Origin of the sequence: Streptomyces sp. A1136, from assembly GCF_004795055.1 — a bacterium.
Taxonomy (GTDB): domain Bacteria; phylum Actinomycetota; class Actinomycetes; order Streptomycetales; family Streptomycetaceae; genus Streptomyces.
In genome coordinates, this window is sequence record NZ_SSBJ01000015.1 from 110,254 (window position 1) to 163,758 (window position 53,505).

The 53,505-nt window shown below is 71.1% G+C and carries 65 protein-coding genes and 1 tRNA gene (2 of these 66 cut by a window edge); 2 read left to right on the plus strand and 64 right to left on the minus strand.

What is annotated here, in order from left to right; translation table 11 throughout:
- The 47 genes from E6R62_RS16790 to E6R62_RS17020 all read right to left on the minus strand — a co-directional run.
- Positions 1 to 713: the 5' portion of a hypothetical protein gene (locus E6R62_RS16790; RefSeq protein WP_240801717.1), read on the minus strand. 202 nt of this gene lie to the left of the window's left edge; only the first 713 of its 915 coding nucleotides appear in the window; it begins with the start codon at positions 711 to 713; the stop codon falls past the left edge of the window.
- A 66-nt stretch (positions 714 to 779) separates the two neighbouring features.
- The gene (locus tag E6R62_RS16795) at positions 780 to 1,061 is read right to left on the minus strand and encodes a hypothetical protein (protein ID WP_136214241.1); all 282 of its coding nucleotides are present in this window, start codon (positions 1,059 to 1,061) and stop codon (positions 780 to 782) included.
- A gap of 13 nt (positions 1,062 to 1,074) precedes the next feature.
- Positions 1,075 to 2,226, minus strand: a complete 1,152-nt coding sequence (locus E6R62_RS16800) for a hypothetical protein (protein ID WP_136214242.1) — start codon at positions 2,224 to 2,226, stop codon at positions 1,075 to 1,077.
- Positions 2,226 to 3,467, minus strand: a complete 1,242-nt coding sequence (locus E6R62_RS16805; protein ID WP_136214243.1) for a hypothetical protein — start codon at positions 3,465 to 3,467, stop codon at positions 2,226 to 2,228. Before E6R62_RS16805 ends, E6R62_RS16800 begins: the two co-directional genes overlap by 1 nt.
- 1 nt (position 3,468) lies before the next feature.
- Entirely contained in the window at positions 3,469 to 6,720 is a 3,252-nt protein-coding gene (locus E6R62_RS16810; protein ID WP_136214244.1) for a hypothetical protein, read from the minus strand.
- Positions 6,721 to 6,780: 60 nt separating this feature from the next.
- Positions 6,781 to 6,996, minus strand: coding sequence for a hypothetical protein (locus E6R62_RS16815; protein ID WP_136214245.1), 216 nt, complete (start codon positions 6,994 to 6,996; stop codon positions 6,781 to 6,783).
- A 5-nt stretch (positions 6,997 to 7,001) separates the two neighbouring features.
- Positions 7,002 to 7,544, minus strand: coding sequence for a hypothetical protein (locus E6R62_RS16820; RefSeq protein WP_136214246.1), 543 nt, complete (start codon positions 7,542 to 7,544; stop codon positions 7,002 to 7,004).
- 96 nt (positions 7,545 to 7,640) lie between these two features.
- Entirely contained in the window at positions 7,641 to 8,018 is a 378-nt protein-coding gene (locus E6R62_RS16825) for a hypothetical protein (RefSeq protein WP_136214247.1), read from the minus strand.
- Between the two features lie 12 nt (positions 8,019 to 8,030).
- Positions 8,031 to 8,195 carry a hypothetical protein gene (locus E6R62_RS39535; protein WP_168714077.1) on the minus strand — a complete coding sequence of 55 codons (165 nt, stop codon included), beginning with the start codon at positions 8,193 to 8,195 and terminating at the stop codon, positions 8,031 to 8,033.
- The gene (locus E6R62_RS16830; RefSeq protein ID WP_136214248.1) at positions 8,192 to 8,791 is read right to left on the minus strand and encodes a hypothetical protein; all 600 of its coding nucleotides are present in this window, start codon (positions 8,789 to 8,791) and stop codon (positions 8,192 to 8,194) included. Before E6R62_RS16830 ends, E6R62_RS39535 begins: the two co-directional genes overlap by 4 nt.
- Complete coding sequence (locus E6R62_RS16835; protein WP_136214249.1) at positions 8,782 to 9,588, minus strand: hypothetical protein; 807 nt, start codon at positions 9,586 to 9,588, stop codon at positions 8,782 to 8,784. The genes E6R62_RS16830 and E6R62_RS16835 overlap by 10 nt, the downstream gene beginning before the upstream one ends.
- Positions 9,588 to 10,292 (minus strand): hypothetical protein, encoded by a 705-nt coding sequence (locus tag E6R62_RS16840; RefSeq protein WP_136214250.1) that lies wholly within the window; start codon positions 10,290 to 10,292, stop codon positions 9,588 to 9,590. The genes E6R62_RS16835 and E6R62_RS16840 overlap by 1 nt, the downstream gene beginning before the upstream one ends.
- 1 nt (position 10,293) lies before the next feature.
- Positions 10,294 to 10,992 carry a hypothetical protein gene (locus tag E6R62_RS16845; RefSeq protein WP_240801718.1) on the minus strand — a complete coding sequence of 233 codons (699 nt, stop codon included), beginning with the start codon at positions 10,990 to 10,992 and terminating at the stop codon, positions 10,294 to 10,296.
- Between the two features lie 169 nt (positions 10,993 to 11,161).
- Complete coding sequence (locus tag E6R62_RS16850) at positions 11,162 to 11,650, minus strand: C2H2-type zinc finger protein (RefSeq protein WP_136214252.1); 489 nt, start codon at positions 11,648 to 11,650, stop codon at positions 11,162 to 11,164.
- Complete coding sequence (locus E6R62_RS16855; RefSeq protein ID WP_136214253.1) at positions 11,647 to 12,498, minus strand: cupin; 852 nt, start codon at positions 12,496 to 12,498, stop codon at positions 11,647 to 11,649. Before E6R62_RS16855 ends, E6R62_RS16850 begins: the two co-directional genes overlap by 4 nt.
- A gap of 82 nt (positions 12,499 to 12,580) precedes the next feature.
- Positions 12,581 to 14,212, minus strand: a complete 1,632-nt coding sequence (locus E6R62_RS16860; protein WP_136214254.1) for a major capsid protein — start codon at positions 14,210 to 14,212, stop codon at positions 12,581 to 12,583.
- A gap of 147 nt (positions 14,213 to 14,359) precedes the next feature.
- Entirely contained in the window at positions 14,360 to 14,539 is a 180-nt protein-coding gene (locus E6R62_RS16865; RefSeq protein ID WP_136214255.1) for a hypothetical protein, read from the minus strand.
- Positions 14,539 to 17,970, minus strand: coding sequence for a phage minor head protein (locus tag E6R62_RS16870; protein WP_136214256.1), 3,432 nt, complete (start codon positions 17,968 to 17,970; stop codon positions 14,539 to 14,541). Before E6R62_RS16870 ends, E6R62_RS16865 begins: the two co-directional genes overlap by 1 nt.
- On the minus strand, positions 17,963 to 18,196 hold the full coding sequence (locus E6R62_RS16875; RefSeq protein WP_136214257.1) for a hypothetical protein: 234 nt from the start codon (positions 18,194 to 18,196) through the stop codon (positions 17,963 to 17,965). The genes E6R62_RS16870 and E6R62_RS16875 overlap by 8 nt, the downstream gene beginning before the upstream one ends.
- Positions 18,189 to 18,425 (minus strand): hypothetical protein, encoded by a 237-nt coding sequence (locus E6R62_RS16880; protein ID WP_136214258.1) that lies wholly within the window; start codon positions 18,423 to 18,425, stop codon positions 18,189 to 18,191. Before E6R62_RS16880 ends, E6R62_RS16875 begins: the two co-directional genes overlap by 8 nt.
- Entirely contained in the window at positions 18,422 to 20,164 is a 1,743-nt protein-coding gene (locus tag E6R62_RS16885) for a hypothetical protein (RefSeq protein WP_136214259.1), read from the minus strand. The genes E6R62_RS16880 and E6R62_RS16885 overlap by 4 nt, the downstream gene beginning before the upstream one ends.
- Entirely contained in the window at positions 20,164 to 20,502 is a 339-nt protein-coding gene (locus E6R62_RS16890) for a DUF1360 domain-containing protein (protein ID WP_136214260.1), read from the minus strand. Before E6R62_RS16890 ends, E6R62_RS16885 begins: the two co-directional genes overlap by 1 nt.
- Positions 20,503 to 20,632: 130 nt before the next feature.
- On the minus strand, positions 20,633 to 20,881 hold the full coding sequence (locus E6R62_RS16895) for a hypothetical protein (RefSeq protein WP_136214261.1): 249 nt from the start codon (positions 20,879 to 20,881) through the stop codon (positions 20,633 to 20,635).
- 46 nt (positions 20,882 to 20,927) lie between these two features.
- Positions 20,928 to 21,230 (minus strand): hypothetical protein, encoded by a 303-nt coding sequence (locus E6R62_RS16900; RefSeq protein WP_136214262.1) that lies wholly within the window; start codon positions 21,228 to 21,230, stop codon positions 20,928 to 20,930.
- A 163-nt stretch (positions 21,231 to 21,393) separates the two neighbouring features.
- Positions 21,394 to 21,642, minus strand: coding sequence for a hypothetical protein (locus E6R62_RS16905; protein ID WP_136214263.1), 249 nt, complete (start codon positions 21,640 to 21,642; stop codon positions 21,394 to 21,396).
- Between the two features lie 118 nt (positions 21,643 to 21,760).
- Positions 21,761 to 23,338: a hypothetical protein gene (locus E6R62_RS16910; protein ID WP_168714078.1), complete on the minus strand. Its 1,578-nt coding sequence runs from the start codon at positions 23,336 to 23,338 to the stop codon at positions 21,761 to 21,763.
- Positions 23,335 to 24,018 carry a hypothetical protein gene (locus E6R62_RS16915; RefSeq protein ID WP_136214264.1) on the minus strand — a complete coding sequence of 228 codons (684 nt, stop codon included), beginning with the start codon at positions 24,016 to 24,018 and terminating at the stop codon, positions 23,335 to 23,337. The genes E6R62_RS16910 and E6R62_RS16915 overlap by 4 nt, the downstream gene beginning before the upstream one ends.
- Complete coding sequence (locus E6R62_RS16920; RefSeq protein WP_136214265.1) at positions 24,015 to 24,950, minus strand: ParB N-terminal domain-containing protein; 936 nt, start codon at positions 24,948 to 24,950, stop codon at positions 24,015 to 24,017. The genes E6R62_RS16915 and E6R62_RS16920 overlap by 4 nt, the downstream gene beginning before the upstream one ends.
- Positions 24,947 to 26,299 carry a hypothetical protein gene (locus E6R62_RS16925; protein ID WP_136214266.1) on the minus strand — a complete coding sequence of 451 codons (1,353 nt, stop codon included), beginning with the start codon at positions 26,297 to 26,299 and terminating at the stop codon, positions 24,947 to 24,949. The genes E6R62_RS16920 and E6R62_RS16925 overlap by 4 nt, the downstream gene beginning before the upstream one ends.
- Before the next feature lie 138 nt (positions 26,300 to 26,437).
- Positions 26,438 to 26,511: transfer RNA gene (locus E6R62_RS16930), tRNA-Gly, on the minus strand.
- 69 nt (positions 26,512 to 26,580) lie between these two features.
- Entirely contained in the window at positions 26,581 to 27,525 is a 945-nt protein-coding gene (locus tag E6R62_RS16935; RefSeq protein WP_136214267.1) for a phosphoadenosine phosphosulfate reductase family protein, read from the minus strand.
- A 183-nt stretch (positions 27,526 to 27,708) separates the two neighbouring features.
- Positions 27,709 to 28,425, minus strand: a complete 717-nt coding sequence (locus E6R62_RS16940; RefSeq protein WP_136214268.1) for a hypothetical protein — start codon at positions 28,423 to 28,425, stop codon at positions 27,709 to 27,711.
- 84 nt (positions 28,426 to 28,509) lie between these two features.
- The gene (locus E6R62_RS16945; RefSeq protein ID WP_136214269.1) at positions 28,510 to 29,469 is read right to left on the minus strand and encodes a magnesium chelatase domain-containing protein; all 960 of its coding nucleotides are present in this window, start codon (positions 29,467 to 29,469) and stop codon (positions 28,510 to 28,512) included.
- 136 nt (positions 29,470 to 29,605) lie between these two features.
- A complete protein-coding gene (locus E6R62_RS16950; RefSeq protein WP_136214270.1) occupies positions 29,606 to 29,860 on the minus strand; it encodes a hypothetical protein in 255 nt (84 codons plus the stop codon).
- A 111-nt stretch (positions 29,861 to 29,971) separates the two neighbouring features.
- On the minus strand, positions 29,972 to 30,361 hold the full coding sequence (locus E6R62_RS16955; RefSeq protein WP_136214271.1) for a hypothetical protein: 390 nt from the start codon (positions 30,359 to 30,361) through the stop codon (positions 29,972 to 29,974).
- Between the two features lie 102 nt (positions 30,362 to 30,463).
- Entirely contained in the window at positions 30,464 to 32,215 is a 1,752-nt protein-coding gene (locus E6R62_RS16960; protein ID WP_136214272.1) for a DNA cytosine methyltransferase, read from the minus strand.
- Between the two features lie 166 nt (positions 32,216 to 32,381).
- Positions 32,382 to 32,804, minus strand: coding sequence for a hypothetical protein (locus E6R62_RS16965; protein ID WP_136214273.1), 423 nt, complete (start codon positions 32,802 to 32,804; stop codon positions 32,382 to 32,384).
- 100 nt (positions 32,805 to 32,904) lie between these two features.
- Positions 32,905 to 33,366: a hypothetical protein gene (locus E6R62_RS16970; RefSeq protein WP_136214274.1), complete on the minus strand. Its 462-nt coding sequence runs from the start codon at positions 33,364 to 33,366 to the stop codon at positions 32,905 to 32,907.
- An 83-nt stretch (positions 33,367 to 33,449) separates the two neighbouring features.
- On the minus strand, positions 33,450 to 34,391 hold the full coding sequence (locus E6R62_RS16975) for a hypothetical protein (protein ID WP_136214275.1): 942 nt from the start codon (positions 34,389 to 34,391) through the stop codon (positions 33,450 to 33,452).
- Between the two features lie 83 nt (positions 34,392 to 34,474).
- Entirely contained in the window at positions 34,475 to 34,909 is a 435-nt protein-coding gene (locus E6R62_RS16980) for a hypothetical protein (RefSeq protein ID WP_136214276.1), read from the minus strand.
- A 63-nt stretch (positions 34,910 to 34,972) separates the two neighbouring features.
- Positions 34,973 to 35,230 (minus strand): hypothetical protein, encoded by a 258-nt coding sequence (locus E6R62_RS16985; protein WP_136214277.1) that lies wholly within the window; start codon positions 35,228 to 35,230, stop codon positions 34,973 to 34,975.
- 118 nt (positions 35,231 to 35,348) lie between these two features.
- On the minus strand, positions 35,349 to 36,182 hold the full coding sequence (locus tag E6R62_RS16990; protein WP_136214278.1) for a methyltransferase: 834 nt from the start codon (positions 36,180 to 36,182) through the stop codon (positions 35,349 to 35,351).
- A gap of 209 nt (positions 36,183 to 36,391) precedes the next feature.
- Positions 36,392 to 39,481 carry a ParB/RepB/Spo0J family partition protein gene (locus E6R62_RS40880; RefSeq protein ID WP_240801719.1) on the minus strand — a complete coding sequence of 1,030 codons (3,090 nt, stop codon included), beginning with the start codon at positions 39,479 to 39,481 and terminating at the stop codon, positions 36,392 to 36,394.
- Between the two features lie 56 nt (positions 39,482 to 39,537).
- Complete coding sequence (locus E6R62_RS17005) at positions 39,538 to 39,804, minus strand: hypothetical protein (RefSeq protein ID WP_136214279.1); 267 nt, start codon at positions 39,802 to 39,804, stop codon at positions 39,538 to 39,540.
- A 147-nt stretch (positions 39,805 to 39,951) separates the two neighbouring features.
- Entirely contained in the window at positions 39,952 to 40,242 is a 291-nt protein-coding gene (locus E6R62_RS17010) for a hypothetical protein (RefSeq protein ID WP_136214280.1), read from the minus strand.
- 105 nt (positions 40,243 to 40,347) lie between these two features.
- Positions 40,348 to 40,776 carry a hypothetical protein gene (locus tag E6R62_RS17015; protein WP_136214281.1) on the minus strand — a complete coding sequence of 143 codons (429 nt, stop codon included), beginning with the start codon at positions 40,774 to 40,776 and terminating at the stop codon, positions 40,348 to 40,350.
- 61 nt (positions 40,777 to 40,837) lie between these two features.
- Complete coding sequence (locus E6R62_RS17020; RefSeq protein ID WP_136214282.1) at positions 40,838 to 41,488, minus strand: hypothetical protein; 651 nt, start codon at positions 41,486 to 41,488, stop codon at positions 40,838 to 40,840.
- A 182-nt stretch (positions 41,489 to 41,670) separates the two neighbouring features.
- Between E6R62_RS17020 and E6R62_RS17025 the strand changes: the two genes are divergently transcribed.
- Positions 41,671 to 41,967 carry a sigma-70 family RNA polymerase sigma factor gene (locus E6R62_RS17025; RefSeq protein ID WP_136214283.1) on the plus strand — a complete coding sequence of 99 codons (297 nt, stop codon included), beginning with the start codon at positions 41,671 to 41,673 and terminating at the stop codon, positions 41,965 to 41,967.
- A gap of 71 nt (positions 41,968 to 42,038) precedes the next feature.
- On the opposite strand, the gene E6R62_RS17030 is transcribed toward E6R62_RS17025, so the two are convergent.
- The 8 genes from E6R62_RS17030 to E6R62_RS17065 all read right to left on the minus strand — a co-directional run bounded on the left by E6R62_RS17030 (position 42,039) and on the right by E6R62_RS17065 (position 47,837).
- Positions 42,039 to 42,335: a hypothetical protein gene (locus E6R62_RS17030; protein WP_136214284.1), complete on the minus strand. Its 297-nt coding sequence runs from the start codon at positions 42,333 to 42,335 to the stop codon at positions 42,039 to 42,041.
- Positions 42,336 to 42,386: 51 nt separating this feature from the next.
- Complete coding sequence (locus tag E6R62_RS40270; protein WP_206308744.1) at positions 42,387 to 43,550, minus strand: hypothetical protein; 1,164 nt, start codon at positions 43,548 to 43,550, stop codon at positions 42,387 to 42,389.
- 224 nt (positions 43,551 to 43,774) lie between these two features.
- Positions 43,775 to 44,548 (minus strand): hypothetical protein, encoded by a 774-nt coding sequence (locus tag E6R62_RS17040; RefSeq protein ID WP_136214285.1) that lies wholly within the window; start codon positions 44,546 to 44,548, stop codon positions 43,775 to 43,777.
- 23 nt (positions 44,549 to 44,571) lie between these two features.
- On the minus strand, positions 44,572 to 45,222 hold the full coding sequence (locus E6R62_RS17045) for a hypothetical protein (RefSeq protein ID WP_136214286.1): 651 nt from the start codon (positions 45,220 to 45,222) through the stop codon (positions 44,572 to 44,574).
- Positions 45,223 to 45,243: 21 nt separating this feature from the next.
- Complete coding sequence (locus E6R62_RS17050; RefSeq protein WP_136214287.1) at positions 45,244 to 45,606, minus strand: hypothetical protein; 363 nt, start codon at positions 45,604 to 45,606, stop codon at positions 45,244 to 45,246.
- A 240-nt stretch (positions 45,607 to 45,846) separates the two neighbouring features.
- On the minus strand, positions 45,847 to 46,371 hold the full coding sequence (locus E6R62_RS17055) for a hypothetical protein (RefSeq protein ID WP_136214288.1): 525 nt from the start codon (positions 46,369 to 46,371) through the stop codon (positions 45,847 to 45,849).
- 36 nt (positions 46,372 to 46,407) lie between these two features.
- On the minus strand, positions 46,408 to 46,905 hold the full coding sequence (locus E6R62_RS17060; RefSeq protein WP_136214289.1) for a hypothetical protein: 498 nt from the start codon (positions 46,903 to 46,905) through the stop codon (positions 46,408 to 46,410).
- A 62-nt stretch (positions 46,906 to 46,967) separates the two neighbouring features.
- Positions 46,968 to 47,837, minus strand: a complete 870-nt coding sequence (locus E6R62_RS17065) for a hypothetical protein (RefSeq protein ID WP_136214290.1) — start codon at positions 47,835 to 47,837, stop codon at positions 46,968 to 46,970.
- 145 nt (positions 47,838 to 47,982) lie between these two features.
- Here E6R62_RS17065 and E6R62_RS17070 point away from each other — a divergent pair, with 145 nt between their 5' ends.
- A complete protein-coding gene (locus E6R62_RS17070) occupies positions 47,983 to 48,261 on the plus strand; it encodes a hypothetical protein (RefSeq protein WP_136214291.1) in 279 nt (92 codons plus the stop codon).
- Positions 48,262 to 48,524: 263 nt separating this feature from the next.
- Here the strand turns inward: E6R62_RS17070 and E6R62_RS17075 are convergent, their stop codons facing one another.
- The 9 genes from E6R62_RS17075 to E6R62_RS39555 all read right to left on the minus strand — a co-directional run.
- Positions 48,525 to 48,698, minus strand: coding sequence for a hypothetical protein (locus tag E6R62_RS17075; protein ID WP_168714079.1), 174 nt, complete (start codon positions 48,696 to 48,698; stop codon positions 48,525 to 48,527).
- Between the two features lie 100 nt (positions 48,699 to 48,798).
- Positions 48,799 to 50,172 (minus strand): hypothetical protein, encoded by a 1,374-nt coding sequence (locus E6R62_RS39540; RefSeq protein ID WP_168714080.1) that lies wholly within the window; start codon positions 50,170 to 50,172, stop codon positions 48,799 to 48,801.
- Positions 50,169 to 50,576 (minus strand): hypothetical protein, encoded by a 408-nt coding sequence (locus tag E6R62_RS17085; protein ID WP_136214293.1) that lies wholly within the window; start codon positions 50,574 to 50,576, stop codon positions 50,169 to 50,171. Before E6R62_RS17085 ends, E6R62_RS39540 begins: the two co-directional genes overlap by 4 nt.
- Before the next feature lie 37 nt (positions 50,577 to 50,613).
- Positions 50,614 to 51,480, minus strand: coding sequence for a hypothetical protein (locus tag E6R62_RS39545; RefSeq protein ID WP_168714081.1), 867 nt, complete (start codon positions 51,478 to 51,480; stop codon positions 50,614 to 50,616).
- Positions 51,481 to 51,484: 4 nt separating this feature from the next.
- Positions 51,485 to 51,622 carry a hypothetical protein gene (locus tag E6R62_RS39550; RefSeq protein ID WP_168714082.1) on the minus strand — a complete coding sequence of 46 codons (138 nt, stop codon included), beginning with the start codon at positions 51,620 to 51,622 and terminating at the stop codon, positions 51,485 to 51,487.
- A gap of 56 nt (positions 51,623 to 51,678) precedes the next feature.
- Positions 51,679 to 52,026 (minus strand): hypothetical protein, encoded by a 348-nt coding sequence (locus tag E6R62_RS17095; RefSeq protein WP_136214295.1) that lies wholly within the window; start codon positions 52,024 to 52,026, stop codon positions 51,679 to 51,681.
- Positions 52,023 to 53,189 (minus strand): hypothetical protein, encoded by a 1,167-nt coding sequence (locus E6R62_RS17100; protein ID WP_136214296.1) that lies wholly within the window; start codon positions 53,187 to 53,189, stop codon positions 52,023 to 52,025. The genes E6R62_RS17095 and E6R62_RS17100 overlap by 4 nt, the downstream gene beginning before the upstream one ends.
- Positions 53,190 to 53,270: 81 nt before the next feature.
- Entirely contained in the window at positions 53,271 to 53,471 is a 201-nt protein-coding gene (locus E6R62_RS17105; RefSeq protein WP_136214297.1) for a hypothetical protein, read from the minus strand.
- Positions 53,468 to 53,505: the 3' end of a hypothetical protein gene (locus E6R62_RS39555; RefSeq protein ID WP_168714083.1), read on the minus strand. The gene runs 100 nt beyond the window's last position; only the last 38 of its 138 coding nucleotides appear in the window; its start codon lies off the right edge, out of view — the gene reads right to left on this strand; its stop codon occupies positions 53,468 to 53,470. Before E6R62_RS39555 ends, E6R62_RS17105 begins: the two co-directional genes overlap by 4 nt.

The following is a 53,505-nucleotide window of genomic DNA, read 5'->3' on the forward strand; positions in this document are numbered from 1 at the left end:
CGGATGGCGCCGCCCGAGGAGCCGCCGCCCAGGTTCAGGTATCCGCCGGTGCCCGGACCGGGGCCCACGGTGCCGCTCACGGTGGTACCGGTTGCGCCGGTGGCCATGCCCGTTCCTCCGGCAGGGCCACCGAGCGCCGTCAGAAGCGCGCCGAAGCTGGAGTTGCCGCCGTTTCCGGCCGCCCCATTCGCAGCGGCACCCGCCGTGCCACCGGCACCGACGGTGATGGTCTCCGAGGCCCCGAGCGCGGCGACGTCGATCAGCCGCTCGCCGTAGCCGCCGCCCGCGCCGCCCGCTCGCCAGATCGACTCGCTCGCGGCGGCTGACGCACCCGCCGACCCACCACCGCCCGCCTGGACCTTGACCAGGACCCTGGCCAGCCACGGGTACGTGGCCTTCGTGAAGTTGACGGTGCCGGGCGCGGTGTACGTGAGGACCTGCCGCAGCCCCATGGAGCCGGGAATCAGGCAGAGCTTGCCCTCGCCGTCCGTCTGGAAGTAGGTGGCGCACACGGCGAGTGGGCCGCCACTGCCGGAGTAGACGTAGAAGCCGTTGTCCGATCCGAAGCCCGCCGCGTTCCCGGGGTCAGCGGACACGTGGACGCTGACCGTCCCTGTGCCGGGGTCGTAGGTGATTCCCGCTCCGGCGGTGAGCAGCGCGGCCCTGTTGACGCCCACCGTGAACGGGCTGACCGCGCTTCCGTTGCCGGTCACCGTCACGGGGCTCGCACCCACCACGGCACAGGCACATCCGCCCTGGCATCCGCACCTGGCCATCGCCTACTCCTTCTTCTGTGTGTCGGTCCCGCCGTCGGCGGGTGTCTCCTCGGCGACCGGGCAGGTGCACGCACCGACGCAGCCGCACGCCAGCACCTCCCGCACCTGCTCGCCGGGTGGTGCGGTGAGGTCCACCTGGACCTGGCGGCCGTCGATGAAGCCGACGCCGACCGGCCCGACCATCGCCGCCGCGGGGGCCTGTACGGCGCGGCCGAGGACCCGCTGAGCGGCCGTCATCGCGCGCAGCGGGCGTTGAGCCGCGCGCTGTCCTGGGACTGGGCTCACGTGGACCTCCTGGTCACGGTGGGGGTGAGGTGAACGGGTAGCCGATCGGCACGAGGGAGATTCCGACGTCCTCGCCGGTGTCGCTCCACTCGACCTCGACGTCGGACAGCCGGTATGGCTGGGTGACCGCCATGCACATTTCGGGGGCGGCCACGTCGATCCGGACGCCGGCGACGAGCTGCCGCATGGTGACCGGCGCGGTCACCGCCAGCCGCGCCCCATCGGGGACGCGCAGCGATGTCGGCACCGGGTTCCGGCCCGGGTAGGTGCCCCGGGCGATCTGCCAGAGGTCGTAGGCGGTCAACCCCTCGGCTTGGGTGCGGATCAGGGTGTCCAGGCGGCCGTAGGCGGCCGACACGACGCCGGACACGCCGTACTGCGTGTTGGCGATCTCCTGGTCGTTCTGGTTCGTGACCCACACCAGCGACGCTGCGGCGGCACCGTCCCGGACGATCTCGATGTCCCCGGTGAAGCTGTCGAGGCCGAGTCGGGCCTGCGCCGGGTCTGAGACCGTCTGCGGGCGGCCGAGGAGCAGAGCACGGCCGACGGTCGTGTACTCCAGGCCGCGGGGCACCAGCTCGTCGTCCAGGATCTGGAGGATCGGCACGATCCAGACGTTGGTGTCCGCAGACCCGTCCTTCTCGAACCTGGCCACCGTGGGGTCGTCCTGGCGGGTGATGTAGTCCAGCATCCGGGGCCAGTCCGGCGAGGACGCGAACAGGCCACCTTCCAGGTTCAACCTGATGATCGTCTCCGCGATCTCCTGGATGGGCCCCTGGTGCATCGAGTCCGCCGGGTTGGTCGACACGTAGCGCAGCAGCGTGGTGTTGTTCGTCCGGCCCAACCACTCGACGACGTCGCGGGCCTCCACGACGAAGGCCGTCCGCTTCTCGGTGACCCGCAGCACGGGGCCCTGCCAGACCAGCTCGGAGTCCCGGTAGATCGTCAGCTCGTGGACGTACGGCTCGATCTGCCCGAGCTTCCCGCAGCAGTCCGCACCCGCGGTGCCCTTGGCGATCGTGATCGTCGCCTCGGACAGGTCGTTGATCGTGCGCGTCCAGCGCACCGACGTCAGCGACGACCCGGACGGCGAAGTGAACGGCAGCGACCCGCCCCGCCAGTGGATGACCGCCCGGTACTCCTGGGCGCAACCGAGCTGTGCCATCAGCCCACATCCGATCGGGGAACGAGGAGGACCCTCGCGCGGGCGTTGGCGGACGTCGTCGCGGACGTCGACAGGATCTCGATGCACACACCCGTGGGGCACGAGAAGATCGGCCACTCGAACGAACCGCCCTGGGGGCCGTACAGGACGGGAGTGCTCGTCGCCGAGTCGAGCGAACCGGAATTGCACTCGACCTCGGCGAGCTGGGTGCGGCCGTCCACGATGAGCTTCGAGTTGGCGGGCAGGTAGGGGATCTGGATGTCGGTGCAGGCGCCGCAGGGGTCCGCGACCTCCATGCAGTTGGTGCCGAGGGGGTTGGCCCAGAAGCGAACGATGAGCCTCCGCAGGGCCAGTGACCCGGTGTCCAGCTCCAGCACGGGCACGGTCTCCAGCCACTCCGGCTGGTCGACCGGGGCAAGCGCGATCACGGACCGCCGGAACTGGGCCGAGCCCGTCGGGTAGCAGGCGTCCACGGGAACAGGCGCCCGGAACGGCAGCGGCGGTGTCGGGCACAGCGGATCCTCGAGGCAGCCCTCCGCCTCGACGCAGTCCTCGTAGATCTCGTCCGGGTCGAGGGTCACCAGGGCGCCACTGGCGAGGTTCACCCAGTTCGTGAGGGTCTGGAGTGGCTCCCGGTAGATCCAGGGGATGGCCGCGGCGAGGGTGAACGTGGCTTCGGCGATGATCCCTTCCGGGAGATGCCGCGCCGAAGTGAGCTGGGGGCCGTTGAGGAGGCCGACGCCGTACAAGTGGCGCAGTTCACCGGTGCCGTCACCGGTCGGGCAGGAGGCGAACGTGCCCAGCTCCGCGCCCTGGCAGCCGCCCCCGCAAGCGGCGCCCTGGAGTGCGGCGGACAGCCACTCCAGGGCGTAGGAGAGGGCGGCGTCGTCCAGGACCAAGAGGAGAACGGTGTAGGTGACCTCTCGGTGGGAGCGCCGGCCGACGCCGAGCGCCGCACCGTCGCCCACGAGCTGCACAGGGTCGCGGGAGAGCGTGGACCGGGAGAATCCGACGACATCGAGACCCATCACGCCGAGGAACCGGCCGCTCTCCGGGACGGCCGGGTCGTACCAGGGGGCCTCGTCGGTGATCGGGTCCGTGTACGGGGGGTCGTTGACGGCCGCGGGGATACCCGGACAGGAATCGCAGTCCGTGAGCAGGCATGCGCTCCGGGCGTAGACGGATGCCCTGGCGGAGTTGATGATCTCCGTGCATCCGAAGTCTGCGTAGTCGCTGATCACGTCATACCCCCGCCGCTCGGGCCAGCTGGCCGTAAAGGTGCTCGGCGAGGACGCCGGGGTCCTGCGCGGTCGTGGTGATGTTCCAGTTGTGGATGACCTGCCGACTTCCGCCTGTGTCCGTGCCCTTGGCGGCGGACGGGATAGCGCCTCGCCTGGCCAGGAGGTCCAGCAGACCGGACTTCTGCGCGAGTTCCACGGTCCGGGCGGGCCTGGTGAGCGGCAGGACCACCTCCTTGCCGGCCTCGCCGATCAGGGCGGCCGTCGGGCTCGTGACGATGCCGCCGTTGGCGAAGGGCAGGAGAGCCCGCACCGACGACGGAAGTCCGCTCTTGATCTTCGAGACGATGCGCCCGCCGATGTCGCCGAGGGTGGCGACGATGCGGCCCGGCAGGGTGGAAAACAGGCTCACCACGGAAGAGATGAGCGAGGAGACCGCGCTCCGCGCGCTGCCGACCGCGCTGCTGAACGCGGACCCGATCCGGGAGCCGACCGAGGACAGCGCCGAGCCGATCCTGCCGGGCAGGCCGGAGAAGAAGCTCACGACGGACGAGCCGGCTGACTGGGCGGCGGACAGCGCCGAGGAGCCGGCGGACACGAAGAGGCTCCGTACGCGGCCGGGGAGCGCGGCGAGCGCCGACCCGACGCGGCCGGGCAGTTGCGAGAAGAACGTCCCGGTCTGGGTGAGGAACGAGGTCGTCGCGGTTCGGGCCGAGTTGAACGCGCTGGTGAAGGCGGCCATCATCCGCGAGCCCAAGGAGATCAGCGCGTTGTAGACCCGGCCGGGCAGCACCGTGAAGACGAAGATGATGCCGGCGAGGGCGGTAAGCAGGGCGATGCCGACAGCCGCGACCGCGTTGACGAAGGCGCTGACCAGCAGGCCGGGGAGCGCGACCAGCGCGGAGAGGATCATCCCCGGCAGCCGGGTGAAGAACCCGACGACCGCCTGGAAACCGGCGGCCAGCGTCGACCCGAGCGAGACGAACAGGCTCGTGAAGAACGAGCCGATCGTGGACGCCAGCGACGACAGCCCCCCAATGATCAACTGAGGCAGGGAGACGATGAAGTTGACGACCGACGTCAGACCGGTCGCCAGGCCCGTCAGCACCGACACCACCCCGGAGAGGACCGGGACGACGGCGCTGATCGTCAGCCACGACAGGAACCCCGCAGCGATCTGGAGGATCGGCGCAGCGATCCTGATCATCAGTGAGACCAACGGCACCAACGCCGCGATCAGGCCGGCGATCGGCGGCAGCAGCGGCACCAGCGCGCCGACCAGCGCGTTGAACGCGTCAACGATCGGCGGCAGGACCGGCAGCAGCGCCAGGAGGATCTGGGAGACCAGCGGCGCCAGCGCGGCCACCACGGTCGTCGCCGCCTTCCCGATGCTGACCAGGAGCGGCGCCAGACCCTTCGCCGCGTCGCCGAGCGCGGCACCGAGCGCCGCCGCGACCTGCGACAGAACCGGGATCAGCGGCGAGATCGCGCCGAGGAGCCCGGTGACGATCCCGACCAACGGGCCGAGGAGGGGAACGACGATCTGGACGGCCGCGCCCAGCACGGTGCCGAGGAGCTGGGCGAGCTGTGCGATGACCGGGGCCAGGGCGCCCGCGAGCGCGGCCACCAGCGGCCCGACGGCGGCGACGAGCTGCCCGAGCGCCGGAACGATACTGCCCGTCAGGATCGGGACGAGCTGACCGATCAGCGGCAGGATCGCCGCGAGCGCGGCCCCAAGCGACTGGCCGAGCTGCGCCGCGACCGGCCCCAGCGCGGCGAACAAACCCTGGAACGCGGCCGTCAGACCGGGGATCAGCGGCAGCAGGGTGCTGGTGATCGCCGCGATCACCGGCGTCAGTGCGGCGGCGACCGTCGACAGCGCGCCCCCGAGCACCGACGAGAAAAGCTGGGCGAGCTGGGTGACCAGCGGCAGGAGCGGCTGGATCGCCGTCCGCACGGCGCCGATGATCTGCGTCAGCGCGCCGAGGGAGCCGCCCCCGCCGGCCGCGAGCGCCCCGAAGACGTCCCCGATCAGCCCGCCGACCTGGACGACCAGGGAGCCGAGCTGCTTGAAGATGCCGAGCGCGCCCTGAACCCAGGCAACGGTTTGCCCGCTCTGCGCCGTCTGCTGGAGGAACGTGCCGAGCCGGACCCCGAGGTTCGCGATGGCGTTGCCGGTCTGCGCCCCGAACGCCTGCGCAACGGCACCCGCGACCTGGGTGAGGCCGGAGATGACGGGCCCGATCGCTGCGGCGAGCCCGCTAGTTGCCTGAGTGGTCCCGGTCAGGACGTTCTTGATCGCCCCGATGCCGGTGGCGGTCTTGAGGAAGTTCGCTACCCGCTCGGCGGCCAGTCCGAAGTTCCCGGCGATGGCCGACAGCCCCGACCTCAGCGGGCCGCCGAGGGCCTGCGCGACGCCTGTGATCTGCCCCTGGAGCGGCTTGAAGAACGCGTCCTGGACGCTGCTCTTGAGGGCGTCGAACTGGGGCTTGAGGGCGCGGACCTCCAGCGCCGCCTTCTGGGCGGCCGGAGACAGCCCCTCCAGGGCCTTGGTGAACTTCTTCGCGTCGTCGCCGAGCGCCGCGCCGAACGCGTCGCTGACCCCGGACAGAGCCAGCTTCAACGCGGCGTTCGCCGCAATGAGCCCGCCGATCGCGGCCGGGGCCGCCGCGACGATCCCGATTGCCGGGGCGAGAGACGCCGCGAAGGACGCGATGCCGGCTCCCGCGCTGAGCGCCGCGCCGCCGATCGCCGCGAACTTGAGACCCCCGGTGAGGACGCCGCCGACACCGCTGGCCAGCTTCGCCAGGCCGCGCAGCGCCCGCGTGAACCCGTTGACGTCGGGGTTCACCGGCACCGACAGGGTCGGCACGTTGTGCGCGCGCAGCCGCGCGTCGAACCCCGTCAGGTCGGGGACGACCGTGACCTCGAACTCCTCGCCGGCGAGGATGGCCCGGATGCGCTCGACGAACCCCGTCAGGTCCGGAGCAACCGGGACGTTGATGGACTCCAGCGACCGCAGTTGGGCCAGGAGCTGCGCATCGAACCGGGCGAGGTCCGGAACGACCTGGACGGAGACGTTGGCCGCGTCGAGGCCGCGCTGGATGTTCCGCCGGATCGTCGTGCCGACGGTGCGCGTGGCCCGGTCCAGCGCCCGCGAGATGCGGATGCCGAGGTCGCGGGCATCAGCGACGGCATCCGCGTCATCGAGGACGATGCGGATGCGGCCAGTGCCGTAGTCCTCGTCGTCGGCCACCGGGCAACCTCGCGAAAAAGCGATCGGTTGCCCGGCCCAAAACCAGCGGCGTTCCCCAGACTAGCCGGTGTTGCCACCGGTCAGCCGTGCGTCTTCTGCTGCGAGCTGCGCAGCGAGGGCCTGGGCGTCGCCCATGCCCAGCCCCATCCCGGGCGGCCTCGCGCCTCGTTGTGGCTGCGAGCCCTTCGGCGGGGCGTAGAGCTTCGCCCGGATCCGCCGCCGCTCGCCCTCGTCCTCGGCGCCCTGCTCCAACGTGGCCTCAGCGGCCGAAAGCATGACCCTCAGCGGCCACGTGTGGATGTCGACGCCCTGGAGGGCGAGACTCCCTTCCCACGCCTCCCAGGAGGCGGAGATGCTGGCGAGGAGACGCCGGACGACGTAGGAGGGCGCTGGCCGCCCCCGTACAGCTCGACTACCCACTCCATCAGCTCGACCAGGACGCGGTCGGGGAACCGGTGGCCGGCGTCCTTGACCGTGGCGCCCTTGCGTTTCGCGGCGGCTCCGGCAGCCTCGTCCGGGTTCGGGTGGGAGCTGACGGCCTTCCCGGCGAGGACGACGTCCCAGCGGGCGAACTCGTGCGCCGACTCCGGCAGCATCAGGCTGGCGAGGAACACCCGCATCGCGACGGCGGCCTCACGGACCTTCGACAGGTCGGTGTCCGCCATGTTCGCGGGGTCGATGTTCAACCGCCGGTTCGCCTCCTGGAGCTGTTCGTAGCGGTCCAGGAACTCGTCGCCGAGCACTTCCGGCTGGAACAGCAGCGTGACATCGCCGATCTCCGCCTCGTGCGGAGTCGTGTTGAGGGTGAACTGCCTCTTAGCCACGGGTGGCCCTTTCCTCTTCCCGCGCGGTACGCCCGGCCCAAAACCAGCGGCGTGGGCCAGAGAGGGTAGAGCACCCGCGCGGGCCGGGGCCGCGGGTCAGCGGCCGTCCCGCAAGGCCCTCGCCAGGAAGTTGTTCGGCCGGGTGCCCGGGTGCCTGGCGTACGCCGAGTACACGACCCGGCCGCCGATCTCGAACCGCAGCACCTTCGCCCGCCGGGGCCGGATGATGTGCGGCCGGGTGCCGTCGAGGACGAACCGCACCGCGGGGTGGTCGCACACGATGACGCCCTGGAGGCCCCTCGGCCCGTCCTGGACCTTCCACGAGATGTACCGGCCCATCGACCCGGGCGCCTCGCGCTCAGCGAGGCGCGCGGTGCGCGCCGTCCGCTCGGCCAGGCGCCGCGCCACGACACCGTTGCGCAGGCGCAGCGTCCGCGCGATCCGGCCCGGGTCGATCGTCACCTCAGCGGGCATGGCGCACTCCTCCTAGGGGCGGACCAGGGCGTACGTCTCGCCCTGGGCGTTCGTCTCGACCTCGGGCGTCTCCACCACGCTCGGCGTGATGTCGGAGTAGTCGTAGGCCCGGACATCCAAGTCGCCGTGCTCCTCCCAGATCCGGTGAAGCCGCGGGATCAGGTCGCTGATCTTCACAGAGACTCCTCGGTATCGGGGCACCTGGCACAGCCCGGCAGGGCGACGGTCACGCGCTGTTCGATGCCGACGCAGCCGCCCTCCGGTCCGATCACCTTCTGCTGGCCCATGACGAACCGACGTCCCCGTCGGCGCTGCTCAGTGCCGGGCAGGCAGCACTGGAGCCCGGAGTACACGGTGGCCATGTCGACGTGGAGGATCTGGGCCGTCGTCGCCAGGTCGGTGCACGACGGCGGGCACCCGTCCTCGCTGATGGTCGGCGCGCACCGCAGCAGGGTGACCACCAGCTCCAGCGCGGTGATCGGGGGCGGCGTGCAGCCACGCACGCCCTGCACCACCCGGGACTCGGCGGGGAAGTCGGCTTCGGAAGACGGGTAGATCCGGGCGACGGAGACGGTGAGCTGGCCACCCGAAGCCGCCTCGCCGCACGGGTCGTCACAGGAGTCCCAAGCCGGCTGTCCCGGCACGACGCACGCCCTGCACGCCGGACAGCCGGGCTGTCCGACCATCTGCTCCGCGGTACGGTCCAGCGCCACGCACACGCAGCCGAGGACCGCCACGGTCAGGTCGTGGATCGCCAGCGTGGTCAGGGCCATTGCTGCACCCTCGGCCTCTGGAAGTCGGGCGAGTAGGCGCGGCTCGGGCTGGTCAGCCGGTAGGGGTTCACCATGGCCAGCCACATGTCGGCCATGGGCAGCCCTGTGCGGCCCTCGCTGTAGATGAGGGTGGGGTCCGGCATCTCCATCTCCACGCCCTGGCGCACGACGCGGGTCAGGTTCCGGTTCGACTTGCAGCCGCAGGACCCGGCCGGCGCGCACCCCTTGAGCAGGTGGCACGTCAGCTCCGAGACCGCTGCGATCGCCGCTGCGTCAAGCGGAAGGCCCCACCGGTACTTCACCGTGAAGGTCCCGGGCGCTCCGGGCGGGGCGGCGAGGTCCTGGCACGTCGGCCAGCACTCGCCGTCGACGCGGGTCAGCTTCCCGGGGGCGTCGACCCGGTACTGCTCCGGGAGCAGGACTTCCCCGCCCACGTTCACCTCGCCGACGTCGTACACCGGGCCCGGCAAGTAGACCTCGCACAGCTCGCCGCAGGAGCAGTCGGACTTGCAGCCGCAGACCGAGGCGTTCCTCCACCTGCCGTCGGCGCCGATGTACGGGATCCACGGGCCCGTTCCGGCGCCGGTCTGGAAGCTCGGGAAGGCGCTGTCCAGGCACGACTGGCGGCAGGGCCGTACGGTGACGGGGCAGGGGCCCCAACGGCGACCGGACAGGCCCCAGAGGATGTTCGACGCCACGAGCGTCCAGCGCTCTACGTCGCCCGCGTCCATCCCCTCGGGGGTGGTGCAGCACAGTTCGGTCGGCCACGCCTCACACGGTCCGATCTGGAGAGACATCAGGCCCTCCCGGTCTCGTAGGGGCCGGGCTCGGCGAAGGTGCGCCGGATGTACGCCCCGACGTGGCCGGCCGCGAAGGAGTCCGGCATGGTCGACAGGAAGATGTCGTCCTCCGTGTAGCCGCCCGGCGAGCGGCGCATGATCTTCACGTCCCGGATTTCCGTCCCGCCGAGCTGGGCCAGGTTGCCGTACAGGGTGCGCTTGTGGACGACGTCGAGGTGCCAGGCGATGTCGAGCGCGTCGAGCATCACGGCCTTGTCCACCGGCAGCGGCACGTGCAGTTCGTACGACAGAGGGTCGGGATGGCCCAGGTCGGCGAGAAGGTCTCTGGTCTCCCGCATCCCGCGCAGGTACTCCCCCGCCGCGCGCGCCGCGTAGAACGTCTCGACGTTCCGGACCGGGCCGCGGTGCAGCACCGGCATGGCCTCCAGCGGCTTCATGACGAACATGTCGTCGTTGGCCAGGATGAAACGCGACGAGATGTCGGGGTGCTGGCAGGCCACCCGCACCGCGAGGGTGGTGTTCTGGAACTTCGTGCCCCGCTGCCGGGTCCGGATGTGCTGGACACCGACGGCCCACGGCGGCAGGTACCCGACCACCCAGACGCGGCCGTGGGGAAGGTGCGCTGCCCACGAGCGCAGCCCGTACCGCAGTTGCTCGTTGTCGGCCCCCTCCCGGACGGGGACGACGATGTCCAGTTCCACGTCAGGACGCCAGGCAGACGCCGCCGGTGACCGGCGTGTAGTCGGCGCTCGGCAGCGGCGGAGCGATGGTCGTGACGATGGTCCGGCGGTGGCAGGCCGGCCCCAGCGGGGTCAGGAGCGGGCCGGCCTGGCCCGCGACGTTCTTCGCCATGACGTTGTACGGGCCGACGCCCCAGCCGCCACCGGCCCGGGTTGCGCCGGTGAGGGTCAGCGACGCCGCCTCAGCGCCGACTTCCAGGTCTCCCAGCAGACCGTTCGTGACCCACGGCATGAGGAAGTAGAGCCAGGAGCTGCCGCCGGGACCCGCAGCGTCGCAAACGTCGTCGCCGAGGACTTCCGCCCACAGCTCGATCGCGAAGCCAGAGGAGCACTGCACCCCGCAGTCGTCGTAGCCGATCGGCTTGGTGTCGTACCCGAAGACGACTGGGTTGCCCGTCATGATCTCGATGATCTGGGGGTTGACCTCGAAGAAGTTCAGCTCGATGTCGAACCCTCGGAAGATGGGGCATCCCCGCCGGTACCCGCAGACACGGCCGTTCGCGGCCTTGTACTCGATGTCGTCGCCGTCGTCGGAGTTGGTGTTCATCGCGAGCGTCGCGAAGCAGTCGAAGACGAACCCGTTGTCCAGACCACAGACGGGGCGGCCACAGCCGTCCACCCTCGTGATCCGGATGACGTCGGCATTGGCGATCAGTGGCACTGCGGCCTCCAACAGTGAGTTGGTCGGCCCGGCCCACAACCAGCAGCGTCAGCAATCAGCATAGCCGCGCGGGCGCGGCCGGTCCGGGGCACAGCAGCGCGGTGCCGCCGGGCCCTCCCCCGGCGACACCGCGCAGTTCACCCGGCCGCAGCCGGGACCGCGCGTGGGCTCACCCGTCCGCGTGCTTCCGCCGGTGGTGGGTGTCCCGGCCGCGCTCAGTGGTGAACTCCTTGCCGCAGCCGGGGCAGGGGAACACACCGTCCGGCCGGTCGTCGGCCTCGGCGGCGGGCTCCGGCTCGGGCAGGGGGCTGGAGTCGGGGGCGTACGTCTCGTCGGTCCGCTCGGGCAGCGGCTCCTCCGCCTCTGCCTCCTGCTGTGAGACGGACGCAGGGGTGAGCCCGTCGGCCGTTGCCACGCCGCGGAGTTCGGCGCCAGGCGCCGGCCTCCCCTCGGCTTCGTCCTCCTCGGGCGAGACGTAGCGATGGCCGTCGATGTCGGACCCGATGAGGATGTCCTCCGGCATGCCTGCGAGGAGGTTCACGGGCACGGTGAAGGTGTCCGGACCCGACGTCCGGATCTTCGGTGTCTGGGCGACCGCCCAGCGGGCGAAGGGGACGCGGCGGTCGGCGGTCGGGCGGATACGGACGAAGTCGCTCACGAAGACACCTCGATCTGGACGGCGCATACGGTGCACGTCGTGCCGACCACGTAGGTCCGCTCGGCGAGGACCTTGCGGTCGTTGGTGCGGATACTGACGGACGGACCGGGCCGGTCCGGGATGACGTCGAGCGGCCCGCGCCGGATGACGAGCGGACCTGTGATGTAGAGCCAGGCGGTGCCCGGTTCGGCCGGGATGTTGCCGGGGCCCGTGTTCACCGCGGAGTATCCGGAGCCAATCACGGCGCAGTTCCCGGCGAGGGTGCGCAGCGCGCCGGTCTCCGGGTCCTCGCGGACGAGGTTGCAGCAACCCAGGAGAGCGGCTGCGCCCACGGGAATGTGCAGGGTGCCGACGCCGGCGTAGTGCTGCGCGAGGCAGCCCTCCAGGGCGGCGACGCCCTGGGCGATGGGCACGGGGCCTGCCGCCGGTGTGACGTCGGCGGCGACCATGGCGAGCGTGTTCCGCCAGAAGGCCGTCTCGAGCGCGTGCTGTTCTCCGAGGGCGATCGTGGCCTCGACGTGCGCGCGGGCCTCCGCGTATGTCCAGCCCATGGCCGAGCACTCCGTGCCGGCGTACAGGGTGATCGGCGACGCGTGCTCGGTGGCGGGTCGGCAGAACTCCTTTTGAGGGGGCGGGCCCGGGGACTCGTCTCCTGGCGGTTCGTCCTCGCACGGGTCGGGCCAGTCGAGGACCGGGCAGCAGCCGAGGGCCTTCCATTCCACGCCGTTCAGCTCGTGGATGTCGTCCTCGGCGACGTCGCGGACGGTCGTGCATGGGGCGCCGAGGATGCCGTGGGGCAGGGGCGTGCCCGGGATCGCTTCTACGTAGACGCGGAGCCCTTCCGGCATCGCGCACCTCCAAGGGGTTGCTGGGACCGTGCCGGGCCCGGGTCAGGTGCTCGGGCCCGGCACGGTGTCGGGGAGGTGACGGTCAGGCGACGGGGCAGGTGAGGATGGTCTGCGCTCCGGTCGCGCCGGTCGGGCAGACGGGGACGGTGACGACGCGGGTGTCCACCGACCGGTTCACGAGGGCGACGCATTCCTCGGCGAAGAGAGCCGTGTAGTCGTTGGTGGTGAACTTGGTGCTGTCGTGCACGACCCCCAAGTTGACCTCCTCACCACGACCGATCTGGAGGCCGCCGGCCGGGTAGATGAGGAACTTGACCTGGGCGGGCCAGTCGAGGGCCGCAGCAGCGCCGCCGATGTCCGTCGGGACGGCCGGGGCCAGGCCGCGCGCCCACTGGATACGGACGCCCAGGGGCGTGAACAGCTCCTGGATCTGAGCCGTGGTGACCTCGTCGGTGCTGACGCCGTTGCGGCGGGCCAGGTCGGTCAGGAAGAGGTTCCGCGACCACCAGGGGAAGGTCACTTCGAGGGCGGTCGTCTCGCACAGGGAGTGACGCTCGATCATGTCGGCGGCCTGGAGCGCGACGGCTGCGTACACGGCCGACAGGGCGCCCATCGTCGCCGGGATGACGACAGGGGTCGCCGCGGCCAGCGCCCGCTGGAAGAGGACCTGCCGGATACGAATCTCGTGGGCCACCATGCTGTTGCGCAGGTACCAGGCGACCAGCTCCGGGAAGTGCCTCTGGGTCAGAATGCCCGCTTCGAGGCAGACGCCGACCGCGTCGCAGCGGACCTCGACCGGGGCCGGGCAGGGCACCTTGAAGCAGGGCTTTTCGGCTCCGCTGATGTCGTCGGCCTCGGTGTGCACCCACGTCATGGCCGCGACGTCGAGCGACAGCGGCTTGTAGTACCTCAGGCCGCCTCGGGCGAGCTGGATCTCCGGTGCGTCCCACAGCATGTCGGGGCACGACGTGTCGGTGAGCTCGTAGACCGTCTCCGACGGGGCGCACCAGCCGCCGGACGCGACCAGGTCCTTCTGCGGGAGCCGCTGCTGGCTCGACGCGCGCAGCGCGACGGTGGTGCCCTCCGGTGCGGAGGACGAGTCGGTGACGATCAGCTCCTCCGGGTACGGGTGGCGGTAGCTGATGACCTGGCCGACGCCGCCGCCAGCCGTTTTCAAGGCGTTGGCACGGCTGATGATGCCGGAGGTGATGTCGCCGAAGTGGAGCGGGGAGCCCGGGGCGTAGCCGGGGACGTCGACCGCTGCGGTGATGGTCGTGCCCGGGGCCGGCGGCTCGGGCAGGACGCGGGGCTGACGGCGGCGTACGCCGGACAGGTTGAGCGCGGGCCGTGAGACGACGGCCGCGGTGACCTTCTCCGGCTCGGGGGCAGCCTCCTCGACGGCGGCCTCTTCGGTCGCCGCGCCCTCGGTGGTCTCTGCGGTCTCTGCGGTCTCTGCGGCGTCCTTGCCGCGCACCTGGGCGGCGAGGGAGTCGATCTCGGCGGCGGCCTGCTCGGCGGCCTCGTGCCGGGACGCCTGCTCGGTGCGGATGGAGTCGACGCAGGTCGCCAGGGACCGCAGAGACTCCAGGTCCTTCGTCGTGACGGTGGTGGACTGCGACTTGGCGTCGAACGCCTCGACAGCGCCCTCAAGCGCCTCGTTCAGCTCTTCGTCGCTGAGGGCGGAGACGTCCTCGGGAATCTCGAAATCGGCCATGGCCGGGCACTCTCCGTAGAGCGGTAGCGAGTGCCCGGCCCAAAACCAGCAGCGTCAGCGTTGAGCGGCAGGGATGTCCTCACCGACCGCTCGGAGCCAGCATAGCCCGAGGTGGTCCCCCCGGAGCTGGCTCCTGTCAAGCAGCGATCACGCCTGCTCGGCCGTGGCGGGTTCCTCCTTCGGCTTCTCCTGGACCTTGCTGTTCTCGTACCGCTTGGAGACGGCCTTGGCCGTGGCTTCCGACGTGGACGTGAACAGGACCCGTCCGCTGCCGCCGTCCGCGACGACCTGCCACTGCTTCTTGTTCTTGTTGCAGGCGCAGCCCATCAGGCTTCCCCTCCCATGGTGGTGTGGCCGGCCGCGATCTCGGCTCGGGCCGGTGCGATGACCGACGCGGCGAGCCGCGCGGCTTCTTCCTTGGCGGCGTCCCGCTGCTCCTGGTGCCGGTCGAGCGCCGACACGAGGACTTCCAAGAACGGCACGCTGGACAGCAGTGCCGAGGCGACTGCGTCCACGTCGCCGCTCCGCAGAGGCGGTGTCCGGACAGTGTCCGGACGGTGTCCGCCCTGCTCAGGGACGGTGTCCGTGTCCGTGTCCGTCGCTGTGGCGGACGTGTCCGGACGGTTGTCCGCGACGTGTCCGGACGTGTCCGGACGCTCCAGGGCGACAGCGGCCGACGCCGCCAGGGCGAGGTTCGAGCGCTCGGCCACCGCGGTGGCGAGGAGCGGCGAGGAGTGCCCGGGGACCGGCACGGAGAGGACCGCGCGGAGCTGCCACTGGCCGTTGGGTCCGGCCTTCATGTGGTAGCTCGGCTGGCACGCGGCAAAGACGCTGCGGTCCCACTCAGACAGCCAGGGAGCCGCCGCGCCTGAGAACCAGAGGCCGCCCGCGTTCTGGCCGACCGTCACGATCCCGGCGACGCTCCTGGTGTCATCGAACTGGCATACGACGGTCTCACACTCCGCGCCGTCGCGGTGGTGGCCGACGTTCATGGTGAAGGCGCCCGCCTTCACCAGCGAGCCGTCATCGAGCTTGAACCGGGCCCGCAGGAAGTGCGTCAGGTCCAGCTTCCCCAGGGACTCGATCGTCAGCTTCTTCCCGGGGTAGCCGGCGTGCGGCTCTCCGTTCTGGGCGACCCACCCGTACACGCGGCCGTTCGCGTAGTGCACGCCGCCGGAGCCGGGCGGCAGTTCCTCGGCGGTGGGCTCACGGAACCACTCGGCGGGCATCGGGTCGGAGTCCTGCATCGCCGTCCACGCCGACGCGACCAGGTCGCGCATGGCCTCGGTCTCTTCCTCGTCGCCCAGGGGCACGGCGGAGGCGGTCACGGCCATGTCGGTGGACGGGCCGACGTACAAACCCCGGGCGAGGCGGACGATCAGACCGGCCTTCGCCGCCTTCGCGAGGTGGCCGCGCGCCGTCTCCATCTTGATGCTCAGCCCTCGGGCGACGTCGCGGGCACCGACCGGGGCCGGGGCCGACTTCACGAAGTTCACGACCTTGAGCTGAGCGGGGGACGCGCCGGCCGCCGACCACCACTCGTCATCGTCCTCGACCGGGCGGGGCTCGGGCTGGTCGTCCAGCACGATCCGCGCCTGGTCGTAGGCGGGCATCGCCACGAGGGTGGCGCCGCGCAGGCGGGCCCGGGTGATGCGCATCAGCAGGTCGCCGGACGACTCGCTGTGGACGACAGTGCCTTGGTCCTGGTCGTCGCGGTCACCGGCAGCCGCGGTGAGCGTGCCCGTCGCGGAGAGCGCGGCCCGCACCGCGGCGGCGGACACGCGGCCGTCCGGGCCGGTGATGAGCTGCGAGGCGTTCGCCTTGCGGGTCAGGTAGTCCCCGCATGCGGTGAAGCCCGTCGTCTCCGTGGCGGACAGCGACCAGGAGCCCTCGTCCATGCGGAACAGAGACGCCGACGGCAGGGAGGCGAGCAGGATGACGCCGCCTTCCTCCTGGTCCTCGCCGCGGGAGCTACGGTCCACGAACTCCACGCTCACATCGTCCAGGTCGACCGAGATCCCGAGGGGCGCCTTCTCCTCCAGCAGCATGAGCGCGTCGGACCCAGCCGCCAGGCCGGGGTAGAGCACTCCGGCCCCGGTGATGCGGTCTCCGGCGCGGCCGATGGTCTGGATGGAACCGGCCAGCTCTGCGCCCTGGTGGCCCATCAGCATCTCGTCGGCGTACTGGAGCGGCCACGGCCCGGCGCCGGACCAGTACAGCGACCCGGGCCGGAACACGCGGCCGTCACCGGTCTCGGTGTTCTCGAACGCCAACGCCGTGTCGCCGGGCGTGGACCAGGCGCGGGCGGCCACCGGGCCGGTCGTCACGTTCTCGTCTTCGTCCATCGTTGTTGCCTCCTCGTCCCGGCCGAGCGGGATGTCGGTGTGCTCCCCGGCGAACGCGACCCGCAGCCTGTCGAAGCGGATCGGGCCGAGGCGCTGGTTCATCGCGGTCAGCAGGGACGGGCTGCGGGTGTACGCGGCGCACACGTGGGGCTGCCACGGTGTGTGCTGCGTCGGAAGGGACGGCTGGCGGTGCATGTCCTCCAGCGCGTAGGTGGCCGCCCAGCGGGCGGTCTCGAGCGTCGGGGCGTCCTGGGGGCGGTCGCGGTCGTCGCCGACCGACCACACCCAACAGGGGTCCTCGCCGTCGGCGTTCCACTGGTTCGCTCCGAACGCCCGCGCGGCGATGGGCTCGCCGAAGTCGGGGGTCCGGGAGCGGAGGGCGGCGATCAGGTCGGCGCGGTGCTCGTCGTCCCAGTCGGCGCCCTCGCCCAGGTAGAACAGGGTCAGGTGCAGTTCCTCGGCGGGTTCCGAGCCGGTGGCGTCGAGGACCAGGCGGGCCGCGTCTTCCTCGCTCGGCACCAGGGCGATCATCGCGCCCGTGTGACCACCAGCAGCGGTCCGGGACTGGTGGGCATCCACATGGTTCTCCCTTGCATCTGAAATTCCGGCCTCGGGGCTCGTCTGAGATTTCAAGGCCGCAGCCCGGAGTTCGGGGGCGACCGCCAGGCGGCATCGGCAGTTGATGACGAGGCCGGCCGGGGCGGTCGGGTCGCCGGGGGTCTGCATCTCGACGCCGGCGACGGTGAACGGCTCGGCCAGCAGCCGGATCTGTCCGTCGACCTGGTCGTGCGCGGTGCGGACCTTCGCGTCATGGCGGGTGACCCACTGCTTCACCAGGGGCCGTTCCGTGCCGGTCGCGGCCTCGGCGGCGGCCAGCGTCGACGTGTTCCACGCCCGGGACGCCTCGGTCTGGGCGATGCGCTGCTCCCGTACGGGGCCCAGGTGTGCGCCTTCGCGGGTGAAGGCGGCGCGCAGGCGGGCCCGCAGCTGGTCGATGTCCTCGCCGGCGCCGACCCCGGCCGCCAGCTCGGCGCGGGTGGCGTCGGCCAGGCGGTCGCCGACCGCGCGCAGCAGGTGCTCGGTCGTCTCGACGTACCGGCTCAGGCCCTCGGGCAGCGTGTCGTCGTCGTACCGGCCGGGAAGGTCGTCCCAGCCTTCGGGGAGTTCACCGCCGACGTCCTCGGCCGCCGCGGTGGCCGCCGTCTCCGCAGTGCCCAGGAGGCGCCGTACGAGGCCGGTGACCCGGTTGTTCCACATGCGGGCGATCCGGCCGACGGAGAACCGGGCGGCGACCAGCTCGGTCGCGGCCTGGACGGCGTCGGCGAACTCGTCGGCGGTCTCGGTGAGCGCCAGGGCGACCGCTTCGGCGAAGTCGGCCTCTGCCTGGTCGAGCTGGCGGTTGCGGTCAGGCATCGGGCACCTCCATCACGGGATGCGGGGATGCCCCGCAGGAGGCGCACAGGGCCCAGCCGCCGACCACGCGTTCCTCGGAGCGGATGAGCGCGGTGACGGTGACGATCTGGAGCGTGTTCTGCCCGCAGGCCCGGCATCCACGGTCGGGCGTGGAGTTGGCGGTGACGCTGGTGACGATCGGCTCAGGGGCGTCCTGCTCGGGGCGCGGCTGGTCGTGGTCAGGCACGGTCGATCCTCCTTGCCGGGAGCGGGCTGTCTGGGTCGTCGCAGACCTCACACCACGCCCACGTGCCGACCGTGGACAGGCCGGTCGGGGTGAGGAGCAGCAGGTCCGCGGTGATGTGCGTCCACGCCTTGCACATGGCACACCAGCCGGTCCGGAGTGATCCGGGGTGCAGGGCGAGCCCGCTGGTGTCCTGTATCTCGGCGCCTGGCCGGGCGGGGCGCGGGGTCATGCCGCTGTCGCCAAGCAGGAGGTGAGGACGGTCTGCACGAGCCTGTATTCGTGCTCGACGCCGGCCGCGATCAGCTCGCGGGCGTACCCGTCGAGCGAGGCGGTCAGGCACTCGGCGTCGAGGCCGTAGCGTCCGGCGATCTCGCCCGCCCGGGACCAGGCGCCATCGAGGAGCCGCCACTGCTCGACCTGGGCGGCGTCGACCGGCAGGAGCGTGTGCAGGCGGGCCGAGTCGATGTCGCGGGCCTTGGCACGCTCCGAGCGGGGGCAGGCCGGGGTCTTGCGCAGCTTCTCACCGGCGGCGGTGAGCGCGCCCCAGATCAGGCCGTCAGCGGCGGCGAGGAGCCCGTCCCCGGGGCCGGCGGAGGCGAGCGTGTCCGGGGGTGCTTCGGACTCGTCCACGGGCAGCTCGGGCGGGGTCGGCGGCGTCTCGGTCTCGTTGTCCGCGTCGGGGTCGGGGTTCTCGGCCGGGGCCGGGAAGCGGCGGGCGACCTCGGCCGCGTCGGGGGCGTCGGACTCATCGAACCCGGTCTCGCGGCGCAGGGCCTCGTCCGAGATGACGCCCCGGTCGTGGGCCTGCAACGCCGTCTCGCTGCGGTTGGTGCGCACCCGCAGCGGGCTGGTGTCGTACCAGACGAGCCAGCGGTGCCAGTCCTCGACGTTCTCCGATTCGAGGATCGGCCGCAGCCACTGCTGGGTGAGCGCGTACGACACCGTGGCCAGCTTGGGTTCGATGCCGAGGCGGATCGCCTCCGAGGTGAGCGCCCAGGCCCCCCAGTGGTTCACGTCGCCGAGGCCGAGCAGGATCTCGGCGGGGATCTCCAGGCCGGTCGCGAAGCGCTTTACGGCCTCCTCGCGGAGCTTGATGGCGAGTTCGTCAAACTCCGACTCGAACTTGATCAGCTTGAAGTCGGCGATGGTGTCCGCGGGGAGTTCCAGGATGATCGGCACTGTCGCGGCGGCCGACTCGGGATCACGGATCGCCGTCTCGGCGATAGCCATGAACGTCTCGATCAGATCGTCCTCGGCGCCGCCCTGGGTGCCGGACGTCGGGAACCTGGTGCCCTTCGGGATGAGGAGCAGACCCCGGCCGGTGATGCGGGACCGGGCGATGGCCTTCACGGCGGCGTTGAGGAGGAGCAGTTCCTCCAGCAGCTCCAGGCTGGAGCGGACGGGGCTGTCGGCCTCGATGGCACGCTCGGGGTCGGGTTCCCATACACGGATCGCGACAGGGCCGTCCGGGTCCATCGACTCGGGGTCGCCTTCGGGGATCGGGACTTCGTCGCCGTCGATCTCGGCCATCAGCTTGCCGGACTGCTGCTTGACCTCCTTGACCGACAGGACGCGCCAGTCGTGCCCGTCCTCGGGGCTGTACGGGGAGAGGACTTCGTCGTTGGGGCGTACGACGATCCAGCCCTCGCCGGGGACGGTCAGGTGCCGGCCGAACGCGCCGAGCATCTTCGACTGGCCGTCAGGGCCTCCGGCGATCTGGGCGACGATCTCGGCGGCGCGGTGCTCGTCGGGGGCGGGCTCGATCGTGCCGTCGTCGGCGCGGCGGCCGGCGAACAGGCGGGCGCCGGACATGGCATTGCCGATCCAGGAGGCGGCGAACCGGACCTCGGGGACCTGGTGGTACATGTCGTAGGCGCGGGACTGCCACGACTGGTCGCCGGCGCCGCGTCCCCGGATCTTGCGGGACGTGTACCGGGACGCCGAGGCGGTGAGCTGCCTACCCGCCATCAGTGGTCGTCCTTGCGGGCGTCGTCCCAGCGGTTGAGGAGGACGGCCGCGCCGGCGAGGGCCAGCCACTCGAAGCCGTGGACCAGGACCGGGGTGCCGTGCCACTGGTCGGTGACGAGGAGCCAGACGAGGAGCAGGGCCCCGCACACCCAGAAGCCCGAGCAGTAGACGCAGGAGATCAGCGTGACGATCGCGTCGCGGAACGCGGACGTGGGCCGCCGCTGCTGCCAGGCGTCGATCCGGGCGCGTACCGGATCGAGGATCGAGTCATGGACGACGAGCTGTGTGCCGCGGTATCCGGCGAGCGCGAGGAGCGCGAGTTCTACGAGACTGATCATTTCCGTACCCCGATGGCAGATCATCCGGCCGAGTCAGGCGGGGATGATAAGCCATCTGGAACAGTGGGGTCCGGCGAGATCTGTGCAGGTCAGGCCCGGTTTTTAGATCAAAAACTGTGCGGGGCCGTGATCAGAACAGGGCCATCGCTTCTTCTTCGGGGGCGGCCTCGGGCTCCTCGATGGCGATCTCCATCTGCCCGTACGGCAGGTCTACGATCTCCAGCGATCCGGCGCACGACAGCAGGTGGCCGTGGGCGTCACGGCGGGCGTCGGGGGCGTCGTGCCTCCAGATCCGGCCCTTGCTGAGGCGGCCGGCAACCAGCCCGGCCGCAATCTGCCGTGTGCAACTCGGGCACTCCACGCGGGGCAGCTTCATCACCTGCCCAGTGTGACGGGGCCGGCCCCCGGGCGTACAACCGTTGCGGTCAGAGGCTGCTGACGTGCACCAGACCCTGTTCGTACAGGCTTCGCACGGCCTGTGCGCGGTCCCGCATCCTGGCGTTGGAGTCGTCGGTGCCCAGGCACTCGGCTGCGAGGTGCGCCCCGACGCGCTTGCGGGCCTCGTCGTCCAGGCCCTCGGCGGCCAGAGCGGCGTCGAGATGATCCAGGACCTGGCGCAGCCGGTGTGTCTCGGCGGCGAACTCGGGGTCGTGGAGCGCCGCGTGCTGCGCCTCTGGGTTGCGTTGCAGGTGCTCGCGGAGGGCGACGTCGCCAAGGGTGCGGTCCATGCCCCGAGTTTCCCACGGGCTCACCTGGCGGACGTGTCCGTCAGCGCCACGCGTCCCGGTACTTCAACTGGCCGAAGGCGACCAGGTCCGCGATCTCGCGGACGTTACGCGGGACCTCGCCGGGGGCGTGATCCCGGCGTTGTAGAACGGACCCGGGCCGGGGTCAGCTGCGCGCTGGCTCCGGGGCGTCGCCGGGTGCCGGCGTCTTCGTGGTGGTCTCGGGCGCCGGCTCGGCAGCCGCGGTGGCGGCGCGGCGCTTGCTCCACTTGTCGTGGGCCACGGTTCCGGCGATGGCGGCGCCGGTGAGGGCGCTGCCGATGATGACGCCTCGCCCGGTGTAGAAGGCTCGTAGCGCGGCGGGACCGCCGCGCTTGGCTGCTTCCTTGGCCAGTTCCGCGTAGGCCCACGCCATGGTGCTACCTCAGTTCGTGTCGCTCGCTCGGGGCCTTGATGATCGCAGGACGGCGCGCCGCAGGTGGAGCGTTCGCGGATGTTCGTCACCGGATGCGGGTGCCTCCGCCGCGACTCGCCTACTTCCCGATGCGCCGCCCGTACGGTCCCGCCGAGGGCGGCGCCTGGCGGCCTCCGGGCTGCGGGGCCTGCGGCAGCGGGGCGTGGACGATGGCGCCCTTGTTCGCCTCGGGGATCAGGCCGTACACGAGGATGCACGACGCGTCGATGCGACCCGGGCTCTCGGGGTCGGACGGCATCCACGTCGCCCACTCCCGCTCCAGGTCGGTGAACACGCCGCGCAGCCGCACCCGGTCCTGGACCATCTGCTGCGCCACGGGCTCCGCGCGGAGCAGCTTGCCTTGCTTGGCGCGCACCGGCGCGATCTGCGGCATGAGGACGTCGGCCGAGATCTCGCCCTCGTCCACGAGCTTCTGCCACGACGTTTCGATGGCCAGCACGCACATGTCGCGGCCGTAGTTCCACTCCACGTAGATCACTGCCGCGTTCGTCTGGTGCGCGAGGCGGCAAGCCGCGGTGGACCAGTCCGCCGACGACATCGGCGCAGACACGTCGTGGGTGATCCAGACCCGCTTGTCGTCGCCGAAGAAGCCGCCGACGACGCCGGCGACGTCCCGGCCGCCACCGGACGGGTCGATCGCCACGGCGATCTTCTGCGGCTCGACCTGGGTGGTCGTGTCCCGCAGCATCCGCAGCAACTCGTCCGACACCAACGCGCCTTCGGCAGGCTGCGGGTCGCCCTGGGCGAGGCTGTGCCAGTCCCGCACGATCGACGTGGCCTTCATCTCCGCCCACCACGCCTTGAGCTTCTTCCGGTTCCGCGTCGGGATCTTCGGGTGCGGCAGCGGGTCGCCGGGGGCGCGGCCGAGCGGATCGGGCCCGAACTTCGGGTCGGCCACCGCAGGCAGGTGGATCACCTTCCACCGGCCGCCGTTCTCGATCCGGCCCTCCTCAGCCAGGCGCCGCCCGGCCCAGTCGTCCGGGTGCCAGCGCGTCTGGATGCCGACCACCGCGTTGCGGTCCGCCTGGAGGCGCTTGAGCGCGGTGGACGAGTACCAGTCGTGCAGCGCCCGCCGAGACGCCTCCGACTCGGCGTCGGCGCGGTCCTTGTGCGGATCGTCCACGATCAACAAGTTCACCGGGTGCCCAGTCAGGCCCTTGCCGACCGACACCGAGCGGACACCGCCGCCCTTGGTGAGCAGCCAGTCCTGCATCGCCCCTGAGCCGGGCTGCATGAACAGCTCGTACTCATCGCCGTACTCCTCGACGTAGCTGCGGATCGTCTTGCCGCGCCTCAGCGCCAGGTCGTCGCCGTACGAGGTGACCGCGACCCTGTCCATCGGGTACAGGGCCAGCCACCAGAACGGGAACCACTCGGCGACGGTGGTGCTCTTGCCGACCTGCGGCGGCGTCAGGATCAGCAGCCGGTCCAGCTCACCCCTGCCGACCTCGGCCAGGGCGTCGCCGATCACCCGCAGGTGCGGGCGCATCCGGTACGTGCCATCCAGGCCCCGGGCCAGCGTCACCGGGTCCCGCAGCAGATCCCGGCTCATGGACTTCTTGGCGGCCTCCAACTGCTGGAGCACCGCCGCGTCGTCAAGGTGGTCCAGCTCGCCGGGAGCCTGGTGCGCCCTCACTCCTCGCCGCTCTCCCCGTCCCTGCCGGATGCCGGGTACGTCTCCTCGTCGCTGTCGTCGTCCTCGCCGGCGGCCGGGTACGCCTCGCCACCGTCGTCCTCGTCGTCGCTGCCATCGACCGCCCTAAGCCGCCGATTGACCGCCTCGGCCAGGTCGGCGAGGCGCACGCGGCGCAGCTCCTCGGGCATCTGGGCGAACTCGGCGAGCTGCACCGCGAGCGGGTTCCCGCCCTGCCCCGTGACCGCGATCGTCTCCGTGGGATCGCCGAACAAAACGCGCCTGTGCCTCATAGCCACATCCATCAGCCGGATGAAGTCGCCCGCCGACAGCTCCTCGGCGCGCAGGGTGCCCAGGCGCTGCGCCAGCTTCCCGATCGCCGCCCCGAGGATCTTCGCGTCGGACTCGGCGGCCTTGCGGCGCTCCTCCAGCCACGTCGCCTCGTACAGCCGGTCCAGGTGCCGGTCCCACGCCTCGACGCGCTCCCGCCACCGAAACTCGGCCGCGGTGTTCTTCACGTGCCCGTACGCGAGAGTCAGGCTTTCGGCAGCTTTCGCCAGGGTGCGGGCCCTACCGAGGTCCCGGTATGTGACGAACTGTCCGTGCCGGCGGACGGTTTCACCCTGCTGGCGTTCCCAGGGGTCGAGGGAGGGGCTGAGTGTGATCGGGGCGTTCGTGGTCACGGCTGACCGTCCGGGTCGTAGTTGGGGCCGGACAGGTACTCACCCGCCAGGCGTTCCAGGAGCCTCCAGCCCTGCCCTTGCTCGATCTCGCCGCGCCCTTCTGCTGCTGCGATGGCCTTGTTGATGGTGACGGCCGCGGGTGCTGGGAGAGTGCGGGCGCCGATGACGGTCTCCAGGCCGACGTGCCCCGTGTGCGCCGCGGTGCCGTCTTCGTGGGTGTAGCCGGCCTGGAGGTCGGTCAGGTGGGCCTCGGTGATGGCGAGGATGGCGTGGAGGGCGGTCGCCACGTTGCCGACCTTGTGGGCGGCGTGCGTGGAGGCGAGGGTGTCTAGGGTCTGCTCGTAGTCGGAGCGGGCGGCGAGCCAGCTCTCGTTCTGGCCGAGGCGTGCTTCCTCGAACGCGGTGCGGGCAGCTTCCAGCTCGGCGGGCAGGAAGATCAGCGACACGGTGGCGAAGTCGAGGTTCGCTTCCGAGAGTCCTTCGGGGCTGACTTCGGCGAGGAGCTTGAGCTGGTCGTCGTCCAGACCGGAGTAGGCGCGCCAGTCGACGTCGTCAAGCTCCTCGTAGAGCTGCTTGAGCGTGGCGGGGTCGTCTTCGCCCGCGATGGCGTTGTGCGAGAGCTGGATCGCGACGAGCTGCTGCCGCGTCAGGGCCTCTTCGATCAACATGCAGTCGATCTCTTCGAGGCCCGCGTCGACCGACGCCATCGTGCGGTGGTTCCCGGACAGGACGAGTTCGCGGCCCTCGTCGTACTCGCCGCCGGAGTAGATCAGCGGGGTGGAGGTGAGGCAGCCGTCGCGGCGGACGTTCTCCACCAGGCGGTCGTACTCCTCCTTCCGCATGAACCTCGCGTTGACTTCGAGGCGGGTGAGGAGCCGCGGGTCACGCCGAACGAGCCGGGGCCGGAACAGGGGGGTGGTCGTGTCGATCATCGCTCGTCCTTACCGTGCTTCGTCTTCCACAGCTCCAGTGCGCCGGCGAGGTCGTACTGGCCGATGGGCCCGCCGTACTGGAGCTGATAGCGGTGGATGCCGTCGCCCGGGTCCTTGGGGGTGGCCTCGGTGCGCTTCTGGAGGCGCACGCCGGGGATGCCCCGGCCGTACTTCGCGCTGTTGGGCCTGTCCGTGAACGCGGTGGTGGCCCAGCCGGTGATCCGCTTCGACAGCGAGCGTTGGATGAGGAGCTGCGCCTCCTTCGTGGAGGCCGCCATCACGATCAGTTTGGCCAGGCGCCGGTAGCGGGTCCACGACACCGGGAAGTCCGACATCAGGTAGGCGGTGTTCGGGTCGAACTTTGGCGGCAGGTACGCGAACGCGCCGATCAGCTTCCCGTCGACCGCGACACCGCACGCGATCAGCGGGCTGCCGGGCTTGATCGTCTTGGACATGAACTGGGAGCGGATCGCCGCGAACTGGCCGCCCGTCAGGATGTGCAGGGTCATCCGGTCGCCGAGGACGTCGTCCTTGCCGATCTTCGGCATCGGGATCGGCTCGACGGGCTGTCGGGGCCGCACGATGCGCCGGGGACCTGCGGCGGCGTACACGTAGATCGGCAGGCCGCGGTTCGCGGTCTGGACGACGCCGGCGAGCTGGCGGCGCAGCTCGGGGCGTTCGATGTGCAGGCCGAGCACCCAGTTGGGCCGGTCCTGGACCTGCTCGATGATCCGTTCCTTGCCGTTCTCGTCCAGCTCGCCGAACGTCGGCTCGGGCCAGTCGAAGGCGGCGTCGATCGGCGCGAACTGGCTGGTGTAGTCCCCGGAGTAGAACGGCGGGAACATGACGACCGGCGCCTCGGGCGGGACCTGGTCGAGGTAGTCACGGACGTCGCCGGCGTAGAACGAGCCGAGGCGGGTCTCCAGGCCGCGCAGCTTCGTGGCCGTCTTCTCGTGCATACGCGGCCACTGGTCCTGGGTGGCGGCCATCATCCGCCGGTAGTACACGCCTTCCTTGCCGACGTACTGGAGGAACCGCGTGCCCAGCATCAGCGTCGCCATCAGGTCGGCGCGGTCTTCCAGGTAGGGGTGGAGCCAGCCCAGTTCCTCCTCGTACTCCTCGCGCAGCGTGTACTCCAGCGGGTCACCGGCGAGGTACCAGCCCAGCGCGCACGAGTACGCCTGGATGTCGTTGCCGTGGACCGGCCGGGAGCTGCCGAACTTCTCGTGCAGCACTCTTTCGATCGTCATGTTCCCGGAGCAGCCGACGTAGATGTCGCCCTCGGGCCACGTCCCGGCGTGCTCGTAGATGATCGACCGGAGGGGCGCGGGAATCGAGCCGTGGAACATGGGGCCGCTCCTGTGACGGGTCCGCTGAGAGGGCGGCGATGGTAGCCGACCCGAACGGCTCACCCTCGGGGCATCAGCGCAGGCCAGGGCGGTACGGCGAAGCCCCCGAGCGGCCGGGGCCGGTCGGGGGCTTCGAGGTGGAGCGCCGGCCTGGATTTGAACCAGGACCTCCCACCCGGAAGGTGGGCGTGCTGCTGTTGCACTACCGGCGCGTGCGGACGGCTGCGCCGCTGCTCAGGACAGCCGACCGCGGAGAGGGATGATACACACACGCACAGTGGTCACCCCTCCCAGCAGGCGACCGCCGCGACCTGGGGCGATGCCTCGGCCTCGGCGATGATCTCGGCCATCGACACGTCCAGGCGGAACCGGTGCCCCGTCTTGGCCTCCACCACCGCGTACCGGGCGGCCAGGGCGGGCTGGAGCTGGGCGGCGCGCACGAGCGCCGACCGGGACGCCAGGACGCAGAACACGCACGACAGGCGGGGCATCCCGGCCGCATACGCGGGGTGGACGCGCAGCCCGGATGCCCACACCGCCGTCCACACTTCGGTGGTCGACCAGGAGTGCACCGGCAGCCAGGTGTCGACGTACCGCAGCGTGTTCGACGCGCCCCACCCCGGGTTGGCGTGCTTGGGGACCGGCAGCTTGCGGGCCTTGTACCACTTCGCCTTGCGCTGGCGCCGCTCGCACTCGGCGCACGGGCACGTCCATGAGCCGTCGTGGGTGAACGCGAGGAGCTTGCGGCGGGCCGGGGACTCCTCGGCACGCAGGCCCATGACGTTGAGGATGCGCACCGGCCCGGTGTGGCCAGCTGCTTCGGCCTCGCGGACCAGGGCGGTGATCAGGCGCCTGACCGGCCCTCGCTTGAAGTCCGAGGTACACCACCTGTTGTCTGCTGACGGGAACATGCCGCGTTCTTCGATGCGTTCGAGGAGGCCGGAGCCGGTGCGGGCCACGACCTCGAACCGCAGGTCGTAGAACGCGGCATGCTCGGCGGCCAGGTCGCGGGTGCCATCCCACTCGGCGTCGCCCAGGTCGGCGTGCACGACGACGATCCGGTCCACGACGCCGGCCGCCGTGGCGTGCAGCATCAGCTCGGCGAGCATCGCCATGCTGTCCTTGCCCGCGCTGACGTTCGCGAGGATCCACCGGTACGAGGTCAGGTCGGGGACCTCGGGCCCGAAGCCGGGCAGGGCGATCTCAAGCTGTCCGCTGCTGACCATGCGGGGCCTCTCTGGTGGGGTGGGAAGGGTAGGGAATCCGGGCACTGTCGGCCCGTGGGCGGGGTTGTGGCCGCCTCGTTGCCGCCACTTGGGGGGTAGTGAGCTGGGGCCGGTGAAGCGCTTAGAACCGCAGGTGGGGCCGTGACCGGGGTTCCGGTCACGGCCCCACGGGGCGAGCGGCTGCTACTGGGCGGGCTCGGCCGCCTGGTCCTCGTCCTCGGGCTGCTGGTCGTCGGCCGCGGGTGCGCCCGGGGAGTCCGGGCAGACTGCCCAGACGGCCAGCTCCTCGCGGACGTGGTCCAGGGCGTCGGTCTCGTTCTCGAACCGGTGGGCCCACTCCGGGTCGTGGCCGCACCGGATGTGCAGGACGCCGACCTCCAGGGTCCGCAGCTCCACGTTCTCCCCGGCCTCGATGACGTACGCGCCGCTGCCGTCCGGGTTGGTCACGTGGTAGTTGGCCGGGTGCCCGAAGTCGGTCGCCTCGATCCGGACCAGGTGGGCGATGGCCTGCGGGGTCAGGACGAGGGTCACGCTGTCGGTGACCTCGACCGCGTAAGGGGGGACGGTCTCCAGGCCGCACAGATGGCGCGCGTTGGCGATGTCGGCCGCGCGGTAGCGGCGCTTGCGGGCGATCCCGTGGAACGCGAGCCCGGCCGCGTCTCGCCGGGTGGGGCCGACGCCCCAGACCTTCCGGTCGCCGTTGACGTCCCGCGCCTCCCACTCGCCGTGCTTGCGGTAGACCGCCATCTCCCAGTCGGTCACGTTGGTGTGGGCGGGGGTGTCCTCCGGGAAGCTGCCGGGGACGGTGAACAGGTAGCCGCGTCGGGCGAACGGCAGGTGCTCGGCGAAACGGTCGGGGCCGTACGCGGTGAACTGGATCTGATCAGGGTTGACGCTCATGGTGGTGCTGCCCTTCCGTTGCATTTCGGGTGGTGGTGGAGGGGAGGCGCCGGGCCAGTGCGGGGCCCGCCCGGCGCCCACCGGTCAGAACGGGGCCGGGCCGCTCTCCTGGCAGGCCGGGCACAGGGCCTCGGTGGTGCACGGCTGGTGCGGTTCGGCGTCACCGTCGGGGGTGCAGTGGGCGCAGCCCTCCGGGTGGTGCCAGTGGCCGGCGAGGAGGGCCAGGGCCTCGTCCAGGGAGGCGGCGCCGATCACCCGGACGCCCGCGGTGGCCGCGTCGTCCACGGCCGGGGTGGGGACGATCACCGTGGTGGCGCCGCCGGATGCCGCGGTGCGGACCACGTTGGTCAAGTCGTACGGAACCCGCAGGGAGCCGTCGAGGCCGAGTTCGCCGACCAGGGCGACGCCCGCCAGGCAGTCGGCGGGGACCTGGCCGGCCGCCGCGAGGACCGAGCAGGCGATGGCCAGGTCAAGGCCGCTGGTGCCGACGCTGCTGCCGTCCTCCCGGGTGATCGGGGTGAGCCGGACGAGCACGTTCGCCATCGGCCAGTCCAGGCCGCTGTTGATGACCCCGGCTCGCACGCGGTCCCTGGTCTCGTTCGGGTGCCGGATCGGCAGGCCGTCCACGTTGAAGACGGGGAGACCGGGGGTGCTGCTGGCCTGGATGCGGTAGCCGCTGTCCCGGGTGGCCGACAGGGTGTGCGCGCGGCCGAACGGCTCGGGCTCGGCGGTGGCCGGCTGCGGGGCGGGGTCCGCGTTGTAGTTGTCGAGCTGACTGTCCTCGGCCAGGCCGTACGAGCCGATCCCGGACTGTTCGCGCAGCTCGTTCACGAGGCGGTCGACGGCCTCGCGGGCGCTGGCGGCGTGCTCGGTGTGGACCGAGCCGAACGCGTCGTACGCGTCGATCCCGATTTCCTCGAGCGCGATGGCGCGCTTCGTGGGGTCGGTCGGGGCGGGGGCGACGTCCCACAGCTGGTAGCTCGCGCCGCGCTCCTGGCCGACGATGATGAACTCGCGGGTCTCGGTGGTGGTCTCGGTGCTCACGCGTTCCTCCGGTGATCTGAATGGGGGGTACGGTGGGCCTCACGCGCCTGGTTGGGTTGTGAGGCCCTTCGGTTCTGGGCTGCGTATGGCGGCCGGTGGGATTCCCTCGCTTACGCGCCCCACCGGCCGCGCCGAGCTAGCAGACCTTCGAGTAGGTGCAGCTCCGCGTGGTCTGGCCGCGGTGGGTCCAGCGGACGACGACCTCGGACGGGTCGTTCTGCTCGATCTCGCCGGTGCCGACCGCCAGTTCCAGGACGATCGCTTCGCGGACCGCCGCGCCGGACATGACGTCCTCGGTGATCTCGTCCTTCTGGCCGGGCTGGCGGGTGACTTCCAGGAGGTAGTACGGGGCGTTGTCCTCGATCGCGATGTCCTGGGTGAGTGCTCGCATGGTGACCTCCGTGGTGGGGGGTGGTGGGTGAGTGGGTCTACTTCCATCATTCCCGTAGTCGATTTAGGTAAACCGGTTATGGGAAATGGATCGAGGAAGTTTCCTCGCAGGTCAGAAGCTCACCTGGGGCTGCTCGTCCTCGCGGATCGAGAGCGCGTACCGCTCCGCGTGCCGGGCGTTGCGGAAGTCGCCGCGCAGCCAGCGGTTGAGCATCAACTGCTGGTTCGCCTCGCTCAGCCAGGCGATGCACCCGGCCAGGTCGACCGGCAGGAGCCCTTCGCGCATGGCTCCCTTGCCCGCGTCGACCAGGTCGAGGAGCGCCAGGCGCCGGTCGATCTCGTCCCACTGAGTGCCGGTGAAGCCGGCGATCTCCCGGGCGCTGTATCCGGCGTGGACCAGGACGCCGAGCACCTGCGACTGCCGCAGCGGGTTGGACGCGTACTTCGCCGCTTCCTGCGCGATGGCCGCCGCGAGGCTGGCGGGGATGAGCTTGGTGGTCATTGCGGCCTCCATGGAGTGTGCTTAGTGGGTGGACACTATGACTAACGCGGGGGGACCCCTGGGGTACCGGTTGCACCCCAGGGGATCGAAAGAAATCGCAGGTCAGGCGGCCAGCAGGAGGGACAGCGGGCCGCGTCCCTCCGCGAAGCGCGACAGCTCCTCGCCCGTGATCGCCTCATACAGCGCGCAGTACAGGTTCTCCGCGACGCCCGGGGTGACCGCGTTCCCGAGCTGCCGCACCTGGTGCCGCTTGGAGCCCATGACCTTGTAGCCCTTGCGGAACGCCATCGCCCGCGCGATCTCCTTGGGCTGGAGCATCCGGAACAGGACGTCGTCCAGGTTGAAGCTGCCCTTGACCAGCGCGTACCGGTCCCTGGTCGGCAGGGCGCCGATGGGCTCGCTGAGCTGGCGGGCCTGGCCGTTGCCGTAGTACGGCACGAGCAGGTGCTCGGACGCGGTCACCAAGCCGTGGTGGTTGCCGCCGGCCGAGACCGTGTGGAGCGGGGCGCTGATGTGCCGGGCCTTCTCCTTGTCGCCGCCGCCCCGCATCGGGATCACGAACGGTGCGTACGCGATGGCGGTCTCCAGGCGAGCCGTCTGGGTGCGCAGCGGGTCGGTCAGGCTCATCGGCTTCTTGCCGTCGCGGCCCTCGCAGGGCACGAGGAACGGCGGGAGGGCCAGGCCGTCGGTCTCGACGGTCGTGCGGGTGGACATCGGCCGGTCGAGCGTGACCGCGTGGTTCCTCCACGTCCCGCCGGTCGGGACGAGGAGCGGACCGGCCTCGGTCTGCGCGGCGCTGGACGTGTCGCCGAACAGCGAGTCCTGGCCGTCGTCGGCCACCTCTTCACCCCATCCCCAGAACTGCTTGAAGCCGGCCCGCATCCGGGCGATGGTCGCCGGGGCCAAGCCCTCGGGGCACTCGTCGCTCTTGGGGCGGTCGCCGATCGGCGTCCCGGGGATCGACCAGTCGATCGCGGCCGAGGCGGGCATCACCATCGGCTCGACGATCGCGCGGCACGTCTTGCGCGGGCATCGGTAGTCGTAGCTCTGGCGGTACCGGCCCATGTCCTTGCCCGCCTTACGGAAGACCTGGACGGCCTCCACCTTCTCGTCGCAGTCGAAGCAGAACGCCTCGGGGCGCAGGATCCACTTGTCCCACTGGGGGGTGCGGCCCAGGCTCCTGTGCCAGTAGACGACGTACAGCCGGTCACGGCTCTGGGGAATGTGGTCGAGGCTGCGCGGGTCGACGTGCATCGAGTTGATCGCGCACACCTTGGTCTCGTAGCCCATCTTGTCGAACTCGGCCATCCACCGGTCCCAGTCGTCCCAGTCGCGGCAGTCGATCACGTTCTCAACCACCCCGGCCTTGACCAGGCCGCCCCTGGCGATCACGCCGCGCAGGTACATCGGGACTTCTTCCATCAGGGCGCGCGAGCGCTCCTCGGCTGCCCGGCGCTCCCTGTCGCTCTTGAACTCGGGCTCGTCAAAGTCGATCTGGCCCTGGAGCGTCTTGTCGAAGTCGCGCTTCACGCCCCGCGCCGCCGACCACTTCGGGCACTCGGGCGACGCCCAGAAGATGTCGCACACCGGCCACTTCTCGACCGGGGCCCGGCGGATGTCGCCCTTCCAGACCTCGCAGTGCGGGTTGTTCCAGGCGTGCGTGGCGAGGGCCACGTCCCAGTGGTTCGCGGCCCGGGTGACCCTCACGTTGGGGACCGCGTCCGCGCCCTGCGTGTCGCCGCCCGCGCCGCAGAACCACGACATCACGGTCAGTTGCGACCCGTCGTGCTTGTAGGCGGAGGCCGAACCGGAGCCGGAGCCCCAGCCGATGGTGGTGGAGTCGATGTAGGCCATGCGCGATCTCCCTGTGAGGCTGGTCGGTTCCGGCCGGGCGAGCGGGGATTCCCGCCCCCGCTCACCTGGCCGGTGGGGTGTTGCTTAGTGGGTGGACACTATGACTAACTTCCGAACACCCCTGGGGTACCGGGTGGAACGCAGGGAATCGGGAAGTTTTCGCAGGTCAGGAGGCCCGCTGTCCGGGGAAGGGCGGCAGCGGCTCCCGCTTCATCTGGGCCGGGATCAGCGGGTTCAGGTCCTCGTCCAGCACGTACCAGCACCACTCGAACCCGCCGATCGCGTACCGGCCGTCCTCGTTGGGCTGGCAGACCTCCACCGCCTCCTCGTGCTTCTCGCCGCCCAGGTACATCCAGCAGATGTTCAGGACGACCGCGTGGGCCTGGCCGTCGACCTGGCCGGCGAGAACGTGCACGGTGTCCACCGAGCCGTGGCTGAACCGGGCCGCGTCGTCCTGGGTGTCGGCGGCGATGCGCTGGACGGTCTCCAGGTCGAACCAGGGCTTCACGAACCCGTCGCGGTGCTCGTCGGGGTCGACCAGGGCCGGGTACCGCTGGGTGTCGTTGCAGCTGACGAGAACTTCGATCATCGGTCTCTCCTCAGTGAGGTCTTCTCGGTTGGGCAGACGTCGACCCCGGGACGGGCGGGGATTCCCGCCCTCGCCCGTCCCGGGGCCAGGGGTGAAGCGTTCAGTCGAGCGGCAAGGCCGCAGCCTTGGCGAGGTCGAGGCGGTAGACCTGCTGGCCACCGCGCGGGGGCAGCTCCTCGACCAGGGGCTTCCAGACCTTCTCGTTCTCGTAGCCCAGGTAGGGCGTCCACTCGTTCATCCCGAAGACGCCCATCCCGGCGGCCTGCTCGCCGATCGCCTCGGTGAACGAGGTCTCGGTGCCGTCCGCCGTCCAGTACCGGCCGGTGCCGTGCAGCGAGCCGTCGGCCGCCTCGATCAGCTCGGCGTGTGCGGCGTCGAACGGGGCGTCGTGGTCGTTGTCCGTCAGGATGTCCCGCACGGCCGCCGCGGTGACGACGGCCATCACGCGGCCGAGCCGTTCGACCGCCGCGAAGTGGGCGTTCAGCGCGTCGTGGGCCGCGGTGCTGATCTCGCGCCCGTCGGGCAGGGGGTAGGCCGGGCTCTGGGGGCTCTGGGTGGTCATGTGACGTCCTCGTTTGCTCTGGGTGGGGTGGAGGAAGGGGCCCGGGACGGGCGCTTGGAGCGCCACGTCCCGGGCGGTGCCTGTTACGGGCGGAGGGCCGGGAAGCTGATCCGGTAGAGCTGGGCCGACTTCTCGTCCGGGACGTGCTCCCATCCGTCGTCGGCGACGTCGCCGGGGCCGGAGTCGTCCATGCCCTTGCGCAGGATCTCGTCGGCCTCGCCGAGGGTTTCCGTGTCGAACGGGCCGGTGTCGTCGGCCGTGTCGATCTCGGTGTCGCCGGCGAAGACGGCGACCAGGTAGGGCGGGCCGGTCAGGTCGACCAGGGCCGACGTCACCTCGGGGGCCAGGCGCCGCAGCGTGGCGCCGGCCGCCCAGGTGGCCACGGCCAGGGGGGTCTTCGGGTTCTTGTCGCGGTTCATGCCGCACAGGCACTCGGTCTCGTGCCAGTCCATGCCCTCACCGCACACGCACCACCAGGAGGCGAAGCTCCAGGTCCACTCCCAGCCGCCGATGGAGTACAGGCCCTCGTAGGGCCGGACGACGTTGGCGGCCGTGTCGCTGCCCTCGCTCAGCCACTGCCACCGGATGTGGACGACGACCGCGCGGGCCGCGCCTCGGCCGGTCGCCTTGCTGCGCCGGGCGGCCTTCCGGGCGTCCGGGGTGACGTCGGAGATCGTGGCGCTCGCGCCTCGGTCCAGGGAGCGCCACGGGATGCGCACCGCGACCGCGGTGGGCTCGCGGTCGCCGTCCTCGTTCACCTCGCGGGTCAGGCCGCTGTCGATGATGTGGACCGTGTCCCGGCTGTCCGCGCGGCCGTCGATCACGTGGATCGTGTCGACGCAGTCGTAGCCGAACTCGTCGGCCATCTGGAGGGTCTGGGCGGACAGCTGCCGGGTGGCGTCGAGGGTGAAGCTGGGGCTCAGCCAGCCGTTCCACCGGTTGCCGGGGTCGAGCTGGCAGTCGAGCGGGCCGAGCATGTCGTCAATGCAGACTCGGGTCTGGATCATCTCGCGGGTGCGGGCCATGGTGGCGTCCTTGCTCTGTGAGGTCGGTTCGGTTGGCCCGGGTGGGCGGGGATTCCCGCCCCCGCCCACCCGGGGCTGGGAGATCAGAAGTCGAACAGCGTGGGGGCCGGCGCGGCCGACCGGCCGCCCAGCTCGGGCACTTCCTGCTCGGTCTGCTCGGTCCACCACTTCGCGAAGTGGGAGCGGTGGCACCAGTTGTCCGGCGGGGTCAGCTTGTCCAGCCGGTCGAAGCAGAGCAGCACGAGGGGGCTGTCCAGGTCGTTGGCGCCTGCGATGCTCATCAGCTCGCGGCGGATGTTGTCGAGCCCGTTGCCGTTGAGCAGGCGTCGGTAGCTGAACTCGTAGGCGTCCTGCGCGTTGATCTTCAGCAGATCCCGCGTGGGGGTGATGAGCTTCGCGTGGCCGCCGAGCTGGTAGGGGAGAGAGAAGCGCGGGTGACCGACCGTGGTCCGGACCGGGGTGCCCATGTGCGGGGCGAACTCCTGGTACGTGCAGGTCGCGAGTCGCAGATCGCTCATCCTGTGGACTCCTTTCGCTGAGGCTGGCCGGCCGGGCCCGATGGCCCGGCCGGGGGGTGGAAGTTAGCCGTGACAGATGCAGGTCTCCCGGGTTCCGGGCTCGGAGCCGTAGACCTCGCTGGCCTCGCGCATGATCGAGCTGAGGGCCTGGCACAGGTCCGAGTTGTCGTCGTGCCTGTCCTGGGCGGTGAGCTGGGCCCTCATCCAGGCGATGAGGTAGCCCATGTCCCTTCCGGAAACCTCCATGGGTTCGTCGGAGACGAACTCGGGGGGGAAGGGGTTGTAGACGTGGTCGTTGGTGGGGGTGGCCTGGTCGCTCACGGTGGGGCCTTTCTGGGTGGGGTGATGGCTTAGTGGGTGGACACTATGACTAACGCGTGATCCCACTGGGGGTACCGGGTGCGGCCGGGGAAATCGGGGAAAGATGCAGGTCAAGGCCCTAGGCGGCGGCGAAGTCGAAGAGGTCGAGCTGCTTCGGCTGCCGCTGGTGCCAGTCGTGGGTCCGTAGCGGGCCGCCCGCGTACCCGGGGATGAACACCAGGCACGTCTTGATGTTGGTCCCGCACATGGCGAACGAGTCGTCCGGCAGGGCCTCGATCTCGCCGCCGACCTCTTCGACCATCTCGCGGAACTCGACGGTGGCCTTGTCGCTCCACCACGTCAGCCCTTGGGTCATGACCGAGACGAGGATCCCGTCGTCCTTCATGAACCCGATCGCATGCTTGATGTGGTCGAGCCCGTTGGAGAAGGGCGGATTCATCACCACCCGGTCGAACCCTTCCGCGTAGTCCAGCGGGTCCAGGTCGAGGAAGTTCCCGGCGATCACCTTCCGGGAATCGCCCTGCTCGCGCAGCACCTCGACCCTCCTGGAGTCCAGCTCGACGCTGTCGACCAGGCCGCCGCGGCGGGCGATCTCGGATGTCATCGCTCCGGAGCCGGCCGAGGGTTCCAGCACGGTCATCCCGGCGTAGATCCCGGCCAGGTCGCAGATCTGCATGACCAGGCTCGGCGGGGTCGGGAACCAGCCCTGCTCGTACTTCGACGGGTACTCGCCGGCCGCGAGGCAGTGCCGCAGGAACTCCTCGATCCGGTACGGGAAGACGTGCGCGCGGATCGCCTTGCGGGGCTCCCAGGTGGCACCCATCTCCTTGAGGACGTCGTTCATCCGCCTCCAGACCGCCAGGTCGAACTGGAAGGGCGTGTGCACCCGGTTGTCGCGGATGACGGTGCGGGGGTCGGTCAGGACGGCGAGGACGTCGGTGGGAAATCGCATGGTGCTCCTTCGGGTCGCATCCGGGTGGGTGGTGGTGCCCGTGCCGTGGGGCCGGGGGTGGTGGGGTTGTGAGTCCCGCTGTGGCCGCCGCGATTGGCGGGGCGGGGGGTGGGGAGGGGCGCGCCGCGTACTCCCGTGAGGGGCGCGCTGGCCCTCCCCGCCCAGACCTTAGTGTCTGGACACTAAGGTCCGGGCCTGCCGAAGGGAGGTCAGGCGGCGACCTCGGCCTCCGTGGTGCCCTCGGTCGCCTCCGGGGCTTCAAGGGCGACCGCGTCCGGGTTGATCGCGATGCCACCGGCCCGCACCGAGGCGATGGCCTGCGCCTTGGTCAGGTTCGCGATGACCTGGCCGGTCAGCTTCCGCAGGTGCCCGATGCGCTTGTTGTGGACGTCGACGCCTCCAGCGGCTCCGGCCAGGAGCAGGGCCAGCTCCTCCGGGTCCGCGGTGGCCAGCTCGGCCAGGATCTCGCCGGCGGCCGACAGGCGCTCGATCTTCTTCGTCAGCTTCGACCGCTCGGAGATGATCCGCTCGCGCTCCTCCTCGGGGACGTCGTGGTCTCCGAGGATCGACTCCTGGACGTCGCCCTTCTTACCCGAGGTCTCCTCGGTCAGGACGAAGAACGAGCCCTGGGACTCGCGGCGCTCCTCCTCGGCGCGGCACGCCTTCACGAATGCCTCCGCGTCCCGGTCGTTGGCGAACCCGCCCTGGGTGTACCGGCTGAGAAACCGCATCTGGTTCTGCGGGCTCAGCTGCGCCGCGTACCAGGCCAGGTTGACACCGAGCAGGCCCTTGGCGAGTGCGTCCTGCGCCGAGTCGCACAGCTTGAGCAAATCGATCCGCCAGCCGACGTATGCCGGGGACTTGCCGCACATCCGGCCGATCTCCTCGATCGTGTACCCGGCCTTCTCCAGGTCCTTAAAGGACTTCGCCTCTTCCATGGCCGTCATGTCCGCGCGGCCGACGTTCTCGGCGACCTGCTTGGCGAGGAGTTCGCGGGAGCCGCCGACCGCGCCGTGCAGGACGAGGGCAGTCATCTCGGAGAGGCCGGCCATCTTGGCCGCGCGCCACCGGCGCTCGCCCATGATGATCGTGTACCGCCGGGTGCCCGTGTCGTACCGGACGCTGATCGGCTGGAGCTGGCCCAGCTCGCGCATGGAGCCCGCCAGTTCCTCCAGCTTGGCCTGGTCGAACAGCTCGCGCGGCTGGTTCGGGTCGCGGTCGATCCGGTCGATCGGGATGACCTTCTGGGTGTCCGCCTTGACCTTGGTCTCGACGGCTTTCTCAGCGACGACCTCGCGGCGCTTGCTGACCTTGGTGGGCTCGATGACCTTCTTCGCGGCCGGCGCCTTCTTCGCGGCGGCCTTGGTCCGGGTGGCCTTCTTCGCGGGGGCCGTCTCGGTGACCTCGGTGACCTCGGGGGTGGCGGTGGTGGTGATGTCGGTCATGGTTCCCGGCCTCTCACTGTGCGGTGTGGAGCTTAGTGGGTGGACACTATGACTAACTTCGGAAGGCCCCTGGGGTACCGGGATGCTCGAAAGAAATCGCAGGTCAGACGGGGTTTTTTCGGCCCCCTCCGTGACCGCCTCAGTCCCCGTCGGGGGCGCGTCGACCGGCGCCTGGTCCTCGCCGGTCTCGGCGGCCAGGGCCTGCACCTCGGCCATCTCGGCCGTGCTCCTGCGGCCGGTCACCATGTCCCACTGGATGAGCCGGACGTCCGGGCCGGGGACGGACACGCTCCTCGGGTTGGACCGCAAGACCTTGTGCCACCGCCCATCGGCCTGCACCCAGTCGCCCTTCTTGAAGTCGGCCCGGCTCCAGACCTTCGGGGTCTCGGGCTCCGGTGCGGGCTCCTCGGCCGGGGGCTGCTCCTCGATGGCGGGCTCCGGAGCCGGCTGCTCGGCGACCACTGCGGCGGGCTCCTCCGTCTGCGGCCTCGGCTTGATGCTCCGCACGAAGCCGCTGCGGTCCCGGGACACCACCCAGTCGTCCGCGCCGTACTCGTAGCCGTGCTCTCCGAGGAGTCGTGTGATGTCGGCCTGGAGTGCCTGCGACCAGACCGCGCGGCGGAACGTCTCCCCTTCCTTAGGCGTGATCTTCACGGGCTCGAAGTCCTTGTGCGGGCGGCTGCCCCCGTTGAGCCACGTCAGGGTCGCCTCGGCGCCGCTCATCGGGCAGGTGACGTAGATCCGCTTCGCCACCTTCGGGTCGGCGCGCTTCTTCGGCGCCTTCGTCTTCGCCGCTTCCAGGGCCTCGCGCACCGCGCTGGCCGGCTGCTCCTCCGAGGCCGCGCGAGCCGCCTTGGTGCCGGGGACCTTCCCGTCGGCGAGGAAGGCGAGCATCGCCGCCTCGGGGCACCGCGCGCGGGCGTTGGTGTAGTCCGCCGTGTGCGTCCAGAGCCGGCCGTCCTCGAAGGTGGCGTCCTCCAGGGTCATGACCTGCTTCGGGGCCAGTCTCAGGTTCCACGCGATCGACAGTGTCTTGGGGTTGACCCGGGCCACCTGGTACCAGGAGCCGGAGTAGAGCACGAAGTCCCTGGGCGCGAAGTCGTCGGGCCTCCAGATCTTCACGCCCTCGGCCTCGGCCTTCGCCACGATCTCCTCCCAGTACGCGATCTCCTCCTTGAAGTCCCGGATCAGCCGCGCGTGCCGGTCGACGGAGTCGTAGCCCTTCTCGACGGCTTCCGCGTGGTGCCGCTCCTGCTGTCGCAGGTCGGCGCCCAGGCGCTCCAGGCGCCGCAGGGTGCGGTGGGGGTCCTTGCGGTGCTTCGCGTAGTTCTCGGCGGCCCCGGCCCGGTTGGCCCAGTACCCCGCGCGGTCGCGCTCCTCGAACGACTTCCGCATGTTCGTGTCGATCCGCGCGGCGTCGCGCCGGGCGCGGCCCTCGCTGTGGTGGCCGACGAGGATCGGCTGCCCGAACTCGAACCGCTTCGAGATCTGGTCGGCCGCCGATCGCCGGGCGTCGGCCGAGGCGACAGCCCGGCCCGCGCGGTCGCCGAACCGGTCGGCCCTGTCCTCGGCGCGCTCCTCGCGGTCGGCCTCGGCCTCCGCGAAGGACCGGCGTTCCTCTTCGTTGATCTCGATCGTGACCTCGTGGCCGGCCGCGCGCAGGGCCTCGGCCGCGCGGTTGATGCGCCACATGTCGGCTTCCTTGTCCTGTGACCGCCGGATGTAAAGGCCCTCCACGTTGCGCGAGAACCAGAAGCCGTGGTTCCGCACGATCTCGAAGATCCCGTCACCCTTCCGGGAGCCGGTGAGGATCGTGCCCTCCGCTCGCGTGTGGTTGATCTCGATGGTCGCCATGGGGCGTACCTCCTTGGGTGGGTGAGGGGCGGGCCGGGTGGCCCGCCCCGGGGTGGTCAGCGGACGCGCGTGGCGTTCATGGCGGCGTCGACGATGAGGAAGGTCTCGCCCCAGGTGGCCTCGATGTACTCGCAGGTGTCGCCGCCCCAGCCGCTGCTGCCGGAGATGTACGCCCGGCCGCTCTCCGGGGGGAGCTGGACGGTCCAGGTGAAGCCACCGTGGTCCACGCGGGTGTTGAGGCCGAGGTTCGTTCGCTGCCAGCTGGTGGCGGTGGCCGCTACGGTGAAGATGGCGGCGATGGCGGTGGGGTCGATGCTGGCCATGTGGGCTCCCTGTAGGTTGGGGCTTAGTGGGTGGACACTATGACTAACTTTCGAACACCCCTGGGGTACCGGGTGATTCGCGGGAAATCGGAGAAAGTTGCAGGTCAGGGACCCGGGGTCCGGCGGGGTCGCCGGACCCCGGGTGGATCAGAACTCCTTGAGGATGTCGTCTGCGGTATCGAGGTAGCGGACGAACACCCAAGGGGCGACCTGGTCGAGGTGGCCCGCCTCCTCGACGGCCAGGGCGACGAACTCGGCGATGGCCTTCGGGGTGCGCTCGATGCCCTCGGAGGTCAGGCCGGCCGCGATGTCGCGGTACCGGGCCGCCATGTTCGGATGGAGGTCGTCCAGGCTCAGTTCCTCCTTGGCGAACGCGATGAGGTCAGCCAGGCCCTCGATGTCGGCGGTGGTGAAGATGCTGTTCGCGGTGGCGGTCACTGGTGACTCCCTGGGGGTTGGGGCTTAGTGGGTGGACACTATGACTAACTTCCGAACGCCCCTGGGGTACCGGGTAAATCGCGGGAGATCGGAGAAAGTTGCAGGTCAGACGGCCGACCAGGTCGCCGGGCGCTGGCCGGTGTGCCACCCGTCGTGGTGTCCCTGCCGGGCCTCCGCGTTGTCGCGGACCTCGGTCTCGCACCAGCAGAGCACCATCGGCCCCCACGGGCTGGCGTCCGCCTCCCGGTCGAGCTGGGCGCGGGCCTCCAGTCGCGCTTCCGCCCACGCGTAGATCAGCGCCTTGCCCGCCTCCCCGGCCGCCTCGCCGGGCGTCTTGCTCTCCTCGATGGCGGCCAGGTAGCGGCGGCCGATGAACCGCACGGCGCGGGTGCCGGTGAAGGTGTCGACCAGGCCCTCCAGGTCGAGGTGCGGGAAGGACTCGTGGAGCGACTGGGCGGCGAAGGCCGCGATCTTGCCGATGGCCTCGCCGAGGTCGCTGGCCTCGCGGGCGGTGGGGGTCGTGGTGGCGCGCATGGGTGGGCCCTTCTGGGAGGAGGAGGGCGGGGCCGGTCGGCCCCGCCCGGGGTGCCGCTGGTCAGTTGGTGAGGATCGCCTCGCCAGCCGGGGTGAGGGTGACCGGCTGCCCCTCGGAGGCGGGGCCGGTGTTGCTCATCTGCGCCCAGCCCTTGCTGATCGCGAACTCGACCATCACCAGGCGGGGTGCACTCCCGTCCTCGACGGTGACCTTGCCGGCCGCGTGAACCTTGACGCCGTTGCCGCGGATGGCTTCCAGGACCTGCACCTGCTGGCGGACGGCCGTGCGCAGACCGCCGATCACGGCGGGCTCCAGCTCCGGGGCGGGCGTCTCGGTGGGGGCCGCGTCCTCGTCAATCTCGATCGTGTCGGTCGCGTCCAGGAAGCGACGCAGGCCGTCCTGCTCGGCGAGCTGGGACGCGTTGCGCACCATGCTGGTGCTCATGGAGAGGCCGTAGTGGAGCAGGAGCTCCAGGCACTCCTCGCGCTGCTTGGCCAGGCCCTCGCGGACGCCGTGGCGGTCGATGCGGTTGAGGAGCTGCATCCAGGGCTTCGCCTTGCCTTCGGCGACCAGGACGGCGTCCATGAGGCCGTCGAGCTGTGCGCCCTGGAAGGCGAGCGCGTCGGTCAGGCGCTTGCGGGCCGCACCGGCCTCTTCGAAGGTGGAGGTGGCGCGGTTAGTGAGGCGCTTGAGGGCGATCTTGGCGTCCATGTCGGGCTCCTTGTGGGGTGGTGTGTTAGTGGGTGGACACTATGACTAACGCGATATCTCCCTGGGGGTACCGGGGTGACGCGAGGAAATCAGGGAAGTTTTCGCAGGTCAGAGCCCTGCGGCGTCAACCGGGTGTGCCGCTCGTGACGCGCGCCATAGTGGGCAGGCACTAACCTGCTGGCATGAGCCGTCACGAACTCCCCCCGGTCTTCGCCGCCCTCGCCGAGCTGGCCGGCGAGCCCACCGTCGAGCGAGCGCAAGTCCTCGGCCGCGCCCTCAAGGCCATGCCGGACCTGTCGGCCTGGGTCCGGGAGCAGAGGCAGCTCACCGTCCGCGCCCTGCTCGACATGCCGCAACACAGCGCCAAGACCCTGTCCGGCCCCCTGGAGGTCACCCCGCAGAGGGTCCACGACATCGCCGCTGGCCACCGGGCCACGGAGAACAGGCGCGCCGCTGCCGCCAAGTCGCCCACCGGCTGACCCCCTGGGGGAACGAGGAGCGCCCGCCTGCCGCCCGGAGAGGGCGGCAGGCGGGCGCTCGTCGTTCTGGGCTACTGGTGCCAACGGCGGTCGCCGGCTCCCCGCTCCGAGGCGGGGACGTCCAGGCCGGCCGTCGAGGCGACCGCCACCGAGTAGGCCACTGCTCCGGAGTGCGCCAGGCACGCGTAGTGCATGTTCTCCTCGGCCGAGTCCACGAAGTACAGCACTGCGTCCGCCGGGCACATCCCGCACGACGCCACGCCCTCCTCGGGATCGGCGCTCCGGTCGGCCAGACCGACGCGGCCCTCGCCGGTCCCGTACCCGCCGCTCATCCTGCGGGCCATGTCCTGTCGGGTCGGTCCACTCATCTTGGGCTCCGTTCAGATCACTCATCAGGGTAGGGGCTCCGCTCGCGCGATTCAGGACGCTGCCGCGAAGAGGTCGAGCTGTTCGACGTCGTCCGGTGCGACCGTCAGCGGGGGCAGCTCCCTCGGGGGCAGCGCGGGCGTCGTCGGCAACTGCGGCTTGGGCGTCGGGCGCCCGGCCTCGGCGCGCAGCTCGGCGACCAGGCCGGGGTCGATGCGGTGGGTCTCGATCTCCTCGTCGGTGGGGATCCAGCCGATGGGCCGGCTGCGGCCGAGGCGGTGCGTGATGTCCTGCACCCGGGCCCAGACGTTCCACAGCCGCTCGTCGCGGGCTTCCCAGGCGTGCAGCTCATCCATGGCCGCGTACATCGCCTCCCGGTGGGCCAGGCGGTGCCGGGACTGCTCGTCGGCCGCTGCGTTCTGGCTGGTGGCCAGCTCGCCGCCGAGGAGCGGGTGGAGCGCTTCCCGGTCCATCCGGGGGCCCTTCATGGCCGGGGTCGGCCGGTAGACCCTCCACAGGTGCAGCGCCTCGCGGCCGTCGGCGGTGACGCTGACCCTCTTGTACCCCGGGCCGAAGGGCTCGGAGATGACGAGGAGTCCAGCGTTCACCAGCGGGGTCAAGCGGCCTTCTGCGACGGGGTGACCGGCGTACCCGGGCTGTGGGAAGTAGCGCAGCACGCCGTCCTGCCGGTACTGGAGCTGGATGGCAGCCGCGGCGGCCATCAGGTCGGCTTGGGCGGTGGACCAGCCGAGCGCGCGTGCCCGCTGCCGTCCCCATGCCCGCTCGCGGGCTCCCTCGAGGAACTTGCTCGCCACCGAGCCGGCCGGGGGCAGTTCGGGCGCGGACTCCGGCTCGGGCTGGACTGCTTCCGGCTCCGGGGCGGGCTCGGGCGCCGTCGGCTCGGCGGGGGCGGGCGGCTCCTCGCGAACTCGGGAGCCGTAGTTCGCGACGCCGGTCATCGGGCGGTCGCCACTCGGGTAGCGCACCGAGACGCGGAACGCGAAGGGGCCTTCGTCCGCCAGGCGCTCGATCTCGTCGGCGTGGGCGGCGATCGTCTCGTCCGCGTGGCGCGAGAGGGCCAGGACGAAGGTGCCGATGCGCTCGCCGTTGCGGTAGTCGCCGGTCACGCGGAAGTCGTCGCCCTGGACGAGGCCGAGGCCGCGCAGGATGCGCGCGATGGCCACGGTGGGGGTACGGGGTGGGGTGCTGGGGCTCATGGTGCTCCCGATGCGGGGTGTTAGTGGGTGGACACTATGACTAACGCCGGGGGGTCCCTGGAGTACCGGGTACGACCCGGGAAGTGGCAGGGAAGTCGGGCTCCGGACATGTCCGGACGGGCGTCCGGACAACCGCCCGGACATGTCCGGAGCGTCCCGCACGTCAGTCGCGTTCTCGCTGGTCAGCGTGTCCGGACACTGTCCGGACAGGGCTGGCCGGCGGCTTACTCGCCCCGGTCGTACACGTCCGCCCAGTACCGGCGGTCTTCAAGGCCGACCTCTCGCGCCGAGGGCTCGTCCGCTGCGGTGACCGCGTCGGTGAAGCCGACGGGGAGGCTGGCGACGAACGCGGCGGCCATGTCGTGACGGTGACGGCGCGCCAGGTTCCGGGCCTCGGTGCGGTCGCCGCCGAAGGCGCTGAACTGGCCGCACGAGCAGGAGGCCGCACTGGCCGACTGGCGGACCATCCCGGCGCGGCGGCCGGGTCGGTTCAGCCCGGCGGTGACGAGCCGGCTGTCGGAGGGCCGGGACCAACCTTCGGGCTCGGTGGTCGTCGTGCGGTGGGCGGCGGCCAGCAGTCCGAGCCGCGCGGTGAGCGTCAGCCGGACCTTGCCGTGCTCGTCGGCGGTCACGAGCTGGCGGGCGCGCAGAGCCGCGGTGGCCATCGGGCTGATCTCGGTGAGCCCGGCGAGGATGATCCGCCGCCCGTGGTCGTTCTCCATGTACCGGACCGGGCGCAGGCCGTCGATGTCCGTCAGGTCGCGGATCACCGCTTCGGTCAGGGTGCCGACCGGCATCTGCGGGGCGAAGGTGATCGAACGGTGCGCGATGCCGCCGCGAAGCTCCCGGCGGGTCCAGGTGATGAGCGCGCCGCCGTCCCGAGTGGCCTCGATGGCGTAGCCGCGCCGGGCGCCCCGGCGGAGGGTCGTGAGGGCGTGCGCTTCGCTGGCGGTGCCCTCGGTGGTGCCGCCTGCGTGGGTGATGGTCTCGCGGAACATGGGCTGGTCCTCCTCGTTGAGGGTCAGGCGTGGGTGGGCTGGACGGTGCGGATGAGCTGCCAGATGTCGCCGGGGGTGATGTCGTAGGGCACCTCCAGCTCGGCGAGGATCAGGCCGCCGTCGAACACGGTCAGGTGGCCCGGCAGGTGGGCCGCCGTGCGGGTGCCGGTGTGCGGCCGGTAGCTCTTCGGGGCCTGGTCGGCGCGGCCGTGGAGAGCGACCTCGGCGGCCAGGCGGTCGTAGTCGCCGTGCAGCCGGATGAGCGCGACGAGCACGGCCTTGGCTACGTCCTCCTCGCGGCAGTCGAGGTGACCGGCCAGGTCGAGGAGGCGGGCGCGCAGCTCGTTCTCGCGGCTGACGTGCTCGGGGTCGGCGGGCAGCAGGTCGGGCAGCTCGGGCGCGTAGCCGGTGACCGGGGCCGTGACGTAGTCGAAGACGGCGGTCGGGATGCCGGTCTCGGCGCGGGCGGCGGCCATGCGGGCGCGCCAGATGGCCTGGTCGGCCTCGTCGGGCATCCGGTCGGTGTCGGCCGCCTCGCGCAGGCCCTTGGCGGCCTGGGCCAGGTTCCGGCCGATGGTGCGCAGGGCGGCGCCCTCGGCGTGGGACTTGGCGCGGGCTCGGACGATGCCGGCGAGGAGCTGCGCGCGGGCGGCGGCCTTCATGTGCTGGTTCATCTCGACGGTCCTCTCGGTGGATCAGGCGGCGGTGGCGGTGGCGAGGAGGAGCGCGGCGGCCCCGTGGTAGCAGAGGGAGGTGGCCCGCAGGCCGGCCGGGCAGTTGCACTGACCGGTGGCCGCGGTGCGGTGGATCTCGCTGCCGTCCTCGGAGACGACGAGGAAGACGCGGTTCGCGCGGAGGGGGACCAGGGCGCCCATCTCCAGCAGCTCCAGGGCCTTGGCCATCTGGTACGGCTTGTACGCGGCCGGGGGGTTGAGCCGGGCGGCGCGGCGGACCATGCGCCTGCACTTCGGGCCGAGGCCGTCGGGGGAGGGCTTGCGGAGGATCCTGCGGCACTTGAGACACCGGGCGGGGTGAGGGGTGATGTCCGGTGTGCTCATGACCGTGTCCTTTGGTGGGTGGTGAGTGGTTACATCAACATCATTTCCATAATTCGTTTCGGATAATCCATTACGGGAAAGAGGTTTGGCAAAGAATCGGCAAACCGGCGCATGATCCGCGTGGCGTCCACCCAGGTCAGAGGCCGTTCGGCGCCCTGTTCGCCGAACTTCGCTGAACAGCGCTGAACAGCGCGACGCCCCGCTCTCCACCAGGGAGAGCGGGGCGTCGGGGCGCGGACCTTAGCGGTCGGCGCGGAGCAGCCGGATCAGGGCGGCGACCTCACCCACCGGCTCGTCGTCCAGCGTGAGGTCGAGCGTCGGGGAGCCGGCCGCCCGGGTCACCTGGCCTCGCAGCTCGCAGTTACGGAACCCGACCTCGCTCGTGCCGGGCTCGGCCAGTTCGCCGAGGGCGGGCCAGGGGGCGTCGTCGCACTCACAGTCCTCGTCGTGGTAGCAGGCGTTCCGGTCCTCGGCCCCGGCCTTGAGCCGCTCGTACTCGGCCTCCGTCAGGGCCCGGAAGGCGACGCGGGCCCGGTCCCCGAAGGACTCGGCGAGGATGTGTGCGGTGATCCCCGGGGCCGCCATCTGGCACCAGGAGTCGGGGCCTTCACCCCTCCACGTCTCGTGGATGCCGCCCCGGCCACCGTTGGCCTCGATCAGGTAGAGACATGCGACGTGCGCGGCGGCCTTCGCGGCCGACCGTGCGCTGTCGCGGGCCGCCCGGAAGGTGGTCGCCATGGCGTCGGATGTGGGGTTCTTGTTCATGCCGTTCCTCGGTGGTGGTGTCGGGCCTGGGGGCGGCTACTTGGCGGCGGTCGGTCGCTTGCACGAGTCGTGCCGGTCGCAGTTGCAGCGCGCGCAGGCCGCGCACATCTGGTCGGCCTCCAGGCCGCAGGCGCCGCAGCCGCCGGACTCGTCCAGGTCCTCGTCGTCCAGGGCGAAGGACAGGTCGACCAGGGCCGCGCGGTCGAACTTGGTGCGCGGCTTGCACGTTCCGTCGCAGTACGCGCTCTCGCCGAGACCGACGTACAGGCTCTCGTGGCCCTCGCAGGCGTAGTCGATCTCGTCCTCGGCGGGCTTGACCTCGACGGTCAGGCCGTAGACCTCGATCAGGCCCACGCCCTCGATGTCGGCGCGCGAGCGGACCGCGCCGATCTCCGCGATCATGTCGCTGTCGTTGTCGACCTCCCGGCCCTGGGCACGGGCCACGCCGTAGACCAGGGTGCGCAGTTCGCCGCCGTCCTTCGCGGTGAACGTCTTCTCCGCGACGGAGCGGTGCTGGATGGTGACCTCGTACATGGCGATCTCCTCGTGTGCTGGGGAGGGGCAGGCCGGGCGGCCCGCCCCGGGGTGGGGCAGGGTCAGGCCGCGGGGGTGCCGTGGAAGGCGCGGAGCCACTGGTCGACCTCGCGGGCGCAGCGGGCGGCGTCGGCGGTGGCGTCTAGGCGGCCGGAGAAGTTCGCGCCGATCGTGGCGACGTAGTCGCCGTCCGCGCCATGCAGGTGCGCGGACCACGGCTCGCGGTGCTGGGAGGCCGGGCGGTCGGCCTGCTCGCCGGCGTACATCAGGACGTGCGGGTGGCCGTACGGGAACGTCGGGTCGTCGGGCGCGTCCGGGTCGACGGCCATGATCAGGTACGAGACGCCGCCCTCGCCGCCCGGGTAGGCGCGGCGGCCGAGCTTGGCCAGTTCGGCGATCAGCACGTCGCCCTCGGTCGGCTTGGCCGGGGCCAGTTCGTCGGCGATCTCCTGGGCGGCCGAGTTGATGGCCTCGGAGGTCACCGGGTCGTGCTTGCTCAGGAAGGCGAGGGTGACCGTCAGGTGCTCCAGGGCGGCCTGCCACTCGGGGTCGTCCGGGTTGGGGTCGGTGCGCACCCGGGCGCCGGCCTCGTTCGCGGCCTGGCGCATCTCGTCGATCCGGGCGCGGCCGATCGCTTCGGCGGCCCGCTCGCACGCGGTGCAGAGCACGGAAACCCGGGCCGCCTGTTCGGCGTTCAGCACGCGGTAGACCTGCTGGGCGCACACCGCCGTCCCGCTGTCCGGCCGGGCGAAGTGCGGGTCGAAGTCGTCGGGGCTGTGGACCAGGACGAGCCCGGCCCGGTCACCGAGCCGGACGATCTGAGCCTTGCGGTCGCTGGGCTCGGCCAGGCCGCCGAGGGCGAGCGCTGCGGCGGCCACGGGGGAGGCTGCGGCCAGGCGCTCCGCGTAGGTGCGGGCGGGGCTGTCGGTCATGTGGGGCCTTCCGGGTGGGGTGGTGAGTGGTTACACCTCCATTCTTTCCGTAATGACTTTAGCGAAACCAGATAACCGAAATGAATTTAGGGAATCACTTGTCCGTATCAGGTTTGCCGAAACCGGCTTGTGGAACACTCGGGGCATGAGCCGAACCGGACCGCGCAACACGTACGCCGACTACCAGCCCAGCGAGAAGATGCTGGCCGCGATCAAGGAGTGGGAGGACGTCGTCAAGCTCGAAGAGGAGAAGCGGCACGCCGCCCGCGCGGCCGTCGCCGAGGAGCTGCGTACGGCACAGGTGTCTCACGGCGCGCTGGCTCCGCACACGCCGTGGACCGAGGGGACCATCACCGGCATCGCCCGGGAGTACAAGGTCCCCGGGCTCCGCCAGCGCAAGACGACCGATGCGGACGAGGGCTGACCGGCCTGCTCAGCTCCGCCGAGCCGATCGGCCTGGCCGGCCTTCGCCTGGATCCGCGCGATCTTGACCTCCGCTCGGGCAACGACCGCGACGACCGCGACGATGCAGCCGCCGAGCAGAACCCACACGACGCCGTTGTTCCAGCCATGACGTCACCTTCCGACCGTGCCGTTGGGCCGGGGAGCGCACAGGCCGAAGGCCGCCCATGATCGCCATGGGCGGCCTTCGTCATTCCCGCCCCGACGGGGGAGCGGGGCGGGCGTCTACAGGTGGCGGAACAGGATGCCGCCGACGATCACCAGGGTCATGATCCCGCCGACGACCCACTGGCCGAGCGGGATGTCGGTGAACCGGAACGGCTCGCGCTCCTCCACCTGGAGGGCGTTGGCGCGCGCGTGGCAGCAGCAGCACTGCGGGCCGTGCTGGATGTGGCTCATCGCCTGTCCCTTCATTTCAGATCACCTCCCATCATGGCGGACCTTCCCGTCTCGCGGCTACACCCTGCGCAGGGTCGCAAACCGAGCGTGGTGTTCGATCTCAGTCGGCCGGGTCGTATTCGATCTTCCAGGCGTTCGGCTTCGTGGGGTCCTCCACCCACGTGTATCCCCTCTCCGACCCCTCTCCGGCCGCTCTCCGTTGCTCTCCGCTCGCGGAGATTTTCGCAGGTCGGGGCCGCTCTCCGGGGCTGGAGAGTGGCCCGGAGAGTGCCCCTGGGGTGCTCCCAGGGGAGGGCAGTGGCGGAAGCTCAGAGCGGTGCACTCCAGCCCGCCCGGCGACCCCCCTTGCACGGAACGTACGGGAGGGGTCGTAGCCGGCCGAGATGAGGTGCTGCCTCAGCTCCTTGTCGGTGGCCCGGGAGAGGGCGGGGAGGGCCTTCCGCATGAGGGGCCGGAGGACGCCGAGATGCACCCCGTTCTCGTCCCCGATCGCGGCGCGGAGGAGGGTCGTCAGCGGGTCCTCCTCGGGGGGCTCGGGGACCTCTTCTTCGTCGTCTTCGGGGGCGTCGCCGTCGGCCTCGTCGTCGCCCTCTTCCGGGCCCTCGGGGGAGGGCTCGGCGGGGGCGTTCTCGGACCGGCCGGCGAGGAAGCCGAGGAGGCCGCGCCGGGGCTCGGCGGGGGCGTCCTCCTTCGTCACCTCGGCGGCCTCCTCCATCTCCTTCTCGGTGAGGGCGGCCTTGCTCTTCGCGGTCGTCTTCTTGCCGCCCTCGCCCTTCTTTGCTCCGGCCTTCTTCGCGGGCTTGCTTACGGGAACCGTGATGTGGCCCATGCTCGCCATGACGACGGCGGCGAGCGCCACGGCGAGGGTGATCCACGGCGCGGCCGGGAACTGGGTGCACGTCTTCGCCACGGCGTAGAGCGCGAATCCGGCGCCGGCGAGGCGGGCGCCGACGCTGCCGCGCTTGCCGATGCTGCCGGACAGCCAGCCGGTCAAGATGATCAGCAGGACGAGGATGCCGCGCCCGTACCAACAGAGCATCCGGCCCGTCTCGGCGAAGAACCGGCCGATGGCGTGGAACAGGCGGCCGAGGGCGCGCAGCAGCGGCGGGCCGCCGACGCGGCCGACCTCAACGGCGAGCGGGCCCAGCTCGGCCAGGGGCCGCGGGTCGCAGTAGGGGAGCAGGCTACGCAGCAGACCGGGGTACTCCCCTGCCTCCTCGTCGTCCTCCTGGTCCTCCTCGTCGTCCTCCTGGTCCTCGTCGTCGTCCTCCTGGTCCTCGTCGTCGGCCAGGCCCTGCTCGTCGTCTTCGTCGGCGGGCGGGTTCTCGAGCTGGTCGTCGTCCTGGTCATCGTCAGCGGCCGCGGTGAGCGGGGCGACGACGCCAGCGACGGGGACGGGCCACTCCCCCGGGTCCGGCACCTCGTCGGGGCAGAACTCCGGGTCGGGGACCGCGTGCAGGTGGGCGGGGCTCATGACGCGAACTGCTGGGCGGCTGCGGCGATCTTCTCGGCGAGGATGCCGAGGCCGCCGTCGGAGCTGGCGGCGATGTACCAGAACGGGATGCCGAGCAGGCAGACGCCGCGACGGGTGAGCTTCTTCCAGGCGATGATCGCCAACATGGACAGGCCGATGGCGGGGTATGTCAGGCCAGGGATGAAGCTATTCACCAGCTCGACGCCGTCGTTCACCAGGCCGCGCACGAGGGTGAACGGCCAGCCACCGGCGGCGTAGGACGCTCCGGCGAAGACGGACAGGAACAGGCACCATCCCCAGGGCAACGCCTTGGCCTCGCCCTCGCCCTTGGTGCCGAAGATGAGCACCACGGTGAGGACGACGGCCAGGCCGACGGGTCCGATGGTGCCGATCAGCGTGTTCATGGTCGTGATCCGTTCCGGGTGTCGGGATGAGGGGAGGTCAGACCGGATTGCCGTACAGCAGGACGCCGACGACCATCGAGACGAGGGGCATCCGGCCGAGGAGGGCAAAGGGCGGCAGCCAGTTCCGGGTGCGGTGGTCGATCATCCAGACGCCGATGGCGACGCCGTACCAGATGCAGACGTAGAAGTCGGTCCACGAGCCGTACGTCTGGACCAGGTAGGCAGTCTCGGCGGTGAAGAACTGGGGGACGCCGAGGGAGAAGCCGACGCCGAGCGCGGTCGCGTTGTAGAGGCCGTGACGGGTGACGGGGCGCATCCCGTGCCATGCGTCGAGCAGCGACTTCGTCTCTTCCCTCTTGCCGCTACTGCGGTACTTCGGGCGGCTGTAGACCTTCTTGCCGTTGCCGAGCACGCTCCACTGGCGGCGGATCTTCGCGGGGACCTTGTCGCCGTCCTCACCTTCTCCGCCCTCTTCGCCGTCCTCTGCGCCTTCGGCGTCCTCGACGTCGTCAAGCTCGTCGTAGTCCTCGGGGACGTCGAGCTGCGTCTCGCAGTCCGCGCACCAGAACGCGACGAGCTCCCCCGTGGGCCGGGCGCGTACCGCGTGCGGGTTCGGGTGCTCACAGACCTTGACCGGCTCCGGCGCGGGCACGTGGTGAGGGATGCCGTTGATCCACTTCACCGACGACCCGTCCGCAGCCGTTCGGTCGTCGCTGATGAGCGGCTTCGAGTCCCACCAGTCCGGGGCGCGGTCGCCGATCCGGAGAGTCTCGGGCTGGGCGGAGACCGTCGGCGCCGGCTCGGGCTCGGGCTCGGGCTGCTCCTGGTCGTCGTCGTGCTCGCCGTCAGCGTGGGCCACGGCGTCGTTGAGGCGCTGGATCAGCGTGCGCGGACGGAGGTCCACCGAGTCACTTCCTTCGATACTTCGGGAACAGGGCGGCGGCGCAGGCGCCGGGGTACTCCCCCGTCGCGCGGTAGCGGCGGGGCACGGAGGGCAGAGCGTGCACGATGTGGTCGGCCGGGACGATACGAATGGAATCGAACACCCATTCCCCTCCCGGGTCCGGACTTTGCGCCGGACCTTCCATGGAGACGAGCGGGATTACCGGACATTCGCGGCCCTGGAGACTGCGCGGGCCTCGTGCCGGATGCCGTCCAGTCGTGCGCTGACGTCGCGGTCGCCGTGCATGAGCCGCCCGGACTGTCCAGCCTTCGCGGACAAGAGGCTTGAGGCGGGCCTTCGTGTTCCGCTCCCCACCGCCCCGGCAGCCCACTGGTTCGCCTGGCGACCGTGAGCGGTCTTGATGCCGAGCAGGTCCGCGAGGCGGACCAGTGGAGTGCGGAGGCTGCGGGCCTGGGCGGCGGCCGGGGAGCCCGCGCCGGGCCGCCGCTGCCCCTGGATGTACCAGGCGGCAGCAGCGACCACGACGAGGAACAGAGCGAAGCTCATGAGACTTTCCGGGTCTTTCGGGTCGGGTCGACGCGCTGCGCGGTGCGGCGCACGGTGTCGGCCAGGGCCGGCTTGTCGGGGTGGCCGGCCGCGAGGACCGCAGCGACGAGGGCGGCGTCCGTGACCTCCACGTCGTCGCCGATCTCCTTGCGGCAGATCGCGGCGATCGCCGGGCGGCTGATCTCGGCGACCGGCGGGACGGGGACCTGCTGCTCGTCGTTGCTCTGCTCGTTTGTCGGAGGGACCGGAGGGACTGAACTTCCGGAGTTCGCGGGCGGGGTGACGGGCACGGCAGCCGCGGAGACGACCGGCGGCACGACCGGCGACTGGGTCGCCGGGGCGACGGGCGGGGCCGGGGCGACGGGCGGGGCCGGGGGAGCCACCGGTGGGATGACGGGCGCGGGTGCGGCCACAGGCGCAGGGGCAGGGTCCGGTGTGGGCTCGACGGCAGCCTGGGGGAGGCTCTGGCGTGCCGCCTCCGCGCGGCCCAGGATCGCCTCGGCGGCCTGGTACTCCGCTCCCCCGACCGCCCGCTGGTACGCGGCCCGCCGGTTGAGCCGACGGACCCGGCCGGCGAGCAGCGCGCGCCCGGCCAACTTCTGCTCCTGCTCGTCCACCCAGTGCGCGACGCCCGCGTCGAGCGGAACGGCGTACTCGCGCAGCAGCAGCCACCACGAGCCCTTCGCGACCAGGTCGACGCACGCGCCGAAGCCGCCCGCCCAGGGCTGGTTCAGCGTGTGGCCGTACGCGGCGACCGCACCCATGCTGAGCAGCAGGAAGAACCAGCCCGCGACCTTCGCCGGCCGGGCCCGGTCCGGGGCGGTCCGGTTCAGCCACTCGATGCCCAGGCAGTACATCCAGGCGATGGCGAACACCGAGCCCATGCCGTACGCGATGACCGCGGGGACGAGCGGGTCGAGGAGGCCGCCGAGGCTCGCGGTGCCGCCGATCACGGCGATGGCCGTGAAGCTGACCGCGATCCCGGTCACGCCGCGCAGGATCAGCTCATCCCACTCGCGCGGCGGGACCGGCTCCCAGCCGCGGTACGGCTCAAGGCGGGTGGACGGGATGCCGTCGATCTCGGTCGTCACCGACCGGTACAAACGGACCTTCCGGTACTTCACGCCTTCGATACGCGGCTGCTGCTCGGGGGCCTGATCCATCGGTGCTGCCTCTCTCTGTAGACACGGGGATGGCCGACCCGCCCCAGGAGGAAGGGGGGCGGGCCGGCCGGTCATCCGCCGCTAGCCACCGAAGCGGCGGCGGTCCTGCTCCTCCCACGCCTGACCGGCGCGGGCGGCCCTGGTGACGTCCTTCGCTCGCCGCTGCCGAGCCTTGGCCTGCCGCTTCGCGGCGGCCTTGTCGGTCGCGGACTCGCGGCCCGCGTACCGGTCCGAGGCGAGCTGGCGGTCATTGCCGCCGGTGAGCCAACCGAGGCCCTTCATCGCGGCCCCCGCTCGGCACCAGCGGCCTGGGAAC

Bases quoted from the DNA above. Each gene is read 5' to 3' on its own strand.
- E6R62_RS16800 (WP_136214242.1), bottom strand. From the start codon at position 2,226: ATGGCACAGCTCGGTTGCGCCCAGGAGTACCGGGCGGTCATCCACTGG.
- E6R62_RS16815 (WP_136214245.1), bottom strand. From the start codon at position 6,996: ATGCTTTCGGCCGCTGAGGCCACGTTGGAGCAGGGCGCCGAGGACGAG.
- E6R62_RS16825 (WP_136214247.1), bottom strand. From the start codon at position 8,018: ATGCCCGCTGAGGTGACGATCGACCCGGGCCGGATCGCGCGGACGCTG.
- E6R62_RS16830 (WP_136214248.1), bottom strand. From the start codon at position 8,791: ATGGCCCTGACCACGCTGGCGATCCACGACCTGACCGTGGCGGTCCTC.
- E6R62_RS16835 (WP_136214249.1), bottom strand. From the start codon at position 9,588: ATGTCTCTCCAGATCGGACCGTGTGAGGCGTGGCCGACCGAACTGTGC.
- E6R62_RS16855 (WP_136214253.1), bottom strand. From the start codon at position 12,498: ATGCCGGAAGGGCTCCGCGTCTACGTAGAAGCGATCCCGGGCACGCCC.
- E6R62_RS16860 (WP_136214254.1), bottom strand. From the start codon at position 14,212: ATGGCCGATTTCGAGATTCCCGAGGACGTCTCCGCCCTCAGCGACGAA.
- E6R62_RS16865 (WP_136214255.1), bottom strand. From the start codon at position 14,539: ATGGGCTGCGCCTGCAACAAGAACAAGAAGCAGTGGCAGGTCGTCGCG.
- E6R62_RS16870 (WP_136214256.1), bottom strand. From the start codon at position 17,970: ATGCCTGACCGCAACCGCCAGCTCGACCAGGCAGAGGCCGACTTCGCC.
- E6R62_RS16880 (WP_136214258.1), bottom strand. From the start codon at position 18,425: ATGACCCCGCGCCCCGCCCGGCCAGGCGCCGAGATACAGGACACCAGC.
- E6R62_RS16885 (WP_136214259.1), bottom strand. From the start codon at position 20,164: ATGGCGGGTAGGCAGCTCACCGCCTCGGCGTCCCGGTACACGTCCCGC.
- E6R62_RS16890 (WP_136214260.1), bottom strand. From the start codon at position 20,502: ATGATCAGTCTCGTAGAACTCGCGCTCCTCGCGCTCGCCGGATACCGC.
- E6R62_RS16900 (WP_136214262.1), bottom strand. From the start codon at position 21,230: ATGGACCGCACCCTTGGCGACGTCGCCCTCCGCGAGCACCTGCAACGC.
- E6R62_RS16905 (WP_136214263.1), bottom strand. From the start codon at position 21,642: ATGGCGTGGGCCTACGCGGAACTGGCCAAGGAAGCAGCCAAGCGCGGC.
- E6R62_RS16920 (WP_136214265.1), bottom strand. From the start codon at position 24,950: ATGATCGACACGACCACCCCCCTGTTCCGGCCCCGGCTCGTTCGGCGT.
- E6R62_RS16925 (WP_136214266.1), bottom strand. From the start codon at position 26,299: ATGTTCCACGGCTCGATTCCCGCGCCCCTCCGGTCGATCATCTACGAG.
- E6R62_RS16935 (WP_136214267.1), bottom strand. From the start codon at position 27,525: ATGGTCAGCAGCGGACAGCTTGAGATCGCCCTGCCCGGCTTCGGGCCC.
- E6R62_RS16940 (WP_136214268.1), bottom strand. From the start codon at position 28,425: ATGAGCGTCAACCCTGATCAGATCCAGTTCACCGCGTACGGCCCCGAC.
- E6R62_RS16950 (WP_136214270.1), bottom strand. From the start codon at position 29,860: ATGCGAGCACTCACCCAGGACATCGCGATCGAGGACAACGCCCCGTAC.
- E6R62_RS16955 (WP_136214271.1), bottom strand. From the start codon at position 30,361: ATGACCACCAAGCTCATCCCCGCCAGCCTCGCGGCGGCCATCGCGCAG.
- E6R62_RS16960 (WP_136214272.1), bottom strand. From the start codon at position 32,215: ATGGCCTACATCGACTCCACCACCATCGGCTGGGGCTCCGGCTCCGGT.
- E6R62_RS16965 (WP_136214273.1), bottom strand. From the start codon at position 32,804: ATGATCGAAGTTCTCGTCAGCTGCAACGACACCCAGCGGTACCCGGCC.
- E6R62_RS16970 (WP_136214274.1), bottom strand. From the start codon at position 33,366: ATGACCACCCAGAGCCCCCAGAGCCCGGCCTACCCCCTGCCCGACGGG.
- E6R62_RS16975 (WP_136214275.1), bottom strand. From the start codon at position 34,391: ATGGCCCGCACCCGCGAGATGATCCAGACCCGAGTCTGCATTGACGAC.
- E6R62_RS16980 (WP_136214276.1), bottom strand. From the start codon at position 34,909: ATGAGCGATCTGCGACTCGCGACCTGCACGTACCAGGAGTTCGCCCCG.
- E6R62_RS16990 (WP_136214278.1), bottom strand. From the start codon at position 36,182: ATGCGATTTCCCACCGACGTCCTCGCCGTCCTGACCGACCCCCGCACC.
- E6R62_RS40880 (WP_240801719.1), bottom strand. From the start codon at position 39,481: ATGGCGACCATCGAGATCAACCACACGCGAGCGGAGGGCACGATCCTC.
- E6R62_RS17005 (WP_136214279.1), bottom strand. From the start codon at position 39,804: ATGGCCAGCATCGACCCCACCGCCATCGCCGCCATCTTCACCGTAGCG.
- E6R62_RS17015 (WP_136214281.1), bottom strand. From the start codon at position 40,776: ATGCGCGCCACCACGACCCCCACCGCCCGCGAGGCCAGCGACCTCGGC.
- E6R62_RS17020 (WP_136214282.1), bottom strand. From the start codon at position 41,488: ATGGACGCCAAGATCGCCCTCAAGCGCCTCACTAACCGCGCCACCTCC.
- E6R62_RS17025 (WP_136214283.1), top strand. From the start codon at position 41,671: ATGAGCCGTCACGAACTCCCCCCGGTCTTCGCCGCCCTCGCCGAGCTG.
- E6R62_RS17030 (WP_136214284.1), bottom strand. From the start codon at position 42,335: ATGAGTGGACCGACCCGACAGGACATGGCCCGCAGGATGAGCGGCGGG.
- E6R62_RS40270 (WP_206308744.1), bottom strand. From the start codon at position 43,550: ATGAGCCCCAGCACCCCACCCCGTACCCCCACCGTGGCCATCGCGCGC.
- E6R62_RS17040 (WP_136214285.1), bottom strand. From the start codon at position 44,548: ATGTTCCGCGAGACCATCACCCACGCAGGCGGCACCACCGAGGGCACC.
- E6R62_RS17045 (WP_136214286.1), bottom strand. From the start codon at position 45,222: ATGAACCAGCACATGAAGGCCGCCGCCCGCGCGCAGCTCCTCGCCGGC.
- E6R62_RS17050 (WP_136214287.1), bottom strand. From the start codon at position 45,606: ATGAGCACACCGGACATCACCCCTCACCCCGCCCGGTGTCTCAAGTGC.
- E6R62_RS17055 (WP_136214288.1), bottom strand. From the start codon at position 46,371: ATGAACAAGAACCCCACATCCGACGCCATGGCGACCACCTTCCGGGCG.
- E6R62_RS17060 (WP_136214289.1), bottom strand. From the start codon at position 46,905: ATGTACGAGGTCACCATCCAGCACCGCTCCGTCGCGGAGAAGACGTTC.
- E6R62_RS17065 (WP_136214290.1), bottom strand. From the start codon at position 47,837: ATGACCGACAGCCCCGCCCGCACCTACGCGGAGCGCCTGGCCGCAGCC.
- E6R62_RS17070 (WP_136214291.1), top strand. From the start codon at position 47,983: ATGAGCCGAACCGGACCGCGCAACACGTACGCCGACTACCAGCCCAGC.
- E6R62_RS17075 (WP_168714079.1), bottom strand. From the start codon at position 48,698: ATGAGCCACATCCAGCACGGCCCGCAGTGCTGCTGCTGCCACGCGCGC.
- E6R62_RS39540 (WP_168714080.1), bottom strand. From the start codon at position 50,172: ATGAGCCCCGCCCACCTGCACGCGGTCCCCGACCCGGAGTTCTGCCCC.
- E6R62_RS17085 (WP_136214293.1), bottom strand. From the start codon at position 50,576: ATGAACACGCTGATCGGCACCATCGGACCCGTCGGCCTGGCCGTCGTC.
- E6R62_RS17095 (WP_136214295.1), bottom strand. From the start codon at position 52,026: ATGAGCTTCGCTCTGTTCCTCGTCGTGGTCGCTGCTGCCGCCTGGTAC.
- E6R62_RS17100 (WP_136214296.1), bottom strand. From the start codon at position 53,189: ATGGATCAGGCCCCCGAGCAGCAGCCGCGTATCGAAGGCGTGAAGTAC.
- E6R62_RS17105 (WP_136214297.1), bottom strand. From the start codon at position 53,471: ATGAAGGGCCTCGGTTGGCTCACCGGCGGCAATGACCGCCAGCTCGCC.